Origin of the sequence: Micromonospora sp. NPDC002296, from assembly GCF_040296145.1 — a bacterium.
GTDB lineage: Bacteria > Actinomycetota > Actinomycetes > Mycobacteriales > Micromonosporaceae > Micromonospora.
The window spans coordinates 1-56,516 of the sequence record NZ_JBEOWQ010000014.1 but is presented as its reverse complement, the minus strand read 5'-3'; the positions used below and the strand labels follow the sequence as shown (position 1 = coordinate 56,516).

Genomic DNA, 56,516 nt, shown 5'->3' with positions numbered 1-56,516 from the left:
GCGCCCTCCCCGGCGGCCTGGACCTGGCCGGCCTTGACCTGACCCGGGCGCCGGTGTTCGACGCCGGGGTCTTCCCCTTCGGGGTGAACGTCGAGTTCACCGCGCCGGGCGACCCCGTCGACGGCACCGACGTCCACGTGCTCATGCGGGTCTACGAGCGGGGATCCGCCGAGACGCTGTCCTGCGGCACCGGCGCGTGCGCGGTCGCCGCGGTCGCCCTGCGTGACGCCGGCCGGGTTACCGGCACGGCGACGGTCGACGTTCCCGGCGGCCGCCTCACGGTCACGGTGACGGACGAATCCTGCTGGCTCGCCGGCCCCGCCCTCCTGATCGCCACCGGCACAGTCACCCTCCCCGGGTAAAAGCCCGGGTCGATCAAGAAGTTCGCGTCAGATCCGGCCAACCGGCTGACGCAAACCTCTTGATCGATCCGCCCCCAGCGGGGGTCAGGGGGTGGCGCTGGCGGCGGCGGCGATCTCCGGGAGGTCGGCGGGGCCCGGGTCGGCGGCGGGAGCCGGGGCCGGGGACTGGGCAGCGGCGCGGACGGCGGCGGCGACCGCCGGGGCGACCCGGGAGTCGAAGACGCTGGGGACGATGACCGTCGGGTTGATCTTCTCCTCACCTACCACGTCCGCGATCGCCCGGGCGGCGGCGATCGCCATCTCCTCGGTGAACTCCTCGGCGTGCGCGTCCAGCATGCCCCGGAACACGCCCGGGAAGGCGAGCACGTTGTTGATCTGGTTCGGCTGGTCGGAGCGGCCGGTGGCCACCACGGCGGCGTGCTTGCGCGCCTCCCGGGGGTCGACCTCCGGGTCCGGGTTGGCCAGCGCGAAGACGATCGAGTCCTTGGCCATGGTGGCGATGTCGTCGCCGGTGAGCAGGTTCGGCGCGCTGACGCCGATGAACACGTCCGCGCCGCGTACCGCCCCGGGCAGGTCGCCGGAGTAGTTCTCCTTGTTGGTGTTCTCGGCCAGCCACTGCCAGGCCGGGTTGAGCCCGCTCAGGCCGGGGTGCAGGGCGCCCTGCCGGTCGCACGCGACGATGTCGCCGACGCCCTGCCGCAGCAGCAGCTTCATGATCGCGGTGCCGGCCGCGCCGGCGCCGGAGACGACCACCCGGACGTCCGCGAGCTGCTTGCCCACCACGCGCAGCGCGTTGGTCAGCGCGGCCAGCACGCAGATCGCGGTGCCGTGCTGGTCGTCGTGGAAGACCGGGATGTCGAGCAGCTCGCGCAGCCGGGCCTCGATCTCGAAGCAGCGCGGTGCGGCGATGTCCTCCAGGTTGATCCCGCCGTACGCGGGCGCGATCGCCTTGACAATCGCCACGATCTCGTCGGTGTCCTGGGTGTCCAGCACCACCGGCCAGGCGTCCACCCCGCCGAAGCGCTTGAACAGCGCCGCCTTGCCCTCCATCACGGGCAGCGACGCGGCCGGCCCGAGGTTGCCCAGTCCGAGCACGGCCGAGCCGTCGCTGACCACCGCGACCGTGTTGCGCTTGATGGTCAACCGGCGGGCGTCCGCCGGGTTCTCGGCGATCGCCATGCAGACCCGGGCCACCCCCGGGGTGTACGCCCGGGACAGCTCGTCACGGTTGCGCAACGCCACCTTCGAGCTGACCTCGATCTTGCCGCCGAGGTGCAGCAGGAACGTGCGGTCGGAGACCTTGCGGACGTCCACCCCGTCGAGCGCGGTGAGCGCGTCGACCACCTGGTCGGCGTGGCCGGCGTCGGCGGTGTCGCAGGTCAGGTCGACGAGCACGTGCGTCGGGTCGGAGTCGACCACGTCCAGCGCGGTGACGATCGCCCCGGCCTCGCCGACCGAGGTGGTCAGCCGGCCGATCGAGGAGGCGTCAGCGGGCACGGCGATCCGGATGGTGATCGAGAACCCGGCACTCGGAAGTCGGGTGATGGCCACGGGAATGCCTCCGTCAACGCTGATCGGCCGGTCGTATGTCGCCCCGCATTTCTACCCGCCCGCACCGGTCGCGTCGCATTCGCCCCCACTTTTGGTGGTCCATCCGACGGGCATATAGCGGGTGCGTCCGACGTTGCCACATGTCAGGATTGCTCGTACGCGACGGAGAGCCGTCGCTCCGCTACAGAACGGACAGGGAGGCGCACTTGCGCAACCAGGAGACCTACGTACCCCTCTCAGACGACGAACTTGACGCCACCACCGGGGGGTTCGAGCTGTCGGAGCGGCAGGCGCTGCGGCGGGTCCCTGGCCTCTCCACCGAGCTCACCGACGTCACCGAGGTCGAGTACCGCCAGCTCCGGCTGGAGCGGGTCGTCCTCGTCGGGGTCTGGACCGAGGGCAGTCAGACCGACGCCGAGAACTCGCTCACCGAGCTGGCGGCGCTGGCCGAGACGGCCGGCTCGCAGGTGCTGGAGGGGCTGATCCAGCGCCGCAACCGCCCCGACCCGGCGACGTACATCGGCCGGGGCAAGGTCGACGACCTCGGGTCGATGGTGCTCTCCTCCGGCGCCGACACGGTGATCTGCGACGGTGAGCTGTCCCCGTCCCAGCTCCGCAACCTGGAGCAGCGCACCAAGGTCAAGGTGGTCGACCGCACCGCGCTGATCCTGGACATCTTCGCCCAGCACGCCAAGAGCAAGGAGGGCCGGGCGCAGGTCGAGCTGGCCCAGCTCGAATACCTGCTGCCCCGGCTGCGCGGTTGGGGCGAGACGCTGTCCCGGCAGACCGGTGGGTCCGGTCGCGGCGGCGGCGCGGGCGGCGGCGTGGGCGTGCGCGGTCCCGGTGAGACCAAGCTGGAGACCGACCGGCGTCGCATCCGGCACCGCATCGCCCGGCTGCGCCGGGAGATCAAGGCCATGAAGACGGTACGCCAGACCAAGCGCTCCCGCCGCTCCCGCAACGCCGTCCCGGCCGTGACGATCGCCGGCTACACCAACGCCGGCAAGTCGAGCCTGCTCAACCGGCTGACGGGGGCCGGGGTGCTGGTGGAGAACGCGCTGTTCGCCACCCTGGACCCGACCACCCGCAAGGCCACGGCCCCCGACGGCCGGATCTACACCCTCTCCGACACCGTCGGCTTCGTCCGGCACCTGCCGCACCAGATCGTCGAGGCGTTCCGCTCGACCCTGGAGGAGGTCGCCGAGTCAGACCTGGTGGTGCACGTCGTCGACGGCGCCCACCCGGACCCGGAGGAGCAGGTCCGGGCGGTCCGCGAGGTGCTCGCCGAGGTGGGCGCCGACCGGCTGCCCGAGCTGCTGGTGATCAACAAGACCGACGCGGCCGACGAGGAGACCCTGCTGCGGCTCAAGCGGCTCTGGCCGGACGCCGTCTTCGCCTCGGCCCGCTCGGGGCGGGGGATCGACGAGGTCCGGGCGGCCATCGAGGACCGGCTGCCCAGCCCGGCGGTGGAGGTCCGAGCGGTGCTCCCGTACGACCGGGGTGACCTGGTGGCCCGGGTGCACCGGCAGGGCGAGGTGCTCAGCACCGCCCACCTGCCCGAGGGCACGCTGCTGCACGTGCGGGTCGGTGAGGCGCTCGCCGCCGAGCTCACCCCGTACGCCGTACAGGAGACACCCGTCGCCGTCCCCACCCGCTGAGTGACCCCCGGGGCCGGTACAGCCGGCCCCGGGGATCGCGGTGTTTTCGCCGGGGCGACGTCCCGGCCGGCGGGCCGGATCGGCGTCGGCCGGGCGGTGCCGGCCGGGCCGGGTCCGTGCCGTCCGGTCGTGAGTGGCGGCTCAAATGTCGCGTCCCGGCGTGACTCCGGTATTCACGTGGCATGCGACACTGAACCCCATGCGCCGCGCTGTTTCCTCGGTCACGGTTGCCCTCGGCCTGCTCGGGGCGACCGTGGCGCTCTCCGGGGCCGCTCTGTCCGCGCCCGCCCCGGCGGCCGCCGCACCCGAGCCGACTCCCGGCAAGAAGCGCTGCACGGTCGTCGACGAGCGGCTGCGGGAGATCTCGGGCCTGGTGGCCACGAAGAGCGGATACGTGGTGGTCAACGACGGCACCGACGTCGAGAGCCACAAGCGGGTGTTCTTCCTCGACACCAAGTGCAAGCTGGCGAGTGAGCCGGTGCGCTACTCGGGGAAGGGTCCGCTCGACACCGAGGACCTCGCGCTCTCGCTGGACGGCAAGAAGCTGTGGATCGCTGACATCGGCGACAACATCAGCGCCAAGCGGCGCGAGCGGGTGGCGGTGTGGAGCATGCCGGCCGACGGGTCGGCCAAGCCGGTGCTGCACCGGCTCTCCTACCCCGAGGGCAAGCCGCACGACGCCGAGGCGCTGCTGATCGGCGACGACGGCAAGCCGCTGATCATCACCAAGGTGGCCAGCGGCAAGGCCGAGATCTTCACCCCGTCGGGCAAGCTCAGGACCGGCGACACCGAACCGGTGCCGATGACCAGGGCCGGCGAGGTGTCGCTGCCGAAGACGACCACCCCGAACGTGCTGAACACGATCGGCCGGGTCGCCGTCACCGGCGCAGCCCGCTCGCCCGACGGGACGAAGGTGGTGCTGCGCACGTACGCGGACGCCTTCGAGTACGACGTGTCGAACGGCGACATCGTCGGGGCGCTGACCGGCGGCAAGCCCCGGGTGACCCCGCTGACGGACCCGTTCGGCGAGGCGATCTCCTACACCCCGGACGGCAAGTCTTTCGTCACGGTCTCCGACGGCGGTGAGCTGGCCCCGGACGACCCGATCGACATCCTGGGCTACGTCCCCTCCACCACGGGCGCCGAGGCGCTGACCGGTGGCGATGCCGGCCCGCCCAAACCGGCGGCGGGGAAGTCCTGGCTGGAGGGGCTGAGCCTCGACCAGATCACGTACCTGATCGCCGCGGTCGGCGTGATCGGCGCGTTGATGGTCGGCGCGGGCATCCTCGGCATCGTGCGGGCGCGGAAGCGCCCCGCGCCGGCCGGCGGTCCGAAGGCCCGCCCGGACGTGCCCGAACGGGACGAGTTCCCGCTGGACGACGGCCCGGACGAGCCCGGCTACGGCCGCCCCGCCGAGGGCCCACCGCCGGGCGGGGACCGTTCGCGTGGCGGGGTCTACGGCGGCGCGCCGGCCGCCGGTGGTGTGTACGGCGAGGGCCCGGCCGCCGGCGGCCCGGCCCAGGGCCCCTCCCGCGGGGTCTACGGGGGCGGCGGTGGCCGTCCCGCAGGCGGTGGCCGTCCCGGCGGCGGCCGGCCTCAGGGCGGCGGGGTCTACGGCGGCGGTGGCAGACCGGGCGGTGGCGTCTACCGCGGGGACCAGCCCGCCGGCGGGCAGCCTCCGGGCGGGGGCCAGCCCGGCCGGGACAGCCGGCCGGTGCGCGGCGGGGTGTACGGCGGCGGCGGGCGGGCCGAGCCGCCCCGGCGGGGGCGGGACCCCCGGGACCCGCGCGACTCCCGCGCGGGTCGGCGCGGCGAGGGCGGGCCCGACGACGGGCGGGGCGGCCACGGCGGCCAGGCACCCGGTAGCGGTCGCGGGCACCGCGGCGACCGCTACTGACCGGTCCACCTACCGATCGGTGCCGACGCGGGCACCGGTCGCCGGCGGCATGATCGACGATGCCTCGCTGAGGCTTCGCCGGGGCGACGGCCTGCGGGGCGACGGCCTGCGGGGCGACCGCTGCCCGTCAGCGGTCAGATCCGGCGCAGAACGGCGACGACCCGGCCCATGATGGTGGCGTCGTCGCCGGGGATCGGGTCGAAAGCCGGGTTCTGCGGCATCAGCCAGACGTGGCCGTCCCGGTGGCGGTAGGTCTTCACCGTCGCCTCTCCGTCGAGCATCGCCGCGACGATCTCGCCGGAGTCGGCGGTCGGCTGCTGCCGGACCACCACCCAGTCCCCGTCGCAGATCGCGGCATCGAGCATCGAATCGCCCTTGACCTGGAGCATGAAGACCTCGCCCTCGCCGACCAGCTCGCGGGGGAGGGGGAAGATGTCCTCCACCGCCTGCTCGGCGAGGATCGGCCCACCGGCGGCGATCCGGCCCAGCATCGGTACGTACGCCGGGGTGGGCCGCTGCGAGCGGGACGCCTCGTCGTCGATCATGTCGCTGGGGGCCCGGACGTCCACCGCACGCGGCCGGTTCGGGTCGCGGCGCAGGAAGCCCTTCTTCTCCAGCTCCTTGAGCTGGTAGGCGACGCTGGACGGGGAGACGAGCCCGACGGCCTCGCCGATCTCCCGCACGCTCGGCGGGTATCCGTGCCGATCGACCCAGGTGCGGATGAACTCCAGGATGCGGCGCTGCCGGGCGGTGAGGTCGACCGTGGCCGGGTCGGGGAAGCTGCTGACCACCGGCGTGACCGCTCGCACGGCCGGCTGCCCGGTCCGGCTGCGCGCGGCGCGGGGACGCCGAGTGGCCGGCGGACCCGCCTCGGCGATCTGCTGCGGGTTCTTCGGCCGGCTGGCCCGGTCCTCGGTCACGTCCGTCCTCCCTGGTCGGCGCTGGGTGCCTCGGCGGCTCGTGGTGCGTGTGGGGTGTGGCGACCGGGCGGGGCGGAACCCGCCGCGTCCGGTTGTTCTTGACCGTATAGGTGGGATCGGTCATTTTCAAACATCTGTACGACCTTCGTCGGCGTGTCGGAGCGGGAAACCGCGAAATCCGAACGCCTGTTCTGGTAAACGGTACGCGGCTCTCGAACATAAGTACGAGTTCCCTCGTGCCCTGCCTGCGGTTTCCCGCCCTCGGCGGGTCGGCCGTGACCAGGGGGAGCGGTCCCGCGTTGGGGCTTTCGGCAAGTCGGGGAGGGGGAGTGCGGGACGTGATCCTGATGACGCGCCGGGCGGCTCGGCGAACTTGATTTCGGTCCGCCGGACGCATACGGTCGACCCCTAGATGTAGTAGTCACATGGGCGTAAGTCGCCTACAGGTTGGGTTCAACTACCGACCGCACACTCTGCTGCCGGACCCGGTGGCGGCCCCACGCGGGGCCGGCGCCGCGGTTCTCTGCGTCCGGGGGCGCCCGGTGCGCCCGCCATCGACGAAGGAGGTCAGGCGATGCGGTGCCCGTACTGCAGGCACGCCGACTCCCGGGTCGTCGACTCGCGGGAGGCCGACGACGGCCAGTTGATCCGCCGGCGGCGGTCCTGCCCGGAGTGCGGCAAGCGGTTCACCACCGTCGAGGAGGCGGTGCTCGCGGTGGTCAAGCGCAGCGGGGTGACCGAGCCGTTCAGCCGTACCAAGATCGGCGGTGGGGTGCGCAAGGCGTGCCAGGGGCGGCCGGTCGACGAGGACTCCATCGCCCTGCTCGCCCAGAAGGTCGAGGAGACCATCCGGGCCAAGGGGGCCGCCGAGATCCCCAGCCACGACGTGGGGCTGGCGATCCTGGGTCCGCTGCGGGACCTGGACGAGGTGGCGTACCTCCGCTTCGCCAGCGTGTACCGCTCGTTCGACTCGCTGACCGACTTCGAGCGCGAGATCGAGACGCTGCGGGCCGCCGCCCGCGCCCGCGAGGGCGCCGGGACGGCCGGCGACGCCGGGACGGCGGCGGCGGGGGCCGCCGACCGTGCCGTTTGAGCATTTCCTGAATTGCTGACAGTGCGACGCGCGGCGGGTGACCGCGCAGACGAGGGGGCGGATGAGATGGCGGGGGACGGCGTGACAGCAAGCCGGACGCGGACGAAGGCCGGCGCGGGCCTCAAGGTCGAGCGGGTGTGGACGACCGAAGGGGTCCACCCGTACGACGAGGTGACGTGGGAGCGTCGCGACGTCGTGATGACGAACTGGCGGGACGGCTCGATCAACTTCGAGCAGCGCGGGGTCGAGTACCCCGAGTCCTGGAGCGTCAACGCGGCCAACATCGTGACCACCAAGTACTTCCGGGGCGCGGTGGGCACCCCGGATCGGGAGTGGTCGCTGCGGCAGCTCATCGACCGGGTGGTCAGCACCTACCGCAAGGCGGGCGAGGAGCACGGCTACTTCGCCACCTCGGCCGACGCCGAGGTGTTCGGCCACGAGCTGACCTGGATGCTGCTGCACCAGGTGTTCAGCTTCAACTCGCCGGTCTGGTTCAACGTCGGCACGCCGTCACCTCAGCAGGTCTCGGCGTGTTTCATCCTTTCCGTGGATGATTCGATGGATTCGATCCTCGACTGGTACAAGGAGGAGGGGCTGATCTTCAAGGGCGGCTCCGGCTCCGGGGTCAACCTGTCCCGGATCCGTTCCTCCCGGGAGCTGCTCTCCTCCGGCGGCAACGCCTCCGGCCCGGTCAGCTTCATGCGCGGCGCGGACGCCTCCGCCGGCACCATCAAGTCCGGCGGCGCCACCCGGCGCGCGGCCAAGATGGTCATCCTCGACGTGGACCACCCGGACATCCAGGAGTTCGTGGTCACCAAGGCGCGCGAGGAGGACAAGATCCGCGCGCTGCGCGACGCCGGGTTCGACATGGACCTCGGTGGCGCCGACATCGTCAGCGTGCAGTACCAGAACGCCAACAACTCGGTCCGGGTCTCCGACGAGTTCATGACGGCGGTGGAGACCGGCGGCGGCTTCGACCTGCGCGGCCGGCTCGACGGGCAGACCATCGAGACGGTCGACGCCAAGAAGCTGTTCCGCACCATCGCCCAGGCCGCCTGGGAGTGCGCCGACCCCGGCCTGCAGTACGACGACACCATCAACGACTGGCACACCTGCCCGGAGACCGGCCGGATCACCGCGTCGAACCCGTGCTCGGAGTACCTGCACCTGGACAACTCCTCGTGCAACCTGGCCTCGCTCAACCTGATGAAGTTCCTCCGCGCCGACGGTGGCTTCGAGGTGGAGAAGTTCGTCAGGTCCGTCGAGTTCGTCATCACCGCGATGGACATCTCGATCTGCTTCGCCGACTTCCCGACCGAGAAGATCGGCGAGACCACCCGCGCCTACCGGCAGCTCGGCATCGGGTACGCCAACCTCGGCGCGCTGCTGATGGCCTCGGGCCTGCCGTACGACTCGGAGCAGGGCCGCTCGGTCGCCGCCTCGATCACCTCGCTGATGACCGGCACCGCGTACCGCCGCTCGGCCGAGCTGGCCGGCATCGTCGGTGCGTACGACGGCTACGCCCGCAACGCCGAGCCGCACAAGCGGGTCATGCGCAAGCACGCCGCCGCCAACGACGAGATCAGGCCCACCAGCACCGTGGCCACCGCGATCGTCCGCGAGGCGACGAAGCAGTGGACCCAGGGCAACAAGATCGGTGACAAGTTCGGCTGGCGCAACTCGCAGGCGGCAGTGCTGGCCCCGACGGGCACCATCGGCCTGATGATGGACTGCGACACCACCGGCGTCGAGCCGGACCTGGCGCTGGTCAAGTTCAAGAAGCTGGTCGGCGGCGGTTCGATGCAGATCGTCAACCAGACCGTCCCGCGCGCCCTGCGCAGCCTCGGCTACCCCGAGGAGCAGGTCGAGGCGATCGTCGAGCACATCGCCGACCACGGCCACGTGGTGGACGCCCCCGGCCTCAAGCCGGAGCACTACCCGGTCTTCGACTGCGCCATGGGCGAGCGCTCCATCGCGCCGATGGGGCACGTACGGATGATGGCGGCCGTCCAGCCGTTCATCTCCGGCGCGATCTCCAAGACGGTCAACATGCCGGAGCAGGCCACCGTCGCCGACGTCGAGAAGATCTACTTCGAGGGCTGGAAGCTCGGCCTCAAGGCGCTGGCCATCTACCGGGACAACTGCAAGGTCGGCCAGCCGCTGTCCGTGGCCAAGCCGAACAAGACGCTTGCGCCCGCCGAGGCTCCGGCCGCGGTGGAGAAGACGGTCGAGAAGGTCGTCGAGTACCGCCCGGTGCGCAAGCGGCTGCCGAAGAAGCGCCCGTCGCAGACGGTCAGCTTCTCCGTCGGCGGCGCCGAGGGGTACCTCACCGCGTCGTCGTACCCCGATGACGGCCTCGGCGAGGTCTTCCTCAAGATGTCGAAGCAGGGCTCGACGCTGGCCGGGGTGATGGACGCCTTCTCGGTGGCCATCTCCATCGGCCTGCAGTACGGCGTCCCGCTGGAGACGTACGTCAGCAAGTTCACCAACATGCGCTTCGAGCCGGCCGGCATGACCGACGACCCGGACGTGCGGATGGCCGCCTCGGTGATGGACTACATCTTCCGTCGCCTGGCTCTCGACTTCCTGCCGTACGAGGGCCGCGCGGAGCTGGGCATCTTCACCGCCAAGGAGCGGGCCGCGCAGCTGCGGGCCGAGGCGGAGGCGGAGAGCGCGTCGATCAGCGGTGCGGAGCTGACCGCGATGGCCTCCTCCGCACCGGTCGAGGCGCCGGAGACGAAGACCGGCCCGGTCGCCCAGCCGGCGCAGGAACTGGCCGACGTCGCCGCCGCCAAGCCGGCCCCAACGGTCGGCTCCAGCACCGAACTGCTGGAGGCCGTGATCGGCAAGGCCGCCGACGCGCCGCTCTGCTTCACCTGCGGCACGAAGATGCGCCCGGCCGGCAGCTGCTACGTCTGCGAGGGCTGCGGCTCCACCAGCGGTTGTAGCTGACAGAAGGCAACGAGCCCCGGGCGTTGACGTGCCCGGGGCTCGTGAGCCGGGACCAGGCCACAGGCAACGGAAGCGCGAAGTCGATGACACCGTGCCTCCCTACACTGTCCCGGTGATCCATGAAGCCCTATCGACCGCCGCCGGCTACGCCGAGTTCGCCGCCCGTGAGGCGCACGGCGTGTCGCCCGCGTACGAGCGCCTGGCCCTGGCGGTCTCCCGCGACGCCGGGGTGCTCGCGTTGCTCGACCCGCTCCCGCCGGCCAGGCGGCAGCCCAACCTGCTGTTCGGCGTCGTACGGTTCCTCGGCGGCCCGGTCGAGGACCCGGCCGCGTTTCGCGACTTCGTGATGGCGCACTGGCCGGCGATCGAGGCGGAGCTGCGCGTGCGCGCCACCCAGACGAACGAGGCCGGGCGGTGCGCCGTGCTGCTGCCGGTGCTCGCCGCGCTGCCGCAGCCGCTCGCGCTGCTGGAGGTCGGCGCGTCGGCCGGGCTCTGCCTCTACCCCGACCGGTACGCCTACCGCTACGGCGACCACCTGCTCGGCGCGGGCGAGCCGGTCCTCGACTGCGCGCTCAGCGGGACGGCGCCGCCCGACCGCCTGCCCGAGGTGGTGTGGCGGGCCGGCCTGGACCTGAACCCGCTCGACGTCACCGACCCGGCCGACGTCGCCTGGCTGGACGCGCTCATCTGGCCCGAGCACGCCCACCGCCGGGCCCGGCTGCGGTCCGCCGCGTCCGTCGCGGCGGCCGATCCGCCGCTGCTGGTACGCGGCGATCTGGTGGCCGACCTGCCGGCCCTGGCCGCGCGGGCGCCGGCCGGGGCGACGCTGGTGGTGTTCCACACCTCCGTGCTCTATCTGGTGCCGCCGCCGGGCCGGGCCGCGTTCGCCGAGACGGTACGCGGCCTACCCGGGCACTGGATCTCGAACGAGGCCCCGGACGTGCTGGGGTACGACGGCCTGCCCGACCCGCCGGACGGCGCGCTGCACAACGTGCTCGCGTTGGACGGCACGCCGCTGGCCTGGACCCGCCCGCACGGGCAGGCGCTCACCTGGTTCGCCCAGGGGGCTGGGTGGCCCGGCCCATTCGTCGAGCTGACGGCGCGCGTACCCACGGAGACGGAGGCCCCGGATGTCCCACGGTGAGGAGCGCGCGGCGCTGCTCGCGGCACTGGCCGCCCAGCGCCACCACGTGCTCGGCACCCTGGACGGGCTGCCCGAGGAGGACCTGCGTCGGCCGGTGCTGCCGTCCGGCTGGTCCTGTCTGGGGCTGGTCCGCCACCTCGCCCTCGACGTCGAGCGGTTCTGGTTCCGGGCCGTCGTCGCCGGCGAGCGCGTCGACCTGGAGTCCGGGGCCGACGCCTGGCGGGTCGACGCGGAGACGCCGGCCGCGGCGGTGTTCGACCTGTACCGGCGGGAGGCGGAGCTGGCCGACGCGGTGATCGCCGGCACCGATCTGGACGCCGCCCCGGCCTGGTGGCCGGAGGAGGTCTTCCCGGGCCTGCCGCCGCACGCCCTGCGCCGGACGGTCCTGCACGTGATCACGGAGACCGCCTGCCACGCCGGGCACCTCGACGCCGCCCGGGAGCTGATCGACGGCCGGGCGTGGCTGGTGCTGACGGACTGACCCGCTCCGGCGTCCCCACGACGGTTCCGGCGGCGACTAGGGTGGCCGGTCATGGGGGAACCGAACTGGCTGCGGGAGACCCGCGCCGCGTACGACACGGTGGCGGTCGACTACGCCCGACTGGTGCACGGCGAGCTGGCGGGCAAGCCGTTGGAGCGGGCGCTGCTGGCCACCTTCGCCGAGTTGGTCGGCAACGCGGGACCGGTCGTCGAGGTCGGCTGCGGCACCGGCCGGATCACCGCCCACCTGCGCGACCTTGGGCTGGACGTCGCGGGGCTCGACCTGTCCCCGGGGATGGTCGCGGTGGCCCGGGACGCCTGGCCGGGGCTGAGCTTCGCCGTCGGCTCGATGACCGACCTGCCGCTGCCCGACGGCGGCCTCGCCGGCCTGGTCGCCTGGTACTCGATCATCCACCTGCCGCCGGAGGTGCTGCCCGGGGTCTTCGCCGGGTTCCACCGGGTGCTCGCCCCGGGCGGCGAGTTGGTGCTCGCGTTCAAGGCCGGCGACGAGCGCTTCAGCCTCGAGCAGGCGTACGGCCACACCGTCTCCTACGACGTGCACTGGCTGCCGCCGGACCGGATCGCCGCGCAGCTCGCGGAGGCCGGGTTCGTCGTGCACGCCCGCCTGCTCCGCGAGCCCGAGGGCTACGAGCGCGGCCCGCAGGCGTACCTGCTGGCCCGCCGGCCCGGCGGGGAGGCCGGGCGGTGACCGTCGTCCTGTTCACCCTGGGCGGGACCATCGCGATGGCCGGGTCCGCCGGGGGCGGGGTGGTCGCCCGGCTCACCGGGGCCGACCTGGTCGCGGCCGTGCCGGGCCTCGCCGACCTCGGCCACCCGATCGACGTACGCGACACGCGGGCGGTGCCCAGCGCGGACCTCACGTACCGGCAGATCCTGGACCTGGTCGCCGCGGCGTCGTCGGCGGTGGCCGGCGGCGCGGCCGGCGTGGTGGTGACCCAGGGCACCGACACGCTGGAGGAGACGGTGTTCCTGGCCGACCTGCTCTGGCCGCACCCGGAGCCGCTCGTGTTCACCGGCGCGATGCGCAACCCCACCCTCGCCGGTGCGGACGGCCCGGCGAATCTGCTCGCGGCGGCCCGGGTGGCCGCCGCCCCGGCCGCCCGCGACCTGGGGGCACTGGTCGCGTGTCACGACGAGGTACACGCCGCCCGCTGGGTCCGCAAGACGCACAGCACCAGCACCGGTGCCTTCGTCTCACCGAACGCCGGGCCGCTCGGGCATGTCGTGGAGGGGGAGGTGCGGGTGCTGACCCGACCGCCTCGGCTGCCCCCGGTGCCCGGGGTGGACGCCGACCGGCTCGACGCGGTCCGGGTGGCCCTGCACACCGTCACCCTCGACGAGGACACCGACCTCGTCACCGGCCTGTTCCGGGGCCGGGACGGGGTGGTCGTGGCCGGGTTCGGCGTCGGGCACGTCCCGCCCGCGCTCGCCCCGGTGCTCGGAGAACTGGCGGAGCGGGTGCCGGTGGTACTCACCTCGCGCATCGGGGCCGGGGCGGTGCTGCGGCACACGTACGGGGCGGTGGGGTCGGAGGTCGACCTTCAGCGGCGCGGGCTGGTCAACGGTGGGCTGCTCGACCCGTACAAGGCGAAGGTGCTGCTGCGGGTGCTGCTCGCGGCGGGCGCGGACCGGGCGGAAATCGCCGCCGCGTTCGCCCGGCGCGGCTGAGCCCGGACCGGCGGCTGCCGACACTGCCCGTGCGCGACCTGACTGAGGGCTTCCGTCCGACGCGGACAGCCCGTACGGTGTCCGACGACAACCGGCGGGTGCCGCCGGGGACGGCGGAGGTGGGGCGTGCGCGGCCGGATCTGTCTCGCGGGCATCGCGGTGCTGGTCGTGTCGGGGTGCGCCGCCCAGGATTCCGAGCCGGTGGCGGTGCCCCGGGCCGAGCCGGTCGTGCTCGACGTGCCGGCGGCCTCCTCGGGCGGCGCGTGCCGGCTGCTCGACTTCGCGGTGATCGAGGAGCACGCCGGGGAACGGTTCGACGTGGCGGCGTCCAGCTCGCGCGGTGACACGCACACCTGCGTGGTCCGCGCGGCGCAGGCGCTGCTGCCCGAACTGGCGCTCACCGTCAGCGCCACCTCGATCGACGTGGCGGGCTTCACCGCCGACGTGCGGCCGGGCGGGGCCCGGAAGGTCAGCGACCTTGGCCGGGCCGGCTACCGGCGGACCGCCTCCGCCGCCGACGGCCACGGGCCGGTCGTCGAAGTCGGCTGGCTGGCAGCCGAGGACCGGCTCGCCACGTTGCGCTGGACGCTGCCGAAGGGCACCGACCGCGCCGCCGCGGAGGAGCTGGCGGACCGGCTCGTCGGCCTGGCGCGGACGGTCGACACCCGGGCACTGTGAGCCCGGCCCGGGTCGGGCCGGCGGCAACGGTGCGGCCGGCCCGGTCGGGCGGCAACTGAGCCCGGCCCGGACGGGCCGGCGGCACGGGGCCGACCGGGCGCGTCAGGGCAGGGGAGTCAGTGGGCGGCGACGAACACCCGGGAGGCGACCTCGCGAGGCAGCCGGATCCGGTCGCCGGAGCGGTCGATGAAGACGCCGTCGCGCTCCTGGGCCACGGTCACCGTGGCGCCCGGGTCGACCCCGGCGGCGTGCAGCTGGCGCAGCACGCCGGCGTCGGTCTGCACGCTCTCGCAGATGCGCCGCACCACCACCGGGCCGGACAGCCCGGGGAACGCCAGGTTGCGCTCACCCTCGGTGCCGTCGGCCGGCGCCCCCGGGGTGCCCAACTCCTCCAGGCCCGGGATGGGGTTGCCGTACGGCGAGCGGGTCGGGCGGTTGAGCAGGTCGTAGACCCGCTTCTCCACCGCGTCGCTCATCACGTGCTCCCACCGGCAGGCCTCCTCGTGGGCCTCCTCGTAGGGCATCCCGATGACGTTGACCAGCAGCAGCTCGGCGAGCCGGTGCTTGCGCATCACGGACACGGCGGCGCTGCGGCCCAGCGCGGTCAGCATCAGGTGCCGGTCGCCCTCGACGGTGAGCAGCCCGTCGCGCTCCATCCGGGCGACGGTCTGGCTGACGGTGGGGCCGCTCTGGCTCAACCGTTCGGCGATGCGGGCACGCAGCGGCGGCACACCCTCCTCTTCCAGCTCGAGGATGGTGCGCAGGTACATCTCGGTCGTGTCGACCAGGTCATTCACGTCAGCGACCTCCCAGAGGTCGATGCTACCCCGGACGCCGGACAACGCTCTCCGGTGAAACGCGAGGTCGTCGCCCGGATGGTGTTGACTGGACGCCATGTCCGGTACCGAGGAACCGCTGGTCGAGGCCGACCGGCTCGCCGCCGAGCTCGACCACGCCGACCCGCCCACCCTGCTCGACGTCCGCTGGCGGCTCGTCGGCCCGCCAGGCCGCGACGACTACGCCGCCGGCCATCTCCCCGGCGCGGTGTTCGTCGACCTCGACACCGACCTGTGCGGGCCGCCCGGTGCCGCCGGCCGGCACCCGCTGCCCGACCCCGCCGCCCTCCGGTCCGCGCTGCGGGCCGCCGGCGTCCGCGCCGGTCACCCCGTCGTCGTGTACGACGGCGGCGACGGGCTGGCCGCCGCCCGCGCCTGGTGGACGCTGCGCTGGGCCGGGCACCGGCCGGTGCGGCTGCTGCACGGCGGCTTCCCGGCCTGGGTGGCCGCCGGCCTGCCCGTGTCCACCGAGATCCCCGCCCCGGTGCCCGGCGACGTGTCGGTCCGGCCGGGGGAGCTGCCGGTGCTGGACGCCGGCGGCGCCGCCGCGCTCGCCGCCGCCGGCTCCGGGGTGCTGCTCGACGTGCGGGCCGCGGCGCGCTACCGGGGCGAGACCGAGCCGGTCGACCCCGTCGCCGGACACGTCCCGGGCGCGGTGAACCTGCCCGCCGGCGGGTACGTCGACCCGGACGGGCGGTTCCCCGCCGCAGCGGTGCTGCGGGACCGGTTCGCCGCCGCCGGGGTCACCGACGCCGCACCGGTCGGGGCGTACTGCGGCTCCGGGGTGACCGCCGCGCAGGCCGTGCTCGCACTGCACCTCGCCGGCCGCCCGGACGCCGCGCTCTACGTCGGGTCGTGGAGCAACTGGGTCGCCGACCCGTCCCGCCCCGTCGCCACCGGCGGCTGACCGCAGGTCCCGCGGCCGACACCGGCCGCGGAGCCAGCGCGTGTGCCGGGCCGCCGCCGGTGCTCGTGCGACGATGGGCCCATGTCCGAGGACACTGTGGTGGTGTGGGACGAGGCCCTGCTCGCCTACGACATGGGTGACCATCCGCTCGACCCGGTCCGGGTGGAGCTGACCGTCGCGCTCGCCCGCGAGCTGGGCGTTCTCGACCGGCCCGGGGTCCGTCTGGTCGCTCCGACGCCGGCCGACGACGCCCTGCTCACCCGGGTGCACGACCCGCGTTACCTGAACGCGGTGCGGATCGCCCCCCGCGACCCGCTCTTCGCCGGCTACGGGCTGGGCACCTCCGACAACCCGGTCTTCGACGGGATGCACGAGTCCAGCGCGTTGATCGCCGGGGCCACCGTGGCCGCCGCCGAGGCGGTCTGGCGGGGCGAGGCCCGGCGCGCGGTCAACGTGGCCGGGGGGCTGCACCACGCCATGCCGGACCGGGCCGCCGGCTTCTGCGTCTACAACGATCCCGCGGTCGCCATCGCCCGGCTGCTCGACCTCGGCGCGCAGCGGGTCGCGTACGTGGATGTGGACGTGCACCACGGCGACGGCGTGCAGGAGATCTTCTACCACGACCCCCGGGTGCTCACGGTCAGCCTGCACGAGACCCCGCTGGCCCTGTTCCCCGGCACGGGCTTCCCCGACGAGACCGGCGGCCCCGGCGCGGAGGGCAGCGCCGTAAACGTGCCGCTGCCGCCCGGCGTCGACGACACCGGCTGGCAGCGCGCGTTCCACGCGATCGTGCCGTCGGTGCTGCGCGCGTTCCGGCCGCAGATCCTCGTGACCCAGTGCGGCGCCGACGGGCACCGGATCGACCCCCTCGCGGACCTGCACCTCTCCGTCGACGGGCAGCGGGCCACCTACATCGCCCTGCGGGCGCTCGCCGACGAGCTGTGCGAGGGCCGCTGGGTGGCCACCGGCGGCGGCGGGTACGCCCTGGTCGAGGTGGTGCCACGGGCGTGGACCCACCTGCTGGCGGTGGCCACCGGCGACCCGGTCGACCCGGCCACGCCCACCCCGCCGGGTTGGCGGCGGCTGGCCGCCGAGCGCCGCCCCGGCCGGGAGGTGCCCTTGCGGATGACCGACGACGTGGACCCGGCGTACGAACCGTGGCAGCCGACGGGTGAGCCGAACGCGGTGGACCGGGCCGTCGCGGCCACCCGCAAGGCGGTGTTCCCGCTGCTCGGGCTCGACCCGCACGACCCGCGCGACTGAGTCGGCCCACCCGGGGAGGGGATCGAAGGCGTGACCACTGTCGACCAGCCGGTGGACGTGCTGCTCAGCGACGGCACGACCGTCGGGCTGCGGCCGATCCGCCCGGACGACGCGCCGGGCATCGTGGCGATGCACGCGCGGTTCTCCGAGCGCACCCGCTACCTGCGCTACTTCTCGCCGTACCCGCGGATCCCGGAGCGGGACCTGCGGCGGTTCGTGGTGGTCGACCACCGGGACCGGGAGGCGTTCGTGGTGCTGGCCGCCGACCGGATCGTCGCCGTCGGCCGGTACGAGCGGCTCGGCCCGCAGGCCCCCGAAGCCGAGGTCGCGTTCGTGGTGGAGGACGCCTACCAGGGCCGGGGAATCGGTTCGGTGCTGCTGGAGCACCTGGCCGACGCAGCCCGGCGGGCCGGGATCGTGCGCTTCGTCGCCGAGGTGCTCCCGGCCAACGGGGCGATGCTGCGGGTCTTCGCCGACTTCGGGTACCAGGTCCAGCGCCAGTACGCCGACGGCGTGGTGCACCTGAGCTTCCCGATCGCCCCCACCGAGCAGACGCTGGAGGTGCAGCGCGGCCGGGAGCACCGCACCGAGGCGCGTTCCATCGCCCGGCTGCTCGCCCCCCGGGGCGTCGCCGTGTACGGGGCCAGCGCCACCGGCCAGGGCGTCGGCGCGGCGCTGCTCGGGCACCTGCGCGACGGCGGGTTCACCGGGGCGGTGGTGCCCGTGCACCCGAGCGCGGCGACGGTGGCGGGGCTGCCCGCGTACCCCTCGGCGGTCGACGCCGGCCGGGCGATCGACCTGGCGGTGGTCGCGGTGGCCCCGGAGGCGGCCGGCGCGGTGGTGGCCGACGCGGCGGCGGCCGGCGCGCACGGCCTGGTGGTGATCTCCGCGGGCTTCGCCGAGGCCGGCCCGGCGGGCGCGGCGGCCCAGCGGGCCCTGGTCCGCGCGGCGCACGCCGCCGGCATGCGGGTCGTCGGCCCGAACTGCCTCGGCGTGGCCAACACCGACGAGGCGGTGCGCCTCAACGCGACCCTCGCCCCGGCGCTGCCGGCACCCGGCCGGGTGGGCATCTTCAGCCAGTCCGGGGCGTTCGGGGTGGCCCTGCTCGCCGAGGCGCACCGGCGGGGCCTGGGCGTTTCGAGCTTCGTCTCGGCCGGCAACCGGGCCGACGTCTCCGGCAACGACCTGCTCCAGTACTGGCAGGACGACCCCGGCACCGACGTGATCATGTTGTACCTGGAGACGTTCGGGAATCCACGCAAGTTCGCCCGGCTGGCCCGGCGGATCGGCCGGCACAAGCCGGTGGTGGCGTTGGCCTCCCCGGCCCGCCCGCCCGGGCTGAACGCCGACGCCCCCGGCCCGGACGCGGTCGCGGTCAGCGCCCTGTTCGCCCAGTCCGGGGTGATCCGGGTGGACACCGTCGCCGAGTTGCTCGACGTCGGCGTGCTGCTGGCCCACCAGCCGCTGCCGGCCGGCCGGCGGGTCGGCGTGGTGGGCAACTCCTCGGCGCTGACCGGGCTGGCCGCCACGGCCTGCGCCGCGCAGGGGCTGACCGTGGCCGCCGGCTACCCGTCCGACGTGGGGCCCCAGGCCGGGGCGGCCGAGTTCGCCGCCGCGCTCGGCGTCGCCGCCGCCGACGACGGCGTGGACGCTCTCGTCGCGGTCTTCGCCCCGCCGCTGCCCGGGCAGCTCACCGACACCGAGGCCGACTTCGCCGCCGCCCTGCCCGGCGCGTTCGGGGCCGGCCGGCCGGTGGTGGCCACGTTCCTCACCGGGCGGCCCCCGGCCGGGGTGCCGGCGTACCCGAGCGTGGAGGAGGCGGTGCGCGCTTTGGGCCGGCTCGCCACGTACGCCGACTGGCTGCGTCGCCCACCCGGCGTGCTGCCCGAGCTGTCCCGGATCGACCCCGCTGCGGCCCAGGCCGCGCTGCGGGCCGACGGCGCCGAGCCGGCCGGGCTGCTCGGCGCGTACGGGATCGACGTGGCACCCTCCGTGCCGGCGCGCTCGGCCGACGAGGCGGTGGCCGCCGCCGGGGTGCTCGGCTGGCCGGTGGCGCTGAAGGCCGCCGCGGCCGGGCTGCGGCACCGCCTCGACCTCGGCGCGGTCCGCCTCGACCTGGCCGACGAGCAGGCCGTCCGCCGGGCGTACGCGGAAATGGCGGCGGCCTTCGGCGCGGACGTCCTGGTGCAGGCGATGGTCCCGCCCGGAGTGCCCTGCGTGGTGGAGCTGGTGGAGGACCCGGCGTTCGGGCCGGTGGTCGGGTTCGGCCTCGGTGGCGTCGCCACCGAACTGCTCGGCGACCGGGCCTGGCGGGCGGTGCCGCTGACCGACTCCGACGCCGCCGAGCTGGTCGATACGCCCCGGGCCGCGCCGCTGCTGCGCGGGCACCGCGGGGCCGCCCCGGTGGACCGGGCGGCTCTGGTGGAGCTGCTGCTGCGGGTCGGTCGACTCGCCGACGAGCAGCCCCGGGTCCGCTCGCTCACCCTCAACCCGGTGCTGGCCCGCCCGGACGGAGTCTCCGTGCTGCACGCCACCGTCCGCACGGGCACCGCCGGCGCCCGCCCCGACACCGGCCCCCGCCGGCTGTGAGGGGCGGCGTCACGACGCGCGAGGGGCCCCGGCGAACCGCCGGGGCCCCTCCTTGCGACACGCCCGCTCAGCAGGCGAACGCCTCCAGGCGCTGGGCCCGCTCCGGGGCGCGCAGCTTCAGCAGCGTCACCTTCTCGATCTGCCGGATCCGCTCCCGCGACAGGCCGAACTCCCTGCCCACCTCGTCCAGGGTGCGCTGCCGGCCGTCGTCCAGGCCGAAGCGGAGCCGGATCACGGCCTGCTCCCGCTGGGACAGGGTGGCCAGCACGATCCGTACCTCGTTGCGCAGCTCGCCGTCGGCGGCGGCCTCGCCCGGCTGGGCGGCCGGGTCGACGGCGGCGACGAAGTCACCGAGGGCGCTCTCGCCGTCCTCGCCGACGGCCTGGTCGAGGCTGACCGGCTCCCGGTCGTACGAGATCAGCTCGATGACCTGGAACTCGGGGACGCCCATGCCCCTGGCGACCTCGGCGACGGTGGGCTCGCGACCCAGCGTGACGGCCAACTCGCGGCGGGCCCGGACCATCCGGTTGACCTGCTCGACCATGTGCACCGGGATGCGGATGGTGCGGGCCTGGTCGGCCATCGCCCGGGTGATCGCCTGCCGGATCCACCAGGTGGCGTACGTGGAGAACTTGAAGCCCTTGGTGTAGTCGAACTTCTCCACCGCCCGGATCAGGCCCAGGTTGCCCTCCTGGATCAGGTCCAGGAACGCCATCCCCCGGCCGGTGTACCGCTTGGCGATGCTGACGACGAGCCGCAGGTTCGCCTCGAGCAGGTGGTCCTTGGCCGCGCGGCCCTCGGCGACGATCAGCTCCAGGTCGGAGCGCAGCTCCGTGGACACCGGGGTGCAGGTCGCCAGCTTCTCCTCGGCGAAGAGCCCGGCCTCGATCCGGCGGGACAGCTCGACCTCCTGCGCGGCGGTGAGCAGCTTGGTGCGTCCGATGCCGTTGAGGTAGGCCCGGACCAGGTCCGTGGAGATGCCGCGCTCGTCGGTGGCGTCCAGGTCGGTCATGGTGTCGGTGCCGAGCTCGGCGTCGATGGTGACGGCCGGGCCGATCTGGTTCTCGGTCATCTGCAGGACCATCTCTGTTCTCCCCGTGTCCACGTCGGTGCCGTCTCACCGGCCCAGTGGCGCCGGTGACACACACTCTGGCAAGTCGGGCGTGAAACGGGAGTGAGGCGATCGGGGAACCGACACGGATAATAGGGGTGTCCGCGCGTCCGTGGCTTGCCGACCCCGGTTACCGTGCCAGCGGTCGGCCGTCCTGGCCGGTCACACGGTCGGTCGCCGCGGCGACCGACCACCGAGAGACTGGAGCGTGTCGTGGTCTTCAAGCGGCTCATGCAGGCGATGGGCGTGGGCGGCCCGTCGGTGGAGACGATCCTGGCGAACCCGAACTGCCGCCCCGGCGGGCAGTTGGAGGGCACCGTCCACGTGGCCGGCGGCGAGCACCCGGTGGACGTCGAGTACGTCGCGCTGGGCCTGGTCACCCGGGTCGAGGTGGAGAGCGGCGACAACGACTACGAGACCACCCAGGAGTTCCAGCGCCGCCAACTGACGGGGGCGTTCCGGCTGGAGCCGGGGCAGCGCTACGACGTGCCCTTCCGCTTCGACGTGCCGTGGGAGACGCCGCTGACCGAGCTGTACGGGCAGCACCTGCACGGGATGACGATGGGGCTGCGCACCGAGCTGGAGGTGGCCCGCGCGGTGGACAAGGGCGACCTGGACGCGGTGGCGGTGCACCCGCTGCCGGCCCAGGAAGCGCTGCTGGAGGCGTTGCTGCGGCTGGGCTTCCGGTTCGCCCGCGCCGACAACGAGCGGGGCCACATCTACGGGGTACGGCAGACCCTGCCGTTCTACCAGGAGATCGAGTTCTACCCGGCGCCGCAGTACGCCCGGGCGATCAACCAGCTGGAGGTCACCTTCGTCACCGACCCGCAGCAGGTGCAGGTGGTACTGGAGATCGACAAGCGGGGCGGCGTCCTCACCGAGGGCAGGGACGCGTTCGGTCGCTTCACCGTCCCCCACGCCACGGCACACAACACGGACTGGGCCGCCCAGCTCGACGGCTGGCTCCGCCAGTCCGTCCAACGCCGCGGCCTGTTCTTCTGACCCCCACCCCGTCCCGGCCCGCCACGGGCGCAGTTGATCAAGAGGTTTGCGTCAGGGCCGGGCCTCGGACGACGCAAACCTCTTGATCAACGGGGTGGGGTCAGAGGTCCAGGAGGAGGGTGCGGGGGCCTACGTTGACGCTCTCCACCAGCATGTGGGTGCGGAAGCGGCCCGTCGCCACCGGGGCGCCCCGTTCGCGCAGCGCCTCGACGACCGCCGTCACCAGGGGTTCCGCCATCTCTGCCGGGGCGGCGGCGGTCCAGCTCGGCCGGCGGCCCCGGCGGGCGTCGCCGTAGAGGGTGAACTGGCTGACCACCAGGATGCCGGCACCGGTGTCCGCCGCGCTGCGCTCGTCGTCCAGGATGCGCAGCTCGTGGACCTTCCGGGCCATGGTCCGCGCGGTCTCCGGAGTGTCGGTGTGGGTCACCCCGAGCAGCACCAGCAGCCCGTCGGTGACCTCGCCGACGACCTCGCCGTCGACCGTGACGCAGGCCCGGCCGACCGTCTGCACGACCGCCCGCATCAGGCGGTGACCGGCTCGATGATGCCGCGCTCCACCAGGTGCGCCACGATCGGGCCGGCAGCCTCGGCCAGTTCCTCCGCCGCCACGTCGTGCGCGGTGGCGAGCAGCGCGAGCTGGTCACGCAGCGACAACCGGCCGTCCGCGCCGCCGACCAGGGCCAGCACCAGCGGGTCGACCTCCTCGGTCCAGCGCAGCCCGTGCGGCATGGCGAGGACCTGCCGGTCCACGGCCCAGCCCTCGTCGCCCATGGTGGCCTCCTGGCGGAGCTGGAGCCCCTCGGCGGCCCGGTAGCGCTCGGCGAGCAGCCCCTCGGTGTCACGTGCTCGCAGCCAGTCCTGGCGGTCGAACCAGGCGGCGATCCGCTCGCCCATCGGCGGCTCCACCCGCTGCCGCAGGTCCTCCACCCGGACCGCCGGGTCGGCATGCCCGGCGCGGCGCAGCGAGACGATGCCGAAGCCGACCGCCTCCACCTTGTGCGCGTCGAACCAGTCCAGCCAGGCCGCCATCCGGTGCGGGTCGGCGGCCTCGCCGACGTCGGTCAGCCACAGGTTCACGTACGCCATCGGGTCGGCGACCTCGCGCTGGATCACCCAGGCGTCCAGGCCGGTGCCGGCGAACCAGCCGGCCACCCGCTCGCCCCAGTCCTCACCCGTCACGTGCACCCAGTTGGCGAGGTACTGCATGGTGCCGCCCTCGGTGAGCAGGCCCGGGGCGGCGGCGGCCAGTTCGGCGCCGATCGCGTCGCCCGCCCGGCCGGAGTCCCGGTAGACGTGGGTGGTGGTGCCGGGGCCGACCACGAACGGCGGGTTGCTGACCACCAGGTCGAACCGGCGTCCGGCCACCGGGGCGACCATGTCGCCGCGCAGCAGTTCCCAGTCCTGGCCGTTGAGCGCGGCGGTGGTGGCGGCGAAGCGCAGCGCCCGCCGCGAGAGGTCGGTGGCGGTGACCCGGCGGGAGTGCTCCGACAGGTGCAGCGCCTGCACCCCGGAGCCGGTGCCCAGGTCCAACGCGGTCTCCACCGGCCGGCGGACGGCCGCCCCGATCAGCGTCTGGGTCGCCCCGCCGATGCCGAGCACGTGCTCGGAGTGCAGCGGCCGGCCCGGCCGGGAACTGGCCGGCAGGTCGGCGAGGACCCACCAGTCGTCCCCGTACGGCTCCAGGTCCACGCCGGCGCGCAGGCCGTCGCCGTGCCGCTCGACCAGCCCCCCGGCCAGCGCCTCGTCCACGGTCAGCGGGGCGAGCGCGGCCGCCACCGCGGCTTCCGGCTCGGTCTGGTCGCAGATGAACACCCGGATCAGCGTGCCGAGCGGGTCACGGTCCTCGGTGGCCCGTAGCGCGGCCCGGAAGTCGTTGCGGGCCGCCCCGCCGGTGGCCTGCGGGCCGAGCCGGTCGGCGATCCCGTTCGAGGTGTACCCGGCGCGGGTCAGCGCCGTCCGGAGCGCGTCGACGCCGGCGGGGGAGAGCAGCATGTCGTGTTCGTCCACGTTGCCATCCTGCCCTCCGCGCCCGGGCGGCCCGTCACCGCCGCCCGCAAATCCGCCCGCCGGGGAACGGGCGCGGACTTCGCGCCACGGGCCCCGGGGAGTCGCCGTCGGCCCCGGGCCGGTGCCGGGGAGGATGGACGGCATGACGGTTTCGCTCCCCATCGACCCCGAGGCCAACCGGCTGCTGGAGCGCAGCCCGCTGGCCCTGCTGCTCGGCATGGTGCTCGACCAGCAGGTTCCCATGGAGAAGGCGTTCTCCTCGCCGTACGTGCTGACGCAGCGGCTCGGGCACGAGCCGGATGCCCGCGAGCTGGCCGGGTACGACCCGGACGAGCTGGTGGCGCTCTTCGCCCGACCCCCGGCCCTGCACCGGTTCCCGAAGGCGATGGCGGCCCGGGTGCAGGAGGTGTGCCGAACCCTGGTGGACCGGTACGACGGGGACGCCGCCCGGCTCTGGGCCGACGCCGCCGACGGGCGGGAGCTGCTGGCCCGGATCGCCGGGCTGCCCGGGTTCGGCCGGCAGAAGGCGCAGATCTTCCTCGCCCTGCTCGGCAAGCGCTTCGGTGTCACCCCGGACGGCTGGCGCGAGGCGGCCGGCGGGTACGGCGACGCCGACGCGTACCGGTCGGTCGCCGACGTCACCGACCCGGAGTCGCTGCGTCGGGTGCGGGAGCACAAGCAGCGGATGAAGGCGGAGGCGAAGGCCGCGAAGGGCTGACGCCACCCGCCCGCCGGGCTCGTCGCCCGTACGGTCCAGGGCGTGCTCCCGTCCCGTCGGTGGCTACCCGTAGGGCCGCTGACGTGGCATTCTGCAACCAGAGCAGCGGGTATCGGGCGACGCCCATCCCGCCGCAACGGCGCAGCGGGTGGTCGTCCGGCGCGCGACGGCACGGGCCTGCCGATCGGGTGCGTCCACCGGGAAGGGTGGGCGGCCCGCGGCTGATCCCGATCGCCTGGGCTCAGGCCCGCAGCCGCCCCCGGAGGGCATCATGGCCAATCCCGTCATCCGGTCGATCACCGCGACCCCCAGCACGCTCCAGCCCGGCCAGACCGCCCAGGTGGTGATCGACGCCTACGACCCGGACGCCCGTACGGTCACCGTGACCGGGAAGGTCACCGACGTGGCCGGGCACGTGGCGACCGCCACCACCACGCTGACCGTCGGTGATCCGCTGAAGTTCGAGTTGACCACGACCGATCCGGCCGTGACGATCGTCGCCGACCCGGCGGCGTCCGGTCGCTTCTCGGTCCGGGTCTGATGTTCACCCGTACGGTCACCCTGACCGCGCGGGTGGCGGACACGGGGGGCAACGCCGTCACCGTCAGCACGGCGGTCAGGGTGGAGGCGCCGACGGCCCTGGGCTGGACACCTCCGGGAAGCTCGGTCGCCGCGGTCCAGGCGATGCTCGCCCGGTACCCGCACCCGAGCACGGTGCGGCTCTATTCCGGCCCCGGCGCCGGCCTGGAGCCCTGGTCGGGGCTTCTCGCGCAGGTACCCGCCGACTGCCCGCTGCACTACAGCTTCAAGGACTGGACCGCCGGCACCTCGGCGGCGGTCGTCCGCGACTGGCTCTCGGCCCGGCCGGCCGGCCGCCGCCGGGTGGTGGACCTGGTGACGCTCGACCACGAGCCGGAGCAGCAGTCCGGGGGCGACCCGGCCCCGGCGGTGTTCCGGCAGCAGTGGCAGGAGTTGGTGGGCGCGCTCGCCGGGCACCCCCGCCGTCGCGAGGTCTGGCTGGTGCCGGTGTTCACCGAGTACGCCGCCCGCCGGCAGGCGTCCTGGTGGGCCGACTTCGGGGTGGTCGCCGGCTACCCCGGGGTGGACGCGGTGGGGTTCGACATCTACGACACCGGCTACGAGCGGTACCGCACCCCGGTCGAGCGCAACGAGTTCGCGCTCGCCCAGGCGAGGCGGGTCGGCAGGCCGCTGGTGATCCCGGAGTGGGGGATCAGGCGCAAGCCCACCCTCGACGACGGGACGCCGTACGACCCGGACGGGGCCGTCTGCGCGCAGGCCATGCGGGACAACATGGCCCACCTGCGGGCGCAGCCCGACGTGCCGTACGTCGAGTGGTTCTACCGGGGCGACTGCGACCTGCACGCCACGCTGACGTACCCGTCCGGGCGGACGTACGTGCGCGACGCGGAGCGTGCCGCGTTCGGGCAGCTCATGGGCTGAGGCGCGGCGACGGACGGCTCAGGCGGCGGTGGGCCGGGAGAGCGCGGCGAGGGCGCGCCGGACGTCGGCCAGCGAGACCGTCGCGGAGTCGTCCAGCTCGGTCAGGCCGGCCTCGATCCACTGGCGCATCAGGGTGGTCACCCCGATGCCGCGGGCGTCTGCGGCGGCCCGCACCCGCTCGTACGTCTCCAGCGGCAGCCGCACCGAGCGGCTGACCATCGGAACGTCGGTGTCTGGGGCGGGCAGTTGCGCCGGCTGGCTGGTGTCGATCAGCTCGGCGAGCCGGTCGTCGCCGCTGTGGAACTGCTCGGTCGCGTCGTTACGGTTCATCGCCACGCCTCCTCATCGACGGGATCTGCGAACGGCCTCGTCGTAGCGCTTGGCCTCGACGTCGCTCAGCTCCCGGGCGGACAGGACGTCCCAGTCGTTGTCGGCGCCGTCGGCCTCGGCGAGCAGCACCGCCAGCCGCCGTCCGTGGCGGGCGGCGGCGTAGACCACCATCACGTCGTCGCCGAGGTGCCGGATGACCCGGCGCGGGCTGTGCAGCGCCTCCCAGACCTCGCCGGGCGTGACGCCGTAGACGCGCAGGTTGGCCAGCGCCTCGTCGGTGAAGCTGAACCGGCTGCCCACGGGGCGGAGCGTACCACGCGCGTAACACGCGCCGGGAATAAGCCGATTTTCGCTGATCACCGGTCGGGAGTGACAAGATGGGGTGCAGTCCCTCTTGGAGGTCCGTGGTGAAGCGTCAGGCGTACGAACCGATCCTGATCACCGACGCGGCCCGCAGCCAGGGCGATCAGCTCAACAGCCGGCAGCGGCGCTACATCGTGATGATGGCCATCCGGGTGGCGTGCGTGATCGTCGGCGCGATCCTGGTCGGCGCGCAGGCCCCCATGCTCTGGCTCTGGCTGCCGCTGTGCGGCCTCGGGATGGTGCTCATCCCGTGGCTGGCGGTGCTGCTGGCCAACGACCGGCCGCCGAAGGAGCAGCACCGGCTGGCCAACCGGTTCCACCCCCGCAACCGGGACGAGACCCCGCCGATGAGCCTGACCGCCGACGAGCGTCCGTACAAGGTCATCGACGCCGAGCCCTGATCGGCCGGGACCCGGCGCGTCGGGGTCAGGAGGCGGGTCGGGCACCGACCGTGGAGACGGCCAGCGCGCCGAGGTCGCCGGCCCGGTCCAGCGCCTCCCGGGGGTTGGCCCCGGCCAGCCAGGCGGACAGCAGCCCGGCGGCGAAGGCATCCCCGGCCCCGGTGACGTCGGCCACGGCCACCCGCCGCGCCGGGGCGGCGCTGACCGTCGCCGTCCGGTCGGCCCAGACCGCCCCGGCCGCGCCCCGCTTGACCACCACCCGCCTCGCCGTCGCCGACAGTGCCCTGGCCTGCGCCGCCGGGTCGAGCCCGCCGGCCAGCACGGCCGCCTCGTCGGCGTTGACCAGGAGCAGGTCGACGTCGCGTACCCAGGTCAGGAAGGCTGCCGCGCCGACCCGCCGCAGCGGCGCCGCGGACGCCGCGTCGACGCTGATGCTGATCCCGCGCTCGCGCGCCGCGGCCAGCGCGCGCAACCCGGCCCCGCGCGATCCGTCGTCGAGCAGGGTGTACGCGGACAGGTGCAGGTGCCGCGCGTCCGGCGCCCCGGCCAGTGCCCGCTCCACGTGCCCGGCGGTGAGCCACAGGTTCGCGCCCCGCTCGGTGACCATCGTGCGCTCCCCGTCGCCGGTGAGCACGATGACGGTGCCGGTGGCGCGGTCCGGGTGTCGCTCGACCGCGCAGTCCACGCCGGCACGCTCCAGCTCGCCCACCCGGTCGCGTCCCGCGTCGTCGTCCCCGACCGCGCCGACCATGGTCACCGGTACGTCCTGGGCGGCGAGCCAGGCGGCGGTGTTGGCCGCCTGCCCACCGCCGCCGACCCGGATGGCGGCCGGGGTGTCCGAGCCGGTCGCCAGCGGCCCGCCGAGCACCGCGACCACGTCGGTGATCAGGTCGCCGACGACGACGACGCGGGCCGGAGCGGTCATGCGGCGGAGTCCCCGCCGCGCGCCGCGGCGACCGCGACCCGGGCGGCGAGGTCGGCGTTGCGCAGGATGATCCGCACGTTCACCGCGAGGCTGGCGCCGGCGGTGGCGGAGTGGAAGTGGGCCAACAGGTACGGCGTCACGGCCTTGCCGGTCACCCCGTCACGCTCCAGCAGGGCCAGGCCCTCGGTGAGCGTCCGGTCGTGCAGGGCCGGGTCGAGCTGCTCGTCGACCGGGAGCGGGTTGGCCACGAGCAGGCCACCGGAGTGCACGCCGTGCCCGATCCGGGCTGCCAGCACGTCGGCGACCTGCTCCGGGGAGTCGACCGACCAGTCCAGGTCGAACCCGGCGTCGGTGAGGTAGAAGCCGGGGAACCGCCGGGTGCGGTACCCGACGACGGCGACGCCGAGGGTCTCCAGCCGCTCCAGGGTGGCTCCGACGTCGAGGATCGACTTGACCCCGGCGCAGACCACCGCGATCGGGGTCCGGGCCAGGGTGCCCAGGTCGGCCGACTCGTCGAAGGTGTGCGCGGCCTCCCGGTGCACCCCGCCCAGCCCGCCGGTGGCGAAGACCCCGATTCCCGCGGCGGAGGCCACCGCGCTGGTGGCGGCTACCGTGGTGGCTCCGTCCGCCCCGGTCGCGGCGGCCACCGCCAGGTCGCGGACGGAGAGCTTGCTCACCCCGTCGACGGTGGCGAGCCGGGTCAGCTCCGCGTCGTCCAGCCCCACCACCAGTTGGCCGCCGACCATGCCGATGGTCGCCGGGACCGCGCCGGCGTCGCGTACTGTCTGCTCGATCTCGCGGGCCACCCGCAGGTTGTCCGGCCGGGGAAGGCCGTGCGACACGATGGTGCTCTCCAGGGCGACGACCGGACGGTGCTCACGCAGGGCATCTGCCACCTCGGTGCCGAGGCGGATGTGGAAGTTGTTCACGTCTTCTACGGTACGGGCCCTCGCGCGGGCGGCCTGCGGTGGACCCGGTCAGGCCTACCTGTCAAACTGGAAAGTTGGAGGTGCAGTCGTGAGCACAGAGGTTCTTGAGCGTCCGGAACTGAAGGACGCCGACACCGGTCCCGAGATGTTCCACTACGTCCGCAAGGAGAAGATCGCCGAAAGTGCCGTCATGGGCACCTTCGTCGTCGCGCTGTGCGGGGAGAAGTTCCCGGTGACCAAGGCGGCCAAGCCGGGCTCGCCGGTCTGCCCGAAGTGCAAGGAGATCTACGAATCCTGGCGCGAGTGACCGTGGGCGGCCGGGACGGTCGCCCACGTAACCTTCGTCGGTGACCACCTCCACCGCCCTGCTCCTCGCCGACCTGACCGGGGTGGCGGTCTTCGCCGCCTCCGGCGCCTCCGCGGCGGTGGCCAAGCGGCTGGACCTGTTCGGCGTCGCCTTCGTCGGCTTCGTCGCCGCGCTCGGCGGCGGGATCTTCCGCGACCTGGTCATCGGCGAGGCACCCCCGCTGGCCTTCGCCGACTGGCGGTACGCCGCCACCGCCGCGGTCACCGCCGCCGCCGTGTTCTGGCTGCACCCCCAGCTCGCCCGGCTGCGCACCACCGTGTTGGTCCTCGACGCCGCCGGCCTCGGGCTGTTCACCGTCACCGGAACCCTCAAGGCGCTCGACGCGCAGGTCCCGCCGGTCGGGGCCTGCCTCATCGGCATGCTCACCGCCATCGGCGGTGGGCTCGCCCGGGACCTGCTCACCGGCGAGATCCCCGTGGTGCTGCGCCGGGAGATCTACGCGGTGGCGGCACTCGCCGGCTCGATCGCCGTGGCGGCGCTCCACGCGTCCGGGCACGCCGGCGCAGCCGGGCTGACCGCCGCGGCGGTGTTCGTCTTCGCGCTGCGCCTGATGGCGCTGCGACGGCGTTGGTCCGCCCCGGTGGCCACGCTCCACCCGTCCCGCACCGGCACCCCCGGCCCTCGCCCCTGACCCACGGTGATGACCGGGGTGCTGTCGGTGGGGTTCCGGGCGGTGCGGATGTGACCAGCGTGGCGTCGCCTGGGCCGAGCGTCGCGCGCTGGTTATGCTGACTCGGCCTTCGCGGCAACCGATGCGCGAGGGCCTTTTCATGGGCGGCGGTACCCGTGGCCCTCGGCCGGGGTCCGCCGTCGTGGCGGTCGGAGAGGAGCCTGACGCGTGGCAGCCCGGACGCCGGCGCTCGAGACGTTTCCACCACTGCGCGCCTGGCAGCGCAAGGCGCTGGTGGAGTACCTGCGACGACGCACCGAGGACTTCACGGCGGTCGCCACCCCCGGGGCAGGCAAGACCACCTTCGCCCTGCGGATCGCCGCCGAGCTGCTCGCCGACGGCACCGTCGAGGCGGTCACCGTGGTCGCCCCCACCGAGCACCTGAAGAGCCAGTGGGCCGAGGCCGCGGCCCGGATCGGCATCCAGCTCGACGCGGCGTTCCGCAACGCCGATCTGCACTCCTCCGCCGACTTCCACGGAGCCGTCGTCACGTATGCGCAGGTCGGGATGGCGCCCCACGTGCACCGGCGGCGCACCATGACCCGCCGCACCCTGGTCATCCTGGACGAGATCCACCACGCCGGTGACTCCCGGACCTGGGGCGACGGCGTGAAGGCGTCGTTCGAGCCCGCCGTGCGCCGGCTGATGCTGACCGGCACGCCGTTCCGCTCCGACGACAACCCGATCCCCTTCGTCACCTACGAGCGGGGCGGCGACGGCCTGCTCCGCTCCCGCGCCGACGTCGTGTACGGCTATTCCGACGCGCTGCGCGACAGTGTGGTCCGGCCGGTGCTCTTCCTGGCGTACTCGGGGGAGACCCGGTGGCGGACCAACGCGGGCGACGAGCTGTCCGCCCGGCTGGGCGAGCCGATGACCCAGGACCTGATCGCGCAGGCCTGGCGCACCGCCCTGGACCCGGCCGGCGACTGGATGCCGCAGGTGCTGCGGGCCGCCGACGCCCGGCTGACCGTGCTGCGCAACGCCGGGATGGCCGACGCCGGCGGGTTGATCATCGCCAGCGACCAGCAGACCGCCCGCTCGTACGCGCGCCTCATCGAGCAGACGACCGGCGAGAAGGCCACGGTGGTGCTCTCCGACGACCAGGGCGCGTCCGCCCGGATCGCGACGTTCTCGGAGTCCGGGCAGCGGTGGATGGTCGCGGTCCGGATGGTCTCCGAGGGCGTCGACATCCCCCGGCTGGCGGTCGGTGTCTACGCCACCAGCGCCAGCACGCCGCTCTACTTCGCGCAGGCCATCGGGCGGTTCGTCCGGGCCCGCCGCCCCGGGGAGACCGCGTCGGTCTTCCTGCCCAGCGTGCCGCACCTGCTCGGGCTGGCCAGCGAGATGGAGGCCGAGCGCGACCACGTGCTCGGCAAGCCGAAGGACCGCGAGGGCTTCGACGACGACCTGCTGGAGCGCGCGCAGCGCGACGACCAGGCCAGCGGGGAGCTGGAGAAGCGCTTCGCCGCTCTGTCCGCCACGGCCGAGCTGGACCAGGTGATCTTCGACGGCGCGTCCTTCGGCACCGCCGCCCAGGCCGGCACCCCCGAGGAGGAGGAGTACCTGGGCCTGCCCGGGCTGCTCACCGCCGACCAGGTCTCCCTGCTGCTCACCAAGCGGCAGGCCGAGCAGTTGGCCGCCCAGCGCCGCCGGGCCGTCGACCGGGCCGCTGAGTCGGCCCCTGTGGCCACGGTGGCGCCCCCGCCACCCATGAGCGCGGCCCAGCGTCGGGTGGCGCTACGGCGGCAGCTGAACGCCCTGGTGGCCGCCCGGCACCACCGCACGGGCCTGCCGCACGGCAAGATCCACGCCGAGCTGCGCCGCCTCTGCGGCGGCCCTCCGAGCGCCCAGGCCACCATCGAGCAGCTCGAGGAACGCATAGCCACGGTCCAGACCCTCTGACCGAGCCCGTGCCCTCACGGAGGGCTTCGCCGAGGCCTAGGGTTCCGCGTCTTCCCGGGCCGACGTGACCCTCTTCGTCACGACCGAGGGCCGCCGGGACCCGGCTGCGTCGGTTGTCGGCCGGTGCCGGTGCCGGTGGCGGGTTGGGCGGAAGTGGTGCCCGAAGTGCCGAAAAGCCGGCCGGAGGGCCCCTGGGGGGTGCCTCCGGCCGGCAATGTCGGTGTGGGGTATATCTACGCGTTCTCAGTTCGCCATGAGATCGGCGCCACGCCAGCTGAACTCGGGGTCCGTCGCGTACCGCACGGTGATCTTCACGAGATCCTCCGCGTACTTGTTCGCGTGGTGCCCACAGAACACCAGCTCGCTCCCGCCCGCCAGAGTGATACGGAGCTTGCCGGCAGCGTTGCAGCGGTCGCACCGTTCATCGGCGGCTGGGGGAGCCACCGTCTCGTGCGGCGGCGTGAGGGTCGGGGTCATCGCCTTCCTCCTCTGGTCGTCACCGATGAACAATCTCTTCGGTCGTTGCTCACCTATCGTGCAACACCCAACTCGGGCCCTGCCTTCCCTGTGTGCCCGCGGGGGACCGAGGTCACACATGGCAGCAACAGTGTGCCGTGCACCAAGGGTGCCACGTCAACGATCACAATCGTGCAACCGCCCGATCACCATCGGGCGTTGTACGTCTGGTGATCAAACCGACACGGCTGGTTGACGCGGCGGGCTCAGTCCAGGTAGTCACGGAGTACCTGTGAACGGGACGGGTGACGCAGCTTCGACATCGTCTTGGACTCGATCTGCCGGATCCGCTCCCGGGTCACCCCGTAGACCTGGCCGATCTCGTCCAGCGTGCGCGGCTGGCCGTCGGTCAGGCCGAAGCGGAGCCGGACCACGCCCGCCTCGCGTTCGGAGAGCGTCTGGAGCACCTGCTGGAGCTGGTCCTGCAGCAGCGAGAAGGAGACGGCGTCGACCGCGACGACGGCCTCCGAGTCCTCGATGAAGTCGCCGAGCTGGCTGTCACCCTCGTCACCGATGGTCTGGTCGAGTGAGATGGGCTCCCGGGCGTACTGCTGGATCTCCAGCACCTTTTCCGGTGTGATGTCCATCTCCTTGGCCAGCTCCTCCGGGGTGGGCTCGCGGCCCAGATCCTGGAGCAGCTCGCGCTGGATGCGGCCGAGCTTGTTGATGACCTCGACCATGTGCACCGGGATGCGGATGGTGCGGGCCTGGTCGGCCATTGCCCGGGTGATCGCCTGCCGGATCCACCAGGTGGCGTACGTGGAGAACTTGTAGCCCTTGGTGTAGTCGAACTTCTCCACCGCCCGGATCAGGCCCAGGTTGCCCTCCTGGATCAGGTCCAGGAACGCCATTCCGCGCCCCGTGTAGCGCTTGGCCAGCGACACCACCAGCCGGAGGTTGGCCTCCAGCAGGTGGTTCTTCGCCCGCTCGCCGTCCCGGGAGATCCAGCCGAGGTCGCGGACCATGTCGCGGACGAGCTTCTCCTCGCCCTCCTCGGCGGCGCGCAGCCGCTCGGCGGCGTAGAGGCCCGCCTCGATCCGCTTGGCGAGCTCCACCTCCTGCTCGGCGTTGAGCAGGGGCACCTTGCCGATCTGCTTGAGGTACGCCCGGACGGAGTCGGCGGAGGCGGTCAGCTCGGCGTCGCGGCGCGCCTGCTTGAGCGCCTCGGACTCCTCGTCGTCCCACTCGAAGTCGTTGTCGGTGGCGGAGCTCGCGGCGTCGGACGCGGCGGCCCGGGCCAGCTCGGCCGGCTCCTCGACCACCACGTCCTCGATCTCGGCGGCGAGTTCCTCCGGGTCGATCTCGCCTTCGCCCTTGGCCTTGCCGGCGGGCTTGCCGGCGGCCGCGGCGACGGTCGCCTTGGTGGCCCGGGTGGACTTCGCGGCCTTCGCCGGCACGGCCGCCTTGGCGACCGCCTCGGTGGTGGTCTTGCGCGCGGCGACCTTGCGGGGCGCCGGGGTGGCCTCGTCGGCGGCGGAGGCCTGCTTCTGGGCCGGCGCGGCGGCCTTCTTGGTGGTCTTGGCGGTGGTGGCACGGGACGCCGGGGTGGCCGACCGGGCGGCGGCGACCCGGCGGCGGGGGCCGACCGAGCCGTCCACGACCACGGTCACCCCCGCTTCCGCGAGCGCCCGCAGGATCTTCTTGGCCTGGGCCGGAGTCACCTCGGCGGACTCGACGGTGCGCGCGAGCTGGGCCGACGTGAGCTGGCCACCGGCGCTCTGCGCGTGGGCGATCAGGGTGTCGGTGAGCGAGCGAACGTCGGCGCCGGTCTGGCGGGGTTCTGTCACGAATGACCTTCCGGAGGCGAAAAGCGAGCACGGCCGGGTTGTCCGGCGCAGCGCGGGACACGGTGCCGGACGATTTGGTTGGGGGACCCCCGTGTCCCGGGCCGGCCGGTCGTCGGCGGCCCGTGGCGCGTGGGCAGGGGTGAATTGTAACGCCGTCTGCGGGGATCATCCTGCGCCGCACTGCGTACCGGCGGTTGGGACCGCTGATTCGGCGTAGATGTGGACTTTGTGAGGATGATACCGGCGCGCGATCCCGCCTGCCGAGGCCGGCGGGGAGTGGGCCGCGCCCGAACTGCCGGTCGGCGCGACGGCCGCGGGCCGACCGCGACGGCGGGGGCCGGGGCGGGGCGCGGACGCGCGGACGGGGAACTGGGCACTTAGCGGACAATACCAACTACAAACGGATACACCGGTCAAACTCTGCCCGCAAGGTTGTTGCACCATTCGACGCCACCGCTCGCCGGGCCCAGGAATGCCGATGGACAACGGCCCTTGCGTAGGCGGTCGGGTTGCTGGCATCTGAGACAGCGGGCACAGTTCCTCCAGGACGTACGCGGGAAGGGAACGGACCATGACCAGTACGGCGCCGACGCCGGGGGAACTTCTCAAGATCGCGATCGACGTGGCTCGGGATGCGGCGGACACCGCGTACCGGATGCGCGCCGAGGGGGTCTTCGTCGCCGCGACCAAGTCCACCGTCACCGACGTGGTCACCGCCGCCGACCGGGCGGTCGAGCGGCAGGTCCTCGACGCGCTGGCCACGCTCCGCCCCGACGACTCGGTGCTCGGCGAGGAGTACGGCGGGGGCGCGGCCGGCGAGGCGCGCAGCGGGGTGCGATGGATCGTCGACCCCATCGACGGCACCGTCAACTACCTGTACGGGCTGCCGTACTGCGCGGTCTCGCTGGCCGCCGAGGTCGACGGCGAGGTGGTCGCCGGGGTGGTGCGCAATCTGTTCACGGGCGAGGAGTGGACGGCCACCGTCGGCGGCGGCGCCTGGCGTGCGGGGGAGCGGCTGCGCTGCTCGACCGAGACCGACCTCGGCCAGGCGCTGGTCGCCACCGGGTTCGGCTACGACCCGAAGCGGCGGTCGCATCAGGCCCGGGTGCTCGCCGAGTTGATCCCGCACGTGCGGGACATCCGCCGGCAGGGCGCCGCCGCGTTGGACCTCTGCCTGGCCGCCGAGGGCCGGGTGGACGCGTACTACGAGAAGGGGCTGGCCGCCTGGGACCAGGCGGCCGGGGCGCTGGTCGCTGCCGAGGCCGGGCTGCGGGTCGGCGGGCTGGGCGGCCGCCCGGCTGGGCCCGACCTGGTGATCGCCGCACCGTCGGCGCTGTTCGTGCCGCTGCACGAGCGGCTGACCGACCTGGACGCCTCGGGCGGGCCCTGACCCCCGGGTCACTTCTTGACGGGCATCGGGCACGAGCCGAGCGGCGCGACCGGGGCGCCCAGGTCGCCGAGGGCCTGGTTCACCTCGGTGGTGGTGGCCAACTGCTGGAAGCCGTTGCCCAGCACCACGTCGACGGTGTCGTCCTTGCGTTTGGCGTCGTACCCGTCCTTGGCGTTGTTGAGGAAGTACGCGCGCAGCAGGTGCGCGGAGCCGACGCCCTTCGGGCCGTACCGCAGCACCGCGACGTCGTCGATCTGCTTCTTCTCGTTGCTGGTCTTCTTGACCTGGAACTGCCGGTTGCTGAACTCGTCGGCGACCTGGGAGGCGAGGCCGGGCCGGTCTGTGCCGTTGAGTACGTTGATCTTCACGTCCTTGCGCTCGCGCAGTTTGACGTCCGCCAGCGGGGCGCCCTCGGGGCAGCCGCCGGCCAGTCCGGCCTCGCCCTGGGTGTCGCGAACCAGGGCGACGACCACGAAGACCAGGGCGACGACCGCCAGCAGACCGACGACAACGAGTGCTCGCACTCGCGCAAAACTCATCTGGGCGCTCCCCGGACGATGGGTGGGTGGCGGCGGCCGTCGGCGGTCAGGCCGCCCCGCCGGCCGTCGAGTACGCCGCTGAGGTTAACGGTTGTCCGGCCGTCGCGTGGAAACAGTCCGACATGCCGGCGCGCCAACCGTGAAGCGGGTACTACTACCCCTATCTTCGTGTCGCCTGAGTCACATTGGGAACAACTTCGACGGCTGGGGCGTACATCTGAGCCACGAGGGCGGTATACATGCCTCGCCAGAGGGGGGTAAGGTACCGCGCTCGCTGGGGTGCTTCTCTGGCGGCCCTGACCTGACCGGCCGTCGGGTCGGGTGACCGACACAAAATGGTGGCCGGCCAACGGAACCGAAACAGCGTCGCCCGGCGTTACAACCGGAAGCGACCATATCGATATGGGAGAGTGAGACCGATGGCCACCGACTACGACGCCCCGCGTCGCGACGAGGTCGACCTCGGCGAGGACAGCCTGGAAGAGCTCAAGGCCCGACGCGTCGACTCACAGTCGGGCGCCGTGGACGTCGACGAGGCCGAGGTCGCCGAGAGCTTCGAGCTGCCCGGCGCTGACCTGGCCGACGAGGAACTCACGGTCAAGGTGCTACCGATGCAGCAGGACGAGTTCCGGTGTGCACGCTGCTTCCTCGTCCACCACCGTAGCCAGTTGGCGGTCGAGCGCAATGGCGAGCTGATCTGCCGAGAGTGCGTCTGACCCTGACTCGGGACACCGGCGGCGGCCTCCCAGACGAGGCCGCCGCTTCGGGAACTGACACTTCCCGCCCGCCCGCCGGCGCTGACCCCGCCGGAGCCTCACCCACGGGTGGCGCCGCCGTGCGCCGGTGGCGGGAAGCTGCTTGACTCGTCACAGCAGCTTCCACCCACACCCATCGGGGAGGTCGGCGCATGGGCGAGCGCAGTGACGACGGCACGGGCGGAGGCCCGGTCACCGGCGGTCCGACCATGCCCGACGCCGCTGAGCGCGACGGGGGCGGGTCGGCCGGGGCCGAGCACGGTGCGGTCAGGCCGGCCGCGGCGGCGCCGGGTGCCGACCGGCGCGGCGGGACCGGGCGCGACGTGCCGGACGACGGCCGGACCGAGCTCGGCGCCACAGTGGCGGCGCTGACCGCCGACGACATCGAGCCGGCCCGGCGGCGGCAGCTGTTGGCCCGGCTCGTCGGGCAGGTGCGCGTCCGAGGGCTCGCCGACCTGTTCAAGCCGACGGCCGCCGTGCGGTGGATGACCGACGCCGTCGCCGAGGTCGCCCCGCACGTGCCCGTTCGTGACCTGGCCACCCTGCGCCGGCACTTCCCCGGCCTGGACGACGAGGCGCTGGCCGACCGGCTGATTCGCAACGCCGCCCGGACGACCGCCGGGATCGGCGCGGCCGGCGGTGGGATCGCGGCCGTGGAGTGGACGGTCGCCCCCACGCTCCTCTCCGCGCCGGTGCTGCTGGCCGCCGAGACGGTCGCGGTCGTGGCCGTCGAGCTGAAGATGATCGGCGAGCTGCACGAGGTGTACGGCGCCCCGCTGCCCACCGGCGGCAGCCAGCGAACGGTGGCCGTGGTCCAGTCCTGGGCCGGCCAGCGCGGGATCAATCCGATGCTGCCCGGGGTGGGCGTCGGCGCGGTGCTCGGCACGGCGGCCCGCAAGGAGCTGCGCGACACCCTGCTCAAGCGCTTCGGCCGAAACCTGACCACCCTCGGCCCGTTCCTGACCGGGGCGGCCGTGGCCAGCTACCTCAACCGGCGGGCCACCCGGTCCCTCGCCGACCAGCTCCGTGCCGACCTGCGCCGGCAGCGCCGGACGTTGCCCGGCGGCAACACACCCGCGCTGCCCTGAGCCGGCCCCGGCGGGCTCAGGCGGCGGCGTCGCGGGCGGCGAGGAGCGCCGCGGCGAGGCGTACCGGGTCGCGGGTGCTGACCACCCAGAACGGGGTGGGATCGGCGGGGTCGTCGAGCACCACCTGCACCGCCCCGGCGATCCACGGGCGCTGGACCACGAAGGCGAGTGGGTCGGCCCCGACGCCGAGCACCTCGCGGCGGCCCGTGACGTCCAGCGGGACGACGTCGGCCACGAACCGCACCGGCAGCCGGGCGTCGTCGACCCGTAGCTCCCCGTCGGCCACCGCGACCCGGATCCGTCCCAGCCACCACAGGGCGGCCACCACCGCCGGCGGCAGCACCACGAACGGCAGCCAGCCGCGCGCCCCGTCGGCGCCCATCCACAGCTCCAGGGCGAGGAAGCCGCCGAGCGCCAGACCGGCCAGCCAGGCCCACCAGGGCAGGCTGAGCCGTTCCGCATAGGCGGTGGTCACGGTGGTGGCGGGCGGCGAGGACGGTGATCGGCTCACTCCTGCAAGGGTACGGCGCACGAGCGGTGGTCGACCCGGCAGGATGGCAGGGTCACCCCGCGAACCGGACGGAAGAGGAAGACCGTGACCGACGACGTACCCGTGCCCGTACGGCTGCTCGACCCGGGGCTGCCGCTGCCGGCGTACGCCCATCCCGGCGACGCCGGGGCCGACCTGGTGGCCGCCGCGGACGTGGAGCTGCCCCCCGGCGGGCGGGCCCTGGTCCCCACCGGCGTGGCGATCGCCCTCCCGGAGGGGTACGTCGGCCTGGTGCACCCCCGGTCGGGCCTGGCGGCCAGGCTCGGCGTGACGGTGCTCAACGCGCCCGGTACGGTCGACGCCGGCTACCGGGGTGAGATTTTCGTCAACCTGATCAACCATGATCGGGAGGAACCGGCGAAGATCTCCCGTGGCGATCGGATCGCGCAGCTCGTTGTCCAGCGGGTGGAGCGGGTCGATTTCCGGCCGGCGGCCGAGCTGCCGCCGTCCCGGCGGGGCACCGGTGGGCATGGCTCGACCGGTGGACACGCCGGGCTCGTCCCGCCGTCGGCGGATCGGGCCGGCGGCCAGTCGGAAGAGGTGGCAGGGTGAGTGTGAACAGCGGAGGGTGGGCGCAGTGATCTTCTCCCGAAAGCGGGCCGGTGGCGGTCGGCAGGGCCGTGACGAGCGGGCCACCGAGGTCCTGGACGGGCACGACGCCGAGGCGTCGGGGCCGGAGCGCGGCCCGTACGACGTCGCCGAGGCCCCCGAGAGGGTGCAGCGGCTCGACCTGGGCAGCCTCCAGATCCCGGCGGTGGCCGACGTCGAGGTGCGCGTGCAGGCCGACCCGGAGGGCGTGATCCAGCAGGTCGTCCTCGTGCACGGCGAGAGCGCGTTGCAGCTCGGCGTCTTCGCCGCGCCCCGCTCCGACGGCATCTGGGACGAGGTGCGCGAGGAGATCCGCCAGTCCCTGTTCAACGACGGCGTTGCCGCCCAGGAGGTGCAGGGCGAGTACGGCCCCGAGCTGCGCGCCCGGGTGCGTACCCCCGACGGCCTGACCGACCTGCGGTTCGTCGGTGTCGACGGCCCCCGCTGGATGGTCCGCGGCGTCTTCCAGGGCGCCGCCGCCACCGACCCGGCCGCCGCCGGTCCGCTGGCCGAGTGCCTGGACGGGCTGGTCGTCGACCGCGGCCAGGAGGCCAAGCCGGTGCGCGAGCCGCTGCCGTTGCGGCTGCCCCGCGAGGTCGCCGAGCAGGCCGGCGAGGGCGCTCCCGGGGCCCCGGGCCCGATCGAGGCCTGACACCCGACTTCCACCCGGGTCCGGGCCGGCCCGTCGGCGCTCCGCCGGCGGCCCGTCCCGGGCTGCCGGGTGGTCCGCCCCGCCCGCCGCTCGGCGTACGCTGGCGGGACGGCCCGGCAGGCGCGGGGCCGGCCGGCGGAGGAGAGGGTGACGCGGAGGTCATGACGACCGACGAGGGCAGCAGGGTCTCGCTGCGGCGGCTCCTGCACCGGCTCACCGCGAGCGAGGCCGAGATCGAGGCGCAGGAGCTGCGCCGGGAGAGCGCGCAGTCCGGCGGCACGCCGGCCCGGCAGTGCATGCGCGGTCAGGTGGTCTCGGTCACCGGCAGGTTGCGTACCGTGGTCTACACCCCCCGGACCAACCTGCCCACCCTGGAGGCCGACCTGTACGACGGCAGCGACGTGGTGACCCTGGTGTGGCTCGGCCGGCGGCACATCGCCGGCATCGAGCCGGGGCGCCACCTGACCGCCCGAGGACGGGTGGCGGTGCGGGACGACCGTAAGGTCATCTACAACCCGTACTACGAGCTGGAGTCGCCGAAGTGACGGCGCGGACGCCGGGAACGGGAGAGACGCGATGACCACCGGACAGCACCGGACGACCGAACCGGGGACCGGCCCAGAGGACTCCGAGCAGCTGCCGAGCCTCGCCGAGCAGATGGCCGACCAGCTCGGCGGCTGGCGTGGGCTGGTCGAGTCCAGCATCCCGGTGGTCGTCTTCGTGATCGCCAACATCCTCGGCGAGCTGCGACCCGCGGTGATCGCCTCGGTGGCCGTGGGCCTGCTCATCGCCGGGCTGCGGCTGGCCCAGCGCCGGCCGGTGCGGCACGCGGTCAACGGCCTGTTCGGCATCGGCATCGGCGCGGCGATCGCCTGGCGCACCGGCGACGAACGCGACTTCTACCTACCGGGCATCCTCTACGGCATCGGCTACGGGCTGGCCCTGCTCGTGTCGGCGGCGATCCGGCAGCCCCTGGTGGGCTGGATCTGGTCGGTGCTGGTGGCCAAGGGGCGCTCGGAGTGGCGGGACGACCCGCGCCTGGTACGCACCTTCACCCAGCTGACCGTGCTCTGGGGCGTGGTGTGGCTGGCCAAGGTCGGCGTGCAGGCCGGGCTCTACCTTGCCCACCAGGACACCGCCCTCGGCGTCGCCCGGCTGGCCCTGGGCTACCCGCCGTACGCGCTGCTGCTGCTGATCACGGTGTGGACGGTGCGCCGGGTGACCCGCGAGGCCGCCGCCCCGGAGCCGCTGCCCGGGGCCTGAGCCGCCCACACCCGCGACCGGCCGCTCAGCGCGCGCCGCGGGTCCGCTCGACGCTGTCCGGGCCGAGGATCACCGAGCGGACCTCGTCCTCCACCTCGGCGGTGCAGACGAAGACCAACTCGTCGCCGGCCTCGATCGGGTCGTCCGGGCTGGGCACCAGCACCCGCTTGCCGCGCAGGATCGCCACCAGGGCGGCGTCCCGGGGGATCGGCACCGCGTGGATCGGCTGCCCCACGTACGGGGCGGTCGGCGGCAGGGTGATCTCCACCAGGTTCGCCTCGCCCTGACGGAACGTCATCAGCCGCACCAGATCGCCGACGGTGACCGCCTCCTCGACGAGTGCCGCCATCACCCGCGGCTTGCTCACCGAGACGTCGACGCCCCACTGCTCGGTGAACAGCCACTCGTTCTCGGCCCGGTTGACCCGGGCCACCACCCGGGGCACCGCGAACTCGGTCTTGGCCAACAGCGACACCACCAGGTTGACCTTGTCGTCCCCGGTCGCCGCGACGACCACGTCGCAGCCGGCGATGTCGGCCTCCTCCAGGCTGGCCAGCTCGCACGCGTCGGCGAGCACCCAGTCGGCGGCGGGCACCCGGTCCGGCCGCAGCATCCGGGGCTGACGCTCGATCAGCATCACCTGGTGGCCGTTGTCGATCAGCTCCTGGGCGATCGAGCGGCCCACGTTGCCGGCGCCGGCGATGGCGATCCGCATCTTCAGTGCGCTCCTTCCGGCGGGCTCCCCGCCGCCGACGTGACCGACGTCATGATGTCGTCGGTGACCAGCATGAAGACCTGGTCGCCCTCCTGCACGACGGTGGACCCGGTGGGCAGGGTGCCGATGCCGAAGCGGGACAGGTACGCCACCCGGGCGCCGGCCGCCGCCTCGACGGCCCGCAGCGGCCGGCCGATCCAGTCCTTGTGCACCGGCACCTCGATGATCGACACGGTGCTGGTCGGGTCCCGGAAGATCTCCACGTTGCCCTCGGGGACCAGGTGCCGCAGCATCCGGTCGGCCGTCCACCGGACGGTGGCCACGGTGGGGATGCCCAGCCGCTCGTAGACCTGCGCCCGGCGCGGGTCGTAGATCCGGGCGGCCACCCGGGAGACGCCGAAGGTCTCGCGGGCCAGCCGGGCCGAGATGATGTTCGAGTTGTCGCCGCTGGAGACCGCGGCGAAGGCGTCCGCCCGCTCGATGCCGGCCTGCCGCAGGACCTCGCCGTCGAAGCCGGCGCCGGTGACGGTGACGCCGGCGAAGCTCGGGCTGAGCCGGCGGAACGCGTCGGCGTCCTGGTCGATGACCGCCACCGAGTGCCCCCGGGACTCCAGGCTCTGGGCCAGGGTCGACCCGACCCGGCCGCAGCCCATGATCACGACATGCACGGTGTCCCTCCCAAGGTGCGCGCACCCGCCCGGCCTCGCCGGTGACCTGTTCGACTGCGAGCCTGCCACGTCCTGGTCGCAGGCGGGGGACGACGGTACCGCGCCCTCCCACGACCCCGCGCCCCGCCACCCCCGGCGACCGCGGGCCGGTGGTCGTACCCTTAGCGCTTGTGGCCAGTCCCACCTCGCTGCTGAAGCGGCTCCTCGTCGGTCGACCGTTCCGGTCCGACCGGCTTCAGCACACCCTCCTGCCGAAGCGCATCGCGCTGCCCGTCTTCGCCTCCGACGCGCTGTCCAGCGTCGCGTACGCCCCGGACGAGATCCTGCTGACGCTGTCCATCGCGGGCGCGTCGGCGTTCATCTTCTCGCCGTGGATCGCGCTCGCGGTGGTCGTGGTGATGCTGACGGTGGTGGCGAGCTACCGGCAGAACGTGCACGCCTACCCCTCCGGCGGCGGCGACTACGAGGTGGCCACGGTCAACCTCGGCCCCCGGGCCGGCGTCGCGGTGGCCAGCGCCCTGCTGGTCGACTACGTGCTCACCGTCGCCGTGTCGGTCTCCTCCGGGGTGGCCAACCTGGGCTCGGTGGTGCCGTTCGTGGCCACCCACAAGGTGCTCATCGCGGTCACCGCGGTGGTGCTGCTCACCGCGGTGAACCTGCGCGGCCTGCGCGAGTCCGGCACCGCGTTCGCCATCCCGACGTACGGCTTCGTGATCGTGATGGGCGGGATGATCCTGACCGGCCTGGTCCGGGTCTTCGTCCTCGGCCACGACCTGAACGCCCCGAGCGCCGGCCTGGAGATCCAGGCCGAGCACAGCGTCACCGGGTTCGCGCTGATCTTCCTGCTGCTGCGGACCTTCTCCTCCGGCTGTGCCGCGCTCACCGGCGTGGAGGCGATCTCCAACGGGGTGCCGGCGTTCAAGAAGCCGAAGAGTCGCAACGCCGCCACCACCCTGCTGCTGCTCGGCACCATCTCGGTGAGCATGCTGGTCGGCATCATCTGGCTGGCCCGGCTGACCGGCCTCCAGTTCGTCGAGGACCCGGCGCGGCAGATCCTCTCCGGCCCCGACGGGTACGTGCAGAAGACCGTCACCGCCCAGCTCGGGGAGACGGTGTTCGGGTCCGGGTCGATCCTGCTGTACGTGGTCGCCGGGGTGACCGCGCTGATCCTCTTCCTGGCCGCGAACACCGCGTTCAACGGTTTCCCGGTGCTCGGCTCGATCCTCGCCCAGGACCGCTACCTGCCCCGGCAGCTGCACACCCGGGGCGACCGGCTGGCGTTCTCCAACGGGATCATCCTGCTGGGTGTCTTCGCGGTGGTGCTGATCGTCGGCTTCCAGGCCGAGGTGACGAGGCTGATCCAGCTCTACATCGTCGGCGTCTTCGTCTCGTTCACCCTCTCCCAGGCCGGCATGATCCGGCACTGGAACCGGCACCTGCGCACCGAGCGGGACCCGCAGGCCCGGCGGCGGATGATCCGGTCCCGGGCGATCAACACTTTCGGCATGGCGATGACGGGCGCGGTGCTGGTCGTCGTGCTGATCACCAAGTTCCTGCTCGGCGCGTGGATCGCCATCGTCGCGATGGCGTTGATCTACGTGCTGATGCTGGCCATCCGCCGGCACTACGACCGGGTCGCCGCCGAGCTGGAGCCGACCGAGGCCCGGGGCGTGCTGCCCGCCCGCAACCACGCCATCGTGCTGGTCAGCAAGCTGCACCAGCCGACCCTGCGGGCCGTCGCGTACGCCCGGGCCACCCGGCCGGACACGTTGACGGCGGTGACGGTCAACGTCGACGAGAAGGACACCCGGCACCTTCAGGCCGACTGGGAGCGCAGGGAACTGCCGGTGCCGCTGACCGTGATCGACTCGCCGTACCGGGAGATCACCCGGCCGATCCTCGACTTCGTGGCCAACACCCGCCGGGAGTCGCCGCGTGACGTGGTCACGGTCTTCATCCCCGAGTACGTCGTCGGGCGCTGGTGGGAGAACCTGTTGCACAACCAGAGCGCGCTGCGGCTGAAGGGGCGGCTGCTGTTCGAGCCGGGCGTGATGGTGACCAGCGTGCCGTGGCAGCTCGCGTCGACCGCCGGCAAGAACCTCGACCGGCTGGACGCGACGCTGAGCCGGGGCCCCGCCCGTGGCCCCCGGGTCGCCCCGCGCAGCACCCTGCCGCCGCCGGCGCCGCCGGTGGCCTCCGTCCCGCCCGGCGAGAGCACCCCGATCGAGGGAGACCGACGATGACCGCAGTGGACGTGGGCGACGGCGACCGGCCCGGGCCGCTGGACGCCGGGCTGGAGGAGGCCGGGCTGCCGGACGCCGGACCGGGCGACGGGGAGCGGCGCGGGCTGGAGGAGGCCGAGCGGGTCGAGCTGACCGTCGACGCGGTCGCCCCCGGTGGGCACTGCGTGGCCCGGGTGGACGGCCAGGTGGTCTTCGTCCGGCACGCGCTGCCCGGCGAGCGGGTGGTGGCCGAGGTCACCGAGGTGCACCGGGGGTTCGTCCGGGCCGACGCGGTGACGGTGCTCGACGCCGCCCCGGAGCGGGTCGAGCCGCCCTGCCCGTACGCGGGGCCGGGCCGCTGCGGCGGCTGCGACCTCCAGCACGTTTCGCCCCAGGCCCAGCTCGACTGGAAGGCGTCGGTGGTGCGCGAGCAGCTGCGCCGCCTCGCCGGACTCACCGACTCCGAGATCGACCGGCTCGGCGTCCGGGTCGCGGCGCTGCCCGGCGGGCCGCTGGGCTGGCGCTCCCGGGTCCGCTACGCGGTCGACGCCGCCGGCCGGGCCGGGCTGCTCAAGCACCGCTCGCACGAGGTGGTGCCGATCGACCGCTGTCTGATCGCCCACCCGGCGATCCAGGAGCTGCCGGTGCTCGCCCCGAGCGGGGCCCGCTGGCCCGAGGCGGACGCGGTGGAGACGGTGGCCTCCACCGGCGGCGACGTCACCGTCACGGCCCTGGCCGACGGGGCGCCCACCCCGGTCGACGGGCCGCCGGCGGTCCGCGAGGTGGCCGCCGGCCGGGACTGGACGCTGCCCGCGTCCGGCTTCTGGCAGGTGCACCCGGCCGCGGCGGACACCCTGGTCGACGCCGTGCTCGACCTGCTCGCCCCGAAGCCGGGCGAGTCCGCCTGGGACCTCTACGGCGGGGCGGGGCTGTTCGCCGCCGCGCTCGTCGGGCGGGTCGGCCCGGACACCCGGGTCACCGTCGTCGAGTCCGCCACGCCGAGCGTCGCCGCCGCCCGGGAGAACCTGCGGGACCTGCCCCGGGTCGAGGTGGTGGCGGCCCGGGTGGAGACCGCGCTGGCCCGCCGCCGGATCATCGGGCCGGTGGACCTGGTGGTGCTGGACCCGCCGCGCACCGGGGCGGGCGCGCAGGTGGTGCGGGACGTGATGGCCGCCTCCCCGCGCGCCGTGGCGTACGTGTCCTGCGACCCGGCCGCCTTCGCCCGGGACGTGCGGACGTTCGCCGAGGCGGGGTGGCGGCTGGCGGAGCTGCGCGGCTTCGACCTGTTCCCGATGACCCAGCACGTCGAGGTGGTCGGGCTGCTGCTGCCGCCGGCCGTCGGGGAGTAGCCGGTCGTGCGGATCGTCGGGCTGATGTCGGGGACGTCGTACGACGGGGTGGACGTGGCCGCGGCGGAGTTCACGGTCGACGGGGACACCCTGCGGCTGCGTCCGTTGGGGTACGCCGGCCTGGACCTCGACGACGGGCTGCGGGCGGAGATCGGGGCGCTGCTGCCGCCGAACCCGACCACGATCGAGGCGGTCTGCCGGCTGGACAACCGGCTCGGCGAGGTGTTCGCCGAGGCGGCGGCGCGCGGGGTGGAGCTGGCCGGCGGGCGCGTCGACGCTGTCGTCTCGCCCGGGCAGACCGTGTTCCACTGGGTCGACGGCGGCCGGGCGCGGGGCACCCTCCAGCTCGGCACGCCGGCCCGGGTGGCCGCTCGGGTGGGCGTACCGGTGCTGTCGGACCTGCGGTCGGCGGACGTCGCGGCCGGCGGGCAGGGCGCGCCGCTGGTGCCGGCCTTCGACGCGCTGCTGCTGGGCGGCCGGGCCGGGCCGCCCCGGGCGGCGCTCAACCTGGGCGGCATCGCCAACCTCACCGTGGTCGCGCCGGGCGCCCCGGTCCTCGGGTACGACGTGGGACCGGCCAACGCGCTGCTCGACGCGGCGGCCCGGCGGTTCCTCGGCCGCCCCTGTGACCTCGACGGGGCCCGGGCGGCGGCCGGTCGGGTGCACGCCGGGCTGCTGGAGCTGCTGCTCGCCGAGCCGTACTACGCCGCGCCGCCGCCGAAGTCCACCGGCAAGGAGCTGTTCCACGCCGGCTACCTGGACGACCGGCTCGCCGCGCTCGGCGGGGCGGTGGCCGCCGACGACGTGCTGGCCACGCTGACCGAGCTGACCGCCCGGACGGTCGCCGCCGAGTGCGACCGGCACGGGGTGGCCGAGGTGGTGGCCGCCGGGGGCGGGGTGCGCAATCCCACACTCCGGGGCCGGCTGGCCGCGCTCGGCGAGGGCCGGTGGCGGCTGCGCGCCAGCGACGAGCTGGGGGTGCCGACCCAGGCCAAGGAGGCGTACGCGTTCGCCCTGCTCGGTTGGCTCTCCTGGCACGGCCTGCCAGGGGCGATCCCGTCGGTCACCGGGGCCCGGGAGGCGGCCGTGCTGGGCTCCTGGACGCCGTCCGGACCGGCCCGCGGCGCGCCGCCGGTCACCCCGCCCCGACGGCTGGTGATCACGGCCTGACTGTCCCCCGGTCAGACGGCTGGTTGCCGGCCGGGCTGCGGACTACCGGACGGCCGATAGACTCTTCGCTCATGAGCGTTGAAGAGGACACGGCCAACCACGGCCGGCTGCTGGGCACGGTGCGGGGTCCGCAGGACGTGAAGCGGATGACCGTCGAGCAGCTGGACATCCTCGCCGCCGAGATCCGCGACTTCCTGATCGCCAAGGTCTCCCGCACCGGCGGGCACGTCGGGCCCAACCTGGGCGTGGTGGAGCTGACCCTGGCGATGCACCGGGTCTTCGACTCCCCCCGGGACCGGCTCCTGTTCGACACCGGCCACCAGGCGTACGTGCACAAGATCCTCACCGGCCGGCAGGACGGCTTCGACAAGCTGCGCCAGCGCGGCGGCCTCTCCGGCTACCCGAGCCAGGCCGAGAGCGAGCACGACCTGGTCGAGAACTCGCACGCCTCCACCGCCCTGTCCTACGCCGACGGCCTGGCCAAGGCGTACGCGCTGCGCGGCGAGCAGCGCAGCGTGGTCGCCGTGGTCGGCGACGGCGCGTTGACCGGCGGCATGTGCTGGGAGGCGTTGAACAACATCGCCACCGCCGGCAACTCGCTGGTGATCGTGGTCAACGACAACGGCCGCTCCTACTCGCCGACGATCGGCGGCCTGGCCGACCACCTGTCGTCGCTGCGGCTCAACCCCGGCTACGAGAAGGTGCTGGACACCGTCAAGGACGCGCTCGGCAACACCCCGTTCGTGGGCAAGCCGATGTTCGAGGTGCTGCACGCGGTCAAGAAGGGCATCAAGGACGCGGTCGCCCCGCAGGCGATGTTCGAGGACCTGGGCATCAAGTACGTCGGCCCGGTCGACGGGCACGACCGCGAGGCGGTCGAGTCGGCGCTGCGGGCCGCGAAGAACTTCGGCGGCCCGGTGATCGTGCACGCGGTGACCCGCAAGGGCTACGGCTACCGCCCCGCCGAGGAGGACGAGGCGGACTGCCTGCACGGCCCCGGCGGCGCGTTCGACGTGGAGACCGGCAAGCTGGTCGCCGCCCCCTCGGTGAAGTGGACCCACGTCTTCGCCGACGAGCTGGTCGCGATCGCCGACTCCCGCCCCGACGTGGTGGGCATCACCGCCGCGATGGCCGAGCCCACCGGCATCGCCAAGCTGGCCCGCAAGCACCCCGGGCGGGTGTACGACGTCGGGATCGCCGAGCAGCACGCCGTGACCTCGGCCGCCGGGCTGGCCCTCGGCGGGCTGCACCCGGTGGTGGCGGTCTACGCGACCTTCCTCAACCGGGCCTTCGACCAGGTCCTGCTCGACGTGGCGATGCACAAGCTGCCGGTGACGTTCGTGCTGGACCGGGCCGGGATCACCGGCCCGGACGGGCCGAGCCACTACGGCATGTGGGACATGTCCGTCTTCGGGGTGGTGCCGGGCCTGCGCATCGCCGCGCCCCGGGACGCCGCGACCCTGCGCGAGGAGCTGCGCGAGGCGGTCGCCGTGGACGACGGCCCGACCATCGTCCGGTTCCCGACCGGCACCGTCGCCGCCGACCTGCCGGCCGTGCGCCGGGTCGGGACGGTCGACGTGCTGGCCGAATCGGCGCGCACGGACGTGCTGCTGGTCGCGATCGGCTCGTTCGGGCACCTCGGCACGGAGGTCGCCACCCGGGTCGCCGAGCAGGGCTTCGGGGTGACCGTGGTCGACCCGCGCTGGGTCCGGCCCGTCCCCGCCGAGCTGGTCGAGCTGGCCGCCGCCCACCGCCTCGTCGTCACCGTCGAGGACGGGGTGCGCGTCGGCGGGGTCGGCGACGCCCTCGCCCAGGCGATGCGGGACGCCGACGTCCGGGTGCCGCTGCGCGACCTGGGTGTGCCGGCCGACTGGCACCCGCACGGCACCCGCGCGCAGATCCTCGCCGACCTGGGCCTCACCGCCCAGGACATCGCCCGGGACGTCACCGGGTGGATCTCCCGCCTGGACGCCCAGCAGGACGAGCCGGTCGGCCTGCCGGCCGGCCACGGAACCGCCGCGCAGAACTGAAGGTAAGGGGCCCCTCCTCACGCCAGGCGTCGGGAAGGGGCCCTTACCGACGCCTGGCGTGCCCGAACGACGGGCGCTACGACGAGGCGCGGCGGCCGGGCCAGCGCGTACACCGGCCGGTACCCGGTCACCGGCAACCCAGGCCGGCCCGGGGCGGGCCCGGCGTCAGCGACCGCCGACCGAGCGGTAGTAGGTCTTCTCCGCGCCGGCCAGGCTGAAGGTGGCCTTGCTCACCGGCTGTGGCACCACCACCAGCCCGGGGCGGTTGACCAGCCGGGGGGTGCCCGGCGGCACCGACAGCGAGCTGTACCGGCTGGACCGCCAGCTCAGCACCACCAGCGGCTGGCCCGGCACGGGCAGCACGTACGCCTGCAGGGTGTTGGCCCGGTCGGCCGGCGAGACCACCGGGTCGCCGCCGTCTGCCGGCCGGTACACCACGGCGGTCATGGTGCCCGCGTCGGTCTCCCAGCTCAGCTGCTCCAGGTCGGCCGGGTCGCCGCCGCCCAGCGCCACCTCGCCCAGGGCGCGGACGCTCACCTTCGCCATCGGCCAGGACTCCGGCACCGAGCGGGGCGCGTCCCGGTCGCCGATCCGGCGGGGGACGCTGCCGAACGGGCCCTGCTCGTCGGCGAGCACGCAGGTGTCCAGGCCGTCCAGCGCCCGCCGGCCCGAGCCGGTCTCGTCCCGGACCAGGGGGTACCGCGGGTCCGTGGTGGCCGTACCGAGGTCGAGCATGCGGTCGGCGGCCCGGCCGCGCGGCAGCGACCGGGTGGCCCGCAGCGTCGCGGTCAGCGCCACGGCCCGGCAGGCCGGCACGTCCACCGGGTCGGTCAGCCCGTCCCGGCTGGAAAGCGCCCGGCCCTTGGGATTGAGCAGTCGCTCCACCCGGTTGGAGAGCAGGTAGCGACGCCCGCTGCCGGTCTGCACGGGGAGCACGTCGGAGTAGACGAGGTAGCCGGGCTCGGTGTACTCGCTGGCCCGGTCGACCACGTACCGGTTGCCGTCGCGGGTCAGTTGGAGCAGCCACGAGGCGCTCTCGCCAGGGACGTCGGCGGCCACCAGGGCCAGCGGGGCACCGTCCACCTCACCGGACCACAGGATCCCGGACGAGGGCAGGTGCGCGCGGTCGTCGGCCGGCGTCCGCCAGGCCCGGACCGCCTCGGTGATCGCCGCCGTCGCGGTGCTGTTGCCGGCCAGCCGCCCCCGCGCGGGCCACACCCGCAGCGTCCCGTCCAGGCTGTCGTAGCCGACGGGGAGGACGTCCGGCTTCCGGTCGGCCACCGGCCCGCAGGCCGTGCCGGCCAGCAGCAGGGTGAGCAGTGTGGTGGCCGTCATGCCGCGCCGGCGGGCTGAAGCCACCTGTACGCCCCCGATCGCGTCGCCCGGTCGTGTTCGCGCCCCACATGGTACGAGACGCCCGGACCGCGCGGACCGGCACCTCGCGCCGTCCCGTGAGCTGCGGCAGGACCGACCACATAGGACCGCCCGGTGATTTCAGGGCCCTCGCCGGCTCCGGTAGACTCCGCCGACTGTGACCCCTGCCGAGCCCCGTGGAGATTTTCCCCCGGTTCCCGACGCTCCCGGCGGGGCCGCCGCCCGGACAGCGGGGGCGACCGCCGAGCCGCCGGCCGCCGCGCGGCCCGTGGCCACCGAGCAGCCGGCCCCCGCCGCCACTCCGGTCCCCGCCGACGCTCCGGCCGGGCCGGCCGACGCCGATGCCGGGCCCGAGGAGGCGGCCCGGGCCACGGCGGAGCCGGCCCGCACGCGGCGCCCGCGGTGGACGACCCGGCGGCGGGACCTCGCCGTGTACGGCCTGTTCCTGCTCGCCGCGCTCTGGGTGACCAGCCGGATCTGGGTCGACCCGGCGGGCCGGGTCGCGTCGCTGTACAGCAGCGACCCGGCGCAGGTGCAGTTCTTCCTCGCGCACAGCGTGCGGGTGGTGCTGCACGGGGAGTTCCCGTTCTACACCGACCAGTTCAACTTCCCCGACGGGGTCAACCTGATGGCCAACACGGCCGTCCTGGCGCTCGGCATCCCGATGGTGCCGGTGACCCTGCTCTTCGGGCCGGCCGTCTCCTTCGTGGTGCTGGTCACCCTCGGCCTCGCCGGCACCGCCGCCGCCTGGTACCGGGTGCTCTCCCGGCACGTGGTGCGCACCCCGCTGGCCGCCGCCGTCGGCGCCTGGTTCTGCGGCTTCTCCCCGGCGATGCTCTCGCACGCCAGTTGGCACCCGAACATCATCAGCCAGTTCCTGCTGCCGTTCATCGTCTGGCGGGTGCTGGTGATCACCCGGTCGCGCCGGCCGATGCGGGACGGGGCGCTGCTGGCCCTGCTCGTGGTCGTGCAGGCGTTCATCAACGAGGAGATCCTGCTCTTCACCGCGATGGCCTGCGGGGTGTTCCTGATCGCCGTGCTGGTGCAGCGGCCCGCGCTGTGGTCGGCGGCGTGGCGGCCGTTGGGCGTCGCGGTGGCGGTGTGCACCGTGCTGGCCGGGGCGCTGCTGGCGTACCCGCTCTACGTGCAGTTCGCCGGGCCGATGGCGTACCACGGGCTCAGCGACGCGGTCCGGGACTACGGCAACGACATCGCCGCCTTCTTCGCCCCGGGCTCGCCCACCCTCGGCGGCAACGAACGGGCCAACGTCAACCTGGCCCCGAACTACTCCGAGGAGAACGCCTTCTTCGGCTGGAGCCTCGCGCTGCTGTCCGTCGGCATCGTGTTCTGGATGCGCCGCGAGCCGGTGGTCCGGGCGCTCGCCGCGACCGGGGCGTTCTTCGCGGTGCTCTCGCTCGGCGAGCGGGTCTCCTGGTGGGACCGGGAGCTGTTCACCGGCCCGTGGGAGCTGCTGGTGCGGGTGCCGCTGCTGGACGCGGTGGTGCCGACCCGGTTCGGGATGATCACCACGGCGGTGATCGGCGTGCTGCTGGCGCTCGCCGTCGAGCGGATCTGGTCGCTACGGCCGGCCGAGGCCCGTACCGTGCGCACCCTCGGCGTCGGCGCGCTGGTGCTGGCGCTGCTGCCGATCACGCCGATGCCGCTGAAGGTCACCTCGCGCCCTGCGGTGCCGAAGTTCATCACCGCCGACCGGTGGCGCGAGTACGTCGGGGCGGACCAGACCCTGGTGCCGATCCCGGTGCCCAGCATGGGCAACACCCACGGGATGCGCTGGGCCGCGTCCACCAACCTCGACTTCAAGATCCCCGGTGGTTACTTCCTCGCCCCGCGCAACGGCAACACGGGCGACCCGGGACGCTTCGGCGGCCGGCCCAGCGGGGTCGGCAAACTGCTGGAGGAGGTGGCCACCACCGGCCGGACGCCGGAACTGGACGACCGGCAGCGCCGCCGCTCCCTCGACGAGCTGCGGCACTGGCGGGCCGCCGTCCTGGTGCTCCCCGTCGGCCAGCACAACGCGGAGCCGCTGCGGCGTACCGTCGAGGATCTGGTCGGCCCCGGGCGCCGCGAGCTGGACGTGTGGGTCTGGGACGTCCGGACGCTGACCGCCCCGACGGCCTGATGTCGGCCCCGGCCGGCCGCCGTCCCCGGCGGGTGCGGGGCTTCGACGTCGCGGTGGTCGCCGGCTACCTCGGCCTGGCGGTGCTGCTCACCGGCGGGCAGTGGGGGCACCCCGATCGACTGTTCCACCAGGACAACGACCAGATGCTGTTCGAGTGGATGCTGGCCCGGGCGGCCCGCGCCGTCACCGGGCCGGAGAACCCGCTGCACAGCACGGCCCTGAACGCGCCGGACGGGGTCAACCTGATGGCCAACACCTCGGTGCTCGGGCTGGGCGTGCCGCTGACCCCGGTGACGCTGCTGCTCGGCACCCAGCCGGCGTTCCTGGTGGCGGTGGTCGCCTGCCTCGCCGGCACCGCCACCGCCTGGTACGTGCTGCTGGCCCGCCGGCTCGTCGGCTCCCGGGTCGCCGCCGCCGTCGGCGGCCTGGTCTGCGGCTTCGCCCCCGGCATGGTCGCCCAGGCCGGGGCGCACCCGCACATGGCCGCCCAGTTCCTGGTGCCGCCGATCCTGGGGCTGGTGTTCCGGCCGGACCCCGGCCGGGTCGGCCGGCGCGGGGTGGCGCTCGGGCTGCTGGTGGCGTACCAGGTCTTCCTCGGCGAGGAGGTGCTGGTGTTCCTGGCGCTCGCCGCAGGCGTGCTGGCCGTCGCGTACGGACTCGCCGACCGGGCGGCGGCCCGCCGGCTGGCGCCCGCGTTCCTCGGCCGGATCGGGGTGGGCGCGCTGGTGGCGGGGGCGCTGCTGGCGTACCCGCTGTGGTTCCAGTTCGCCGGGCCGGGCCACTACCGGGGGATGCCGTTCGACGCGCCGGGGTTCCGGCTCGACGCAGCCTCGTTCACCGCCTCGGCCCGGCAGACGGTGTTCGGCGACGACCACCTGCCCGGCCTGCTGGCCCCGAACCCGACCGAGGAGAACTCGTTCTTCGGGCCGGGCCTGCTGGTGCTCGCCGTGGTGATCGTGATCTGGCTGTGGCGTCGTCCGCTGGTCCGGGCGCTGGCGGTGGTCGGGGCCGTGGCCGCCCTGTTCTCCCTCGGCACGGTCGTCCGGGTGGACGGGGCGTCGACCGGGCTGCCCGGGCCGTACCGGCTCGTCGCCGGGGTGCCGCTGCTCGACCTGGTGGTGCCGGCCCGGTTCGCGCTGGTCTGCGTACCGGTGCTGGGGGTGCTGGTCGCCCTGTCCCTGGACCGGATCCGGTCGGACGCCGCCCCCGGTGACGGTCGGGCCGGCGGGCCGGCGGCGCCGGTGCGGCTGCTCTGGGGCGGCGCGGTGGCCGCCGCGCTGCTCCCGCTCGCGCCCACCCCGATCCGCACCGTGCCGGCGTGGCCGGTGCCGGCCTTCGTGGCCGACGGCGGCTGGCGGGCGTACGTCCCGGCCGGCCGGACGCTGGTGCCCGTGCCGCCGGTGACCGGGGCCGGGGTCAGCCCGGCGACGTTCTGGTCGGCCCGGACCCGGCTGGCGTTCACCGCCCCGGGCGGCTACTTCATCGGCCCCCGCGCCGCCGACGACCCGACCGCCCGCTGGGGCGCCCCGGACCGACCGACGGCCCTGCTGCTGCGCCGGGTGGCCGAGACCGGCGAGGTGCCGGTGCTGACCGACGCGGACCGCCGGCAGGCGGCGGTGGACCTGCGCCACTGGCGGGCCGCCGTGCTGGTGCAGGGCGGCCTGGACCGGGGCGACCCGGTCCGCCGCACCGTCGACCAGCTCGTCGGCCCCGGCCGCGAGATCGACGGCGCCTGGGTGTGGGACGTGCGCGGCCTGGTGGGCTGACGCCGGGGCGGGGCCGCCTCCCGGGGTGGGTGGGGAGGGGAGGAAAAGGTGGCCCTTTCGCCACCTGTCAGCGCGACCCGGCGCCTGGTTACCTGGCGGACGACGATGGTCCACCAGAGAAAGCAGGACGCCATGGCTATCCTCCGCCGAGCCCTCGCCGTCTCCGCCGCGCTCGCCGCCGCGGGCGCCGGGGTACTGGTCAACGCGTCGCCGGCGCTGGCCAGCACCCCGGCCAGCTGCTCCAGCGTCCGCCAGATCGGCACCACCCGGGTGCTGACGGTGGGTGGCATGGAGGCTGCGTCGGTCAAGCAGTACTACGGCTGCGGCTACAACTACGCCTACATCTACGTGTGGGAGCAGTACCGCAACACCCACTCGAACTGGGACCTGTACGTCCACGTGATCGACCACACGGACAGCGGCTCGGACTACGGGGTGGGCGAGCTCAACAACACCACCCGGGCGGAGCTGTGGGGCAAGCCGGCCAACACCGCTTCGCACTGCACGCACGTCACCGGCTACCTCAACTCCACGGGCGGCTCGACCAGCACGGTCTGCTGACGTCGTCCCCGGCCGGGGTGCGCCCGACCGCGCCCCGGCCCGCCCCCGCACCCAGATCCGACGAGAGGACCCCCCATGAGCGTCACCCACAAGCTGGCGAGCGTCGGCACGGTCGCCGTGCTGGCCGCCACCGCGGTCGCCGTCACCGGCGCACCGGCCCAGGCCGCCGCCTACAACGGCGCCTGCGGCAGCGGCTACACCGTGATCGACAAGATGGACGCCGGCAACGGCCGGGGAACCATCTTCCTGACGTACAACAGCGGCTGGAACTGCGTCGTCACCGTCACCAACACCCCGGGCACCAAGCAGTTCATGTCGGCGATGGTGGAGCGCTCCGGCACGAACTGGGTCAGGGACGAGGGCACCTACAGCCAGTACGCCGGCCCGGTCTACGCGTACGCCCCGAACGACTGCGTCGACTGGGGCGGCATCGTCGGCGACAAGTACATCCGCATGATCGAGTGGGACGACCACTGCGGCTGAGCCCACGCGTCACCCGGCCGGCGGTCCACCCCCCACCCGGGGGACGGGCCGCCGGACGGCCGTGGGCGGCTCAGCCGACCAGCGGGCGGACGTCCCACAGCCAGACGTCGTCGACCCGTTGCGCCGGGCCGAGCAGGGCGGTCATCAGGTCGCGCAGGACCGCCTCGCGGGGGTGCGCGCCGAGCACGACCACCGACGCCTTCCAGTAGCGCAGGTCCTCGACCGCCTGGCGGCGGTTCTCGTCGGTCAGCGGCGGCAGCGTGCCGGAGTCCATCGTGGAGTAGACCAGGGTGCTGGTCGGCCGGTTCGGGGCGCCGAAGACGCCCTCGCCGTCGGCGTTCGGGCCGATGAAGTAGCCGCCGGGAATCGGGAACGCGTGCCCGGTCAGCGCGCTCCACCGCAGGGTGGGCAGGCCGTGCACGTTGCTGGGGATCGGCACCGGCACCAGGGTCCGGCCCGCCGGCACGTAGGGCCGCCAGCCGCCGGCCGTGATGAAGCGCGGCGGCGGGTCGATCTGCTGGGCCGGCAGCGGCCGGGGCACCAGCGGCAGCACGGCGAGCGCGACGGCGGCGTACCCGACCGGGCGGAGCCAGCGGCGCGTTCGGGCCGGCCCGGCGGCGGGGCCGGTCCGGGCCCCGGCGGCCGGCGCCGGGGCCGGGGCCGCCGAGCCGGTGGTGCCGGCGGCCGAGGAACGGGGGGCCGGCA

Annotated in this window: 52 protein-coding genes and 2 pseudogenes (1 of these 54 running past the window's edge); 36 read left to right on the top strand and 18 right to left on the bottom strand. The window is 74.1% G+C overall.

Annotated elements, in window-relative coordinates:
• A protein-coding gene (gene dapF / locus ABT023_RS14055; protein WP_350885240.1) for a diaminopimelate epimerase crosses the window boundary here: on the top strand, nucleotides 1-362 show its end. Its footprint begins 475 nt before the window's first position; the window shows 362 of its 837 coding nt (coding positions 476-837); the start codon falls outside the window, past its left edge; it ends in the stop codon at nucleotides 360-362.
• Between the two features lie 84 nt (nucleotides 363-446).
• On the opposite strand, the gene ABT023_RS14050 is transcribed toward dapF, so the two are convergent.
• Nucleotides 447-1,913, bottom strand: coding sequence for an NAD-dependent malic enzyme (locus tag ABT023_RS14050; RefSeq protein ID WP_350885238.1), 1,467 nt, complete (start codon nucleotides 1,911-1,913; stop codon nucleotides 447-449).
• A gap of 206 nt (nucleotides 1,914-2,119) precedes the next feature.
• Here ABT023_RS14050 and hflX point away from each other — a divergent pair, with 206 nt between their 5' ends.
• Both hflX and ABT023_RS14040 read left to right on the top strand, forming a co-directional pair.
• Entirely contained in the window at nucleotides 2,120-3,571 is a 1,452-nt protein-coding gene (hflX, locus tag ABT023_RS14045) for a GTPase HflX (protein ID WP_350885236.1), read from the top strand.
• 199 nt (nucleotides 3,572-3,770) lie between these two features.
• On the top strand, nucleotides 3,771-5,468 hold the full coding sequence (locus tag ABT023_RS14040; protein WP_350885235.1) for a proline-rich domain-containing protein: 1,698 nt from the start codon (nucleotides 3,771-3,773) through the stop codon (nucleotides 5,466-5,468).
• Between the two features lie 134 nt (nucleotides 5,469-5,602).
• Here the strand turns inward: ABT023_RS14040 and lexA are convergent, their stop codons facing one another.
• Nucleotides 5,603-6,388 (bottom strand): transcriptional repressor LexA, encoded by a 786-nt coding sequence (gene lexA, locus ABT023_RS14035; protein WP_161688192.1) that lies wholly within the window; start codon nucleotides 6,386-6,388, stop codon nucleotides 5,603-5,605.
• 574 nt (nucleotides 6,389-6,962) lie between these two features.
• On the opposite strand from lexA, the gene nrdR reads away from it, so the two are divergent.
• From nrdR to ABT023_RS14000, 7 genes and pseudogenes are all read left to right on the top strand, one after another.
• Nucleotides 6,963-7,481, top strand: coding sequence for a transcriptional regulator NrdR (nrdR, locus tag ABT023_RS14030; RefSeq protein ID WP_350885233.1), 519 nt, complete (start codon nucleotides 6,963-6,965; stop codon nucleotides 7,479-7,481).
• Between the two features lie 66 nt (nucleotides 7,482-7,547).
• On the top strand, nucleotides 7,548-10,433 hold the full coding sequence (locus ABT023_RS14025) for a vitamin B12-dependent ribonucleotide reductase (RefSeq protein WP_350885231.1): 2,886 nt from the start codon (nucleotides 7,548-7,550) through the stop codon (nucleotides 10,431-10,433).
• 115 nt (nucleotides 10,434-10,548) lie between these two features.
• Nucleotides 10,549-11,490, top strand: a pseudogene (locus ABT023_RS14020) (DUF2332 domain-containing protein); the annotation flags it as partial.
• Nucleotides 11,491-11,563: 73 nt separating this feature from the next.
• On the top strand, nucleotides 11,564-12,058 hold the full coding sequence (locus ABT023_RS14015; protein WP_350885229.1) for a DinB family protein: 495 nt from the start codon (nucleotides 11,564-11,566) through the stop codon (nucleotides 12,056-12,058).
• 51 nt (nucleotides 12,059-12,109) lie between these two features.
• Nucleotides 12,110-12,766: a class I SAM-dependent DNA methyltransferase gene (locus ABT023_RS14010; protein WP_350885227.1), complete on the top strand. Its 657-nt coding sequence runs from the start codon at nucleotides 12,110-12,112 to the stop codon at nucleotides 12,764-12,766.
• Between the two features lie 35 nt (nucleotides 12,767-12,801).
• Entirely contained in the window at nucleotides 12,802-13,746 is a 945-nt protein-coding gene (locus tag ABT023_RS14005) for an asparaginase domain-containing protein (RefSeq protein WP_502890675.1), read from the top strand.
• A gap of 126 nt (nucleotides 13,747-13,872) precedes the next feature.
• Complete coding sequence (locus tag ABT023_RS14000) at nucleotides 13,873-14,424, top strand: hypothetical protein (protein ID WP_350885223.1); 552 nt, start codon at nucleotides 13,873-13,875, stop codon at nucleotides 14,422-14,424.
• A gap of 116 nt (nucleotides 14,425-14,540) precedes the next feature.
• On the opposite strand, the gene ABT023_RS13995 is transcribed toward ABT023_RS14000, so the two are convergent.
• Nucleotides 14,541-15,221: an iron-dependent transcriptional repressor DtxR gene (locus tag ABT023_RS13995; RefSeq protein WP_350885221.1), complete on the bottom strand. Its 681-nt coding sequence runs from the start codon at nucleotides 15,219-15,221 to the stop codon at nucleotides 14,541-14,543.
• Nucleotides 15,222-15,318: 97 nt separating this feature from the next.
• Between ABT023_RS13995 and ABT023_RS13990 the strand changes: the two genes are divergently transcribed.
• The 3 genes from ABT023_RS13990 to ABT023_RS13980 all read left to right on the top strand — a co-directional run bounded on the left by ABT023_RS13990 (nucleotide 15,319) and on the right by ABT023_RS13980 (nucleotide 20,019).
• Nucleotides 15,319-16,167: a sulfurtransferase gene (locus ABT023_RS13990; protein WP_350885219.1), complete on the top strand. Its 849-nt coding sequence runs from the start codon at nucleotides 15,319-15,321 to the stop codon at nucleotides 16,165-16,167.
• Between the two features lie 81 nt (nucleotides 16,168-16,248).
• Nucleotides 16,249-17,430: an acetoin utilization protein AcuC gene (locus ABT023_RS13985; RefSeq protein WP_350885218.1), complete on the top strand. Its 1,182-nt coding sequence runs from the start codon at nucleotides 16,249-16,251 to the stop codon at nucleotides 17,428-17,430.
• Nucleotides 17,431-17,460: 30 nt separating this feature from the next.
• The gene (locus ABT023_RS13980) at nucleotides 17,461-20,019 is read left to right on the top strand and encodes a bifunctional acetate--CoA ligase family protein/GNAT family N-acetyltransferase (RefSeq protein WP_350885216.1); all 2,559 of its coding nucleotides are present in this window, start codon (nucleotides 17,461-17,463) and stop codon (nucleotides 20,017-20,019) included.
• A gap of 67 nt (nucleotides 20,020-20,086) precedes the next feature.
• Here the strand turns inward: ABT023_RS13980 and sigB are convergent, their stop codons facing one another.
• Nucleotides 20,087-21,091 carry an RNA polymerase sigma factor SigB gene (sigB, locus tag ABT023_RS13975; RefSeq protein WP_350885394.1) on the bottom strand — a complete coding sequence of 335 codons (1,005 nt, stop codon included), beginning with the start codon at nucleotides 21,089-21,091 and terminating at the stop codon, nucleotides 20,087-20,089.
• Nucleotides 21,092-21,343: 252 nt separating this feature from the next.
• On the opposite strand from sigB, the gene ABT023_RS13970 reads away from it, so the two are divergent.
• On the top strand, nucleotides 21,344-22,132 hold the full coding sequence (locus tag ABT023_RS13970) for a sporulation protein (RefSeq protein WP_350885214.1): 789 nt from the start codon (nucleotides 21,344-21,346) through the stop codon (nucleotides 22,130-22,132).
• A gap of 100 nt (nucleotides 22,133-22,232) precedes the next feature.
• Here ABT023_RS13970 and dtd read toward each other — a convergent pair whose 3' ends face one another.
• Entirely contained in the window at nucleotides 22,233-22,655 is a 423-nt protein-coding gene (gene dtd, locus ABT023_RS13965) for a D-aminoacyl-tRNA deacylase (protein WP_350885212.1), read from the bottom strand.
• Entirely contained in the window at nucleotides 22,655-24,139 is a 1,485-nt protein-coding gene (locus ABT023_RS13960; protein WP_350885210.1) for a DUF7782 domain-containing protein, read from the bottom strand. The genes dtd and ABT023_RS13960 overlap by 1 nt, the downstream gene beginning before the upstream one ends.
• A 133-nt stretch (nucleotides 24,140-24,272) precedes the next feature.
• Between ABT023_RS13960 and ABT023_RS13955 the strand changes: the two genes are divergently transcribed.
• The 3 genes from ABT023_RS13955 to ABT023_RS13945 all read left to right on the top strand — a co-directional run bounded on the left by ABT023_RS13955 (nucleotide 24,273) and on the right by ABT023_RS13945 (nucleotide 26,318).
• Nucleotides 24,273-24,857: an HhH-GPD-type base excision DNA repair protein gene (locus tag ABT023_RS13955; RefSeq protein WP_350885209.1), complete on the top strand. Its 585-nt coding sequence runs from the start codon at nucleotides 24,273-24,275 to the stop codon at nucleotides 24,855-24,857.
• 271 nt (nucleotides 24,858-25,128) lie between these two features.
• Nucleotides 25,129-25,398: a hypothetical protein gene (locus ABT023_RS13950; protein WP_350885207.1), complete on the top strand. Its 270-nt coding sequence runs from the start codon at nucleotides 25,129-25,131 to the stop codon at nucleotides 25,396-25,398.
• Nucleotides 25,398-26,318, top strand: coding sequence for a hypothetical protein (locus tag ABT023_RS13945; RefSeq protein WP_350885205.1), 921 nt, complete (start codon nucleotides 25,398-25,400; stop codon nucleotides 26,316-26,318). Before ABT023_RS13950 ends, ABT023_RS13945 begins: the two co-directional genes overlap by 1 nt.
• Nucleotides 26,319-26,336: 18 nt before the next feature.
• On the opposite strand, the gene ABT023_RS13940 is transcribed toward ABT023_RS13945, so the two are convergent.
• Together ABT023_RS13940 and ABT023_RS13935 are read right to left on the bottom strand one after the other, a co-directional pair.
• Complete coding sequence (locus tag ABT023_RS13940) at nucleotides 26,337-26,648, bottom strand: YlcI/YnfO family protein (RefSeq protein WP_350885203.1); 312 nt, start codon at nucleotides 26,646-26,648, stop codon at nucleotides 26,337-26,339.
• 12 nt (nucleotides 26,649-26,660) lie between these two features.
• A complete protein-coding gene (locus tag ABT023_RS13935) occupies nucleotides 26,661-26,948 on the bottom strand; it encodes a hypothetical protein (protein WP_117666624.1) in 288 nt (95 codons plus the stop codon).
• Between the two features lie 107 nt (nucleotides 26,949-27,055).
• Between ABT023_RS13935 and ABT023_RS13930 the strand changes: the two genes are divergently transcribed.
• Nucleotides 27,056-27,412 (top strand): DUF3099 domain-containing protein, encoded by a 357-nt coding sequence (locus tag ABT023_RS13930; RefSeq protein WP_350885392.1) that lies wholly within the window; start codon nucleotides 27,056-27,058, stop codon nucleotides 27,410-27,412.
• 25 nt (nucleotides 27,413-27,437) lie between these two features.
• Here ABT023_RS13930 and ABT023_RS13925 read toward each other — a convergent pair whose 3' ends face one another.
• Together ABT023_RS13925 and ABT023_RS13920 are read right to left on the bottom strand one after the other, a co-directional pair.
• Nucleotides 27,438-28,337: a carbohydrate kinase family protein gene (locus ABT023_RS13925; RefSeq protein ID WP_350885201.1), complete on the bottom strand. Its 900-nt coding sequence runs from the start codon at nucleotides 28,335-28,337 to the stop codon at nucleotides 27,438-27,440.
• A complete protein-coding gene (locus ABT023_RS13920) occupies nucleotides 28,334-29,266 on the bottom strand; it encodes a pseudouridine-5'-phosphate glycosidase (RefSeq protein WP_350885200.1) in 933 nt (310 codons plus the stop codon). Before ABT023_RS13920 ends, ABT023_RS13925 begins: the two co-directional genes overlap by 4 nt.
• An 88-nt stretch (nucleotides 29,267-29,354) precedes the next feature.
• On the opposite strand from ABT023_RS13920, the gene ABT023_RS13915 reads away from it, so the two are divergent.
• From ABT023_RS13915 to ABT023_RS13905, 3 genes are all read left to right on the top strand, one after another.
• Nucleotides 29,355-29,573 (top strand): DUF3039 domain-containing protein, encoded by a 219-nt coding sequence (locus ABT023_RS13915; RefSeq protein ID WP_161688218.1) that lies wholly within the window; start codon nucleotides 29,355-29,357, stop codon nucleotides 29,571-29,573.
• Nucleotides 29,574-29,613: 40 nt separating this feature from the next.
• Nucleotides 29,614-30,264, top strand: coding sequence for a trimeric intracellular cation channel family protein (locus tag ABT023_RS13910; protein WP_350885198.1), 651 nt, complete (start codon nucleotides 29,614-29,616; stop codon nucleotides 30,262-30,264).
• A gap of 207 nt (nucleotides 30,265-30,471) precedes the next feature.
• Complete coding sequence (locus tag ABT023_RS13905; RefSeq protein ID WP_350885196.1) at nucleotides 30,472-32,205, top strand: DEAD/DEAH box helicase; 1,734 nt, start codon at nucleotides 30,472-30,474, stop codon at nucleotides 32,203-32,205.
• A 243-nt stretch (nucleotides 32,206-32,448) separates the two neighbouring features.
• Here the strand turns inward: ABT023_RS13905 and ABT023_RS13900 are convergent, their stop codons facing one another.
• Nucleotides 32,449-32,682 carry a DUF7455 domain-containing protein gene (locus ABT023_RS13900; RefSeq protein ID WP_350885194.1) on the bottom strand — a complete coding sequence of 78 codons (234 nt, stop codon included), beginning with the start codon at nucleotides 32,680-32,682 and terminating at the stop codon, nucleotides 32,449-32,451.
• 245 nt (nucleotides 32,683-32,927) lie between these two features.
• Nucleotides 32,928-34,508, bottom strand: a complete 1,581-nt coding sequence (locus tag ABT023_RS13895) for an RNA polymerase sigma factor (protein WP_350885192.1) — start codon at nucleotides 34,506-34,508, stop codon at nucleotides 32,928-32,930.
• A gap of 571 nt (nucleotides 34,509-35,079) precedes the next feature.
• Between ABT023_RS13895 and ABT023_RS13890 the strand changes: the two genes are divergently transcribed.
• The gene (locus tag ABT023_RS13890; protein WP_350885190.1) at nucleotides 35,080-35,898 is read left to right on the top strand and encodes an inositol monophosphatase family protein; all 819 of its coding nucleotides are present in this window, start codon (nucleotides 35,080-35,082) and stop codon (nucleotides 35,896-35,898) included.
• 8 nt (nucleotides 35,899-35,906) lie between these two features.
• Here the strand turns inward: ABT023_RS13890 and ABT023_RS13885 are convergent, their stop codons facing one another.
• Nucleotides 35,907-36,422, bottom strand: coding sequence for a LytR C-terminal domain-containing protein (locus ABT023_RS13885; protein ID WP_350885390.1), 516 nt, complete (start codon nucleotides 36,420-36,422; stop codon nucleotides 35,907-35,909).
• A gap of 434 nt (nucleotides 36,423-36,856) precedes the next feature.
• Here ABT023_RS13885 and ABT023_RS13880 point away from each other — a divergent pair, with 434 nt between their 5' ends.
• Together ABT023_RS13880 and ABT023_RS13875 are read left to right on the top strand one after the other, a co-directional pair.
• On the top strand, nucleotides 36,857-37,153 hold the full coding sequence (locus ABT023_RS13880; RefSeq protein ID WP_007075406.1) for a DUF4193 domain-containing protein: 297 nt from the start codon (nucleotides 36,857-36,859) through the stop codon (nucleotides 37,151-37,153).
• Nucleotides 37,154-37,344: 191 nt separating this feature from the next.
• Nucleotides 37,345-38,280 (top strand): hypothetical protein, encoded by a 936-nt coding sequence (locus ABT023_RS13875; RefSeq protein WP_350885188.1) that lies wholly within the window; start codon nucleotides 37,345-37,347, stop codon nucleotides 38,278-38,280.
• 16 nt (nucleotides 38,281-38,296) lie between these two features.
• Here ABT023_RS13875 and ABT023_RS13870 read toward each other — a convergent pair whose 3' ends face one another.
• Entirely contained in the window at nucleotides 38,297-38,791 is a 495-nt protein-coding gene (locus tag ABT023_RS13870; RefSeq protein ID WP_350885186.1) for a DUF3093 domain-containing protein, read from the bottom strand.
• 84 nt (nucleotides 38,792-38,875) lie between these two features.
• Between ABT023_RS13870 and dut the strand changes: the two genes are divergently transcribed.
• The 4 genes from dut (at nucleotide 38,876) to ABT023_RS13850 (ending at nucleotide 41,333) form a co-directional block, all read left to right on the top strand.
• Nucleotides 38,876-39,382, top strand: a complete 507-nt coding sequence (gene dut / locus ABT023_RS13865; RefSeq protein WP_350885184.1) for a dUTP diphosphatase — start codon at nucleotides 38,876-38,878, stop codon at nucleotides 39,380-39,382.
• A 25-nt stretch (nucleotides 39,383-39,407) separates the two neighbouring features.
• Nucleotides 39,408-40,070 (top strand): DUF3710 domain-containing protein, encoded by a 663-nt coding sequence (locus ABT023_RS13860; protein ID WP_350885182.1) that lies wholly within the window; start codon nucleotides 39,408-39,410, stop codon nucleotides 40,068-40,070.
• A gap of 161 nt (nucleotides 40,071-40,231) precedes the next feature.
• Nucleotides 40,232-40,615, top strand: a complete 384-nt coding sequence (locus ABT023_RS13855) for an OB-fold nucleic acid binding domain-containing protein (RefSeq protein WP_350885180.1) — start codon at nucleotides 40,232-40,234, stop codon at nucleotides 40,613-40,615.
• Between the two features lie 31 nt (nucleotides 40,616-40,646).
• On the top strand, nucleotides 40,647-41,333 hold the full coding sequence (locus ABT023_RS13850) for a DUF3159 domain-containing protein (RefSeq protein WP_350885178.1): 687 nt from the start codon (nucleotides 40,647-40,649) through the stop codon (nucleotides 41,331-41,333).
• A gap of 25 nt (nucleotides 41,334-41,358) precedes the next feature.
• Here ABT023_RS13850 and ABT023_RS13845 read toward each other — a convergent pair whose 3' ends face one another.
• The gene (locus ABT023_RS13845; RefSeq protein ID WP_350885176.1) at nucleotides 41,359-42,048 is read right to left on the bottom strand and encodes a potassium channel family protein; all 690 of its coding nucleotides are present in this window, start codon (nucleotides 42,046-42,048) and stop codon (nucleotides 41,359-41,361) included.
• A 2-nt stretch (nucleotides 42,049-42,050) separates the two neighbouring features.
• Nucleotides 42,051-42,716 carry a potassium channel family protein gene (locus tag ABT023_RS13840; RefSeq protein WP_350885174.1) on the bottom strand — a complete coding sequence of 222 codons (666 nt, stop codon included), beginning with the start codon at nucleotides 42,714-42,716 and terminating at the stop codon, nucleotides 42,051-42,053.
• A 170-nt stretch (nucleotides 42,717-42,886) separates the two neighbouring features.
• On the opposite strand from ABT023_RS13840, the gene ABT023_RS13835 reads away from it, so the two are divergent.
• The 4 genes from ABT023_RS13835 (at nucleotide 42,887) to dxs (ending at nucleotide 49,487) form a co-directional block, all read left to right on the top strand.
• On the top strand, nucleotides 42,887-44,959 hold the full coding sequence (locus tag ABT023_RS13835) for an APC family permease (protein WP_350885172.1): 2,073 nt from the start codon (nucleotides 42,887-42,889) through the stop codon (nucleotides 44,957-44,959).
• Complete coding sequence (locus tag ABT023_RS13830; RefSeq protein ID WP_350885171.1) at nucleotides 44,956-46,287, top strand: class I SAM-dependent RNA methyltransferase; 1,332 nt, start codon at nucleotides 44,956-44,958, stop codon at nucleotides 46,285-46,287. The genes ABT023_RS13835 and ABT023_RS13830 overlap by 4 nt, the downstream gene beginning before the upstream one ends.
• Before the next feature lie 6 nt (nucleotides 46,288-46,293).
• Nucleotides 46,294-47,457: an anhydro-N-acetylmuramic acid kinase gene (locus ABT023_RS13825; protein WP_350885169.1), complete on the top strand. Its 1,164-nt coding sequence runs from the start codon at nucleotides 46,294-46,296 to the stop codon at nucleotides 47,455-47,457.
• 71 nt (nucleotides 47,458-47,528) lie between these two features.
• On the top strand, nucleotides 47,529-49,487 hold the full coding sequence (gene dxs / locus ABT023_RS13820) for a 1-deoxy-D-xylulose-5-phosphate synthase (RefSeq protein WP_350885167.1): 1,959 nt from the start codon (nucleotides 47,529-47,531) through the stop codon (nucleotides 49,485-49,487).
• A gap of 165 nt (nucleotides 49,488-49,652) precedes the next feature.
• Here the strand turns inward: dxs and ABT023_RS13815 are convergent, their stop codons facing one another.
• Nucleotides 49,653-50,846, bottom strand: a complete 1,194-nt coding sequence (locus ABT023_RS13815; protein ID WP_502890666.1) for a hypothetical protein — start codon at nucleotides 50,844-50,846, stop codon at nucleotides 49,653-49,655.
• 172 nt (nucleotides 50,847-51,018) lie between these two features.
• Between ABT023_RS13815 and ABT023_RS13810 the strand changes: the two genes are divergently transcribed.
• The 4 genes from ABT023_RS13810 to ABT023_RS13795 all read left to right on the top strand — a co-directional run bounded on the left by ABT023_RS13810 (nucleotide 51,019) and on the right by ABT023_RS13795 (nucleotide 55,811).
• Entirely contained in the window at nucleotides 51,019-53,001 is a 1,983-nt protein-coding gene (locus ABT023_RS13810; protein ID WP_350885163.1) for a DUF6311 domain-containing protein, read from the top strand.
• On the top strand, nucleotides 52,959-54,767 hold the full coding sequence (locus tag ABT023_RS13805) for a DUF6311 domain-containing protein (RefSeq protein ID WP_350885161.1): 1,809 nt from the start codon (nucleotides 52,959-52,961) through the stop codon (nucleotides 54,765-54,767). The genes ABT023_RS13810 and ABT023_RS13805 overlap by 43 nt, the downstream gene beginning before the upstream one ends.
• Before the next feature lie 132 nt (nucleotides 54,768-54,899).
• Nucleotides 54,900-55,328, top strand: coding sequence for a hypothetical protein (locus ABT023_RS13800; RefSeq protein WP_350885159.1), 429 nt, complete (start codon nucleotides 54,900-54,902; stop codon nucleotides 55,326-55,328).
• A 75-nt stretch (nucleotides 55,329-55,403) separates the two neighbouring features.
• On the top strand, nucleotides 55,404-55,811 hold the full coding sequence (locus ABT023_RS13795) for a hypothetical protein (RefSeq protein ID WP_350885157.1): 408 nt from the start codon (nucleotides 55,404-55,406) through the stop codon (nucleotides 55,809-55,811).
• 70 nt (nucleotides 55,812-55,881) lie between these two features.
• Here the strand turns inward: ABT023_RS13795 and ABT023_RS13790 are convergent.
• Nucleotides 55,882-56,516: pseudogene (locus ABT023_RS13790) on the bottom strand (hypothetical protein); the annotation flags it as partial.

Bases quoted from the DNA above. Each gene is read 5' to 3' on its own strand.
- dtd (WP_350885212.1), bottom strand. From the start codon at position 22,655: ATGCGGGCGGTCGTGCAGACGGTCGGCCGGGCCTGCGTCACGGTCGAC.
- ABT023_RS13845 (WP_350885176.1), bottom strand. From the start codon at position 42,048: ATGCGGATCGCCATCGCCGGCGCCGGCAACGTGGGCCGCTCGATCGCC.
- ABT023_RS14025 (WP_350885231.1), top strand. From the start codon at position 7,548: ATGGCGGGGGACGGCGTGACAGCAAGCCGGACGCGGACGAAGGCCGGC.
- ABT023_RS13795 (WP_350885157.1), top strand. From the start codon at position 55,404: ATGAGCGTCACCCACAAGCTGGCGAGCGTCGGCACGGTCGCCGTGCTG.
- ABT023_RS13945 (WP_350885205.1), top strand. From the start codon at position 25,398: ATGTTCACCCGTACGGTCACCCTGACCGCGCGGGTGGCGGACACGGGG.
- ABT023_RS13925 (WP_350885201.1), bottom strand. From the start codon at position 28,337: ATGACCGCTCCGGCCCGCGTCGTCGTCGTCGGCGACCTGATCACCGAC.
- ABT023_RS13890 (WP_350885190.1), top strand. From the start codon at position 35,080: ATGACCAGTACGGCGCCGACGCCGGGGGAACTTCTCAAGATCGCGATC.
- ABT023_RS13855 (WP_350885180.1), top strand. From the start codon at position 40,232: ATGACGACCGACGAGGGCAGCAGGGTCTCGCTGCGGCGGCTCCTGCAC.
- ABT023_RS14010 (WP_350885227.1), top strand. From the start codon at position 12,110: ATGGGGGAACCGAACTGGCTGCGGGAGACCCGCGCCGCGTACGACACG.
- ABT023_RS13830 (WP_350885171.1), top strand. From the start codon at position 44,956: ATGACCGCAGTGGACGTGGGCGACGGCGACCGGCCCGGGCCGCTGGAC.
- ABT023_RS13875 (WP_350885188.1), top strand. From the start codon at position 37,345: ATGGGCGAGCGCAGTGACGACGGCACGGGCGGAGGCCCGGTCACCGGC.
- ABT023_RS13850 (WP_350885178.1), top strand. From the start codon at position 40,647: ATGACCACCGGACAGCACCGGACGACCGAACCGGGGACCGGCCCAGAG.
- ABT023_RS13940 (WP_350885203.1), bottom strand. From the start codon at position 26,648: ATGAACCGTAACGACGCGACCGAGCAGTTCCACAGCGGCGACGACCGG.
- nrdR (WP_350885233.1), top strand. From the start codon at position 6,963: ATGCGGTGCCCGTACTGCAGGCACGCCGACTCCCGGGTCGTCGACTCG.
- ABT023_RS14015 (WP_350885229.1), top strand. From the start codon at position 11,564: ATGTCCCACGGTGAGGAGCGCGCGGCGCTGCTCGCGGCACTGGCCGCC.
- ABT023_RS13880 (WP_007075406.1), top strand. From the start codon at position 36,857: ATGGCCACCGACTACGACGCCCCGCGTCGCGACGAGGTCGACCTCGGC.
- dxs (WP_350885167.1), top strand. From the start codon at position 47,529: ATGAGCGTTGAAGAGGACACGGCCAACCACGGCCGGCTGCTGGGCACG.
- ABT023_RS14005 (WP_502890675.1), top strand. From the start codon at position 12,802: ATGGCCGGGTCCGCCGGGGGCGGGGTGGTCGCCCGGCTCACCGGGGCC.
- ABT023_RS14040 (WP_350885235.1), top strand. From the start codon at position 3,771: ATGCGCCGCGCTGTTTCCTCGGTCACGGTTGCCCTCGGCCTGCTCGGG.
- ABT023_RS13900 (WP_350885194.1), bottom strand. From the start codon at position 32,682: ATGACCCCGACCCTCACGCCGCCGCACGAGACGGTGGCTCCCCCAGCC.
- ABT023_RS13950 (WP_350885207.1), top strand. From the start codon at position 25,129: ATGGCCAATCCCGTCATCCGGTCGATCACCGCGACCCCCAGCACGCTC.
- sigB (WP_350885394.1), bottom strand. From the start codon at position 21,091: ATGACCGAGAACCAGATCGGCCCGGCCGTCACCATCGACGCCGAGCTC.
- ABT023_RS13955 (WP_350885209.1), top strand. From the start codon at position 24,273: ATGGACGGCATGACGGTTTCGCTCCCCATCGACCCCGAGGCCAACCGG.
- ABT023_RS13985 (WP_350885218.1), top strand. From the start codon at position 16,249: ATGTCCGAGGACACTGTGGTGGTGTGGGACGAGGCCCTGCTCGCCTAC.
- ABT023_RS13800 (WP_350885159.1), top strand. From the start codon at position 54,900: ATGGCTATCCTCCGCCGAGCCCTCGCCGTCTCCGCCGCGCTCGCCGCC.
- ABT023_RS13990 (WP_350885219.1), top strand. From the start codon at position 15,319: ATGTCCGGTACCGAGGAACCGCTGGTCGAGGCCGACCGGCTCGCCGCC.